The sequence below is a fragment of the Streptomyces sp. NPDC096012 genome, assembly GCF_040426375.1.
Lineage (GTDB): Bacteria > Actinomycetota > Actinomycetes > Streptomycetales > Streptomycetaceae > Streptomyces.
On sequence record NZ_JBEOTD010000017.1, the window covers coordinates 57,484 to 114,232 of the forward strand.

Sequence of the window (56,749 nt, forward strand, 5' to 3'; positions counted from 1 at the left end):
GGTACGCCGATCCCGCCCGGAGCCACGATGCCTATGCCTGTGACCGCCACGCGCCGGGTCATGACCGGACCTGACCCCGGCCGGCCACCCCGGCGGCGACGGCGGCGGGCTCCGTCTCCTCCGTGTCGACGTGACCGAGATTCGGACGCGGGGCCAGCGGGCCCAGGTGGAAGACCATCCGGGCCTCCACGTTCCCCACGTTGCGGAAGCGGTGCCGCATGTTGATGGGGATCATCAGGCCCTGCTCGGGCTGGAGCGCGTGCGGTTCGCCGTCCAGGTCCACCTCCAGCTGTCCGCAGACGACGTAGACGAACTCCTCGGAGTACGGGTGGTAGTGCTCCCCGATGCGGTCGCCGGGCTGCACGATGGCCAGGCCCATGAATCCGCTGGTGGCACCCACCGTGGTCGGGGTGAGCATGGCGCGCAGGTCACCGCCGCGCCGGGTGTTGGGCTCGATCTCGCTGAGGTCCACGATCTTCGGAAGGGGTTTGATCACGACGTTCCTCCGTGGGTGTGCTGCGTCTGGCGGGGTCAGGCGTCCGGCGAGCGCCGGTCGGTCAGGAGCTGCATCCGGACGGGGTCGCCGTCCAGCAGGGCCTTCAGCGGGGCCGCGGGACCCGCCTTCGGCAGGGCGGCGTCGGGGCCCGAGCCGGGAGCCAGGTCGATCAGCCGTACGACGACGTCGTCCCGCTGGAAGATCGTGCTGCGCACGACCGGGTCGGCCTGGTCGTCCACCGCCTGCTCGTCCTGGTGGGCGAGCAGCTCGGCCAGCTGCATCCCGGTGCCCGGCCGGGCCGGGTAGTACAGCGCGTGCCGCTCGCCCTCGGGGGCGTTGTCCGCGGTGGCGTGCTGCACGGCCGGCAGCGCCGCCCGGGTGAAGAAGACCCGCGCGGACTCCTGGTCGTTGAGGTCCCGGTCCTGCTCCAGGTAGGGGTTGATGGCCTCCTCGACGGCCCGCACCTCGGGCTGGCTGGCGACGTGACGCAGTGCCGCGAGCAGGTCGCCCCGCACCTCCACCGCCCGGACCACCCGGTTGCCGTGCATGAACAGCGAGGTGCGGCACAGCCGGGTGGCCTCGTCGACCCGTGCCTCGGGCGAGTCGTAGTTCGCCAGGATCTCGGCGACCTTCTTCTCGCTGCCCGGCTTCACGGTGAAGGTGAGCGCGTGCCGGATGACGCCGTCGCCGATCCGCGGGGCGGTCTGCAGCCGGCGCTGGGCGTCCGCCGCGTCCAGGTGCTGGGTCCCGGTCTCGCGGACGATGTGGAAGCGCAGCGACCTGGTGTCGCGGATGCAGCTGTGCATCGGCTGCACCATCCGCACGTGCTCCTCGCTGTTCACCCAGGCGAGGAACGGCGGGGCACTCTCCCACTCACTGGTGATGAGCCATTGGGAGGGGTTCTCGATCGACTGGCAGAGCTGGTCGCTGACGTGCCCGGGGACGGACGAGACCTGCTTGCCCATTTCCTCGTAGGCCTCCAGAAACTGCTGCTGGGCGCCGTCGTACACGTCCACCAGCAGGATGACCCGGAGGCGGGAGCCGTCGAACACGGACTGGGAGACCCGTTTCGACGCCTCCCGCGTCGACTTCTGCGAAACCTTTTCCGTCGTGGTGGTCATGCTGGGCACATCTCCTTCACAGGGGGCAGAGGCGGACGCCGGCCGCCGTTGACGCGACGTCAGCGCTTTTTGATCCTGTGCCGGTCCCCCGATGCGCGCGACTCGCGTGAACCACGTGGGTGATTGAGCACGCGGAACCTCTCGCAGAGGGCATGGAAACTCCGACAGCCCCAGCACGCCCCACCCCGCCCCAGGAGTCCTCGGATGCCGCAGAAAGCCGATCACCAGGTCCCCGTCCTCGTCGTGGGCGGCTCCCTGGTGGGTCTGTCCCTGTCCCTGTTCCTGGGCCGTCTCGGCGTACGGCACATGCTCGTCGAGCGGCACTCCGGGACCTCGGTCCACCCGCGCGGACGCGGCAACAACGTGCGGACGATGGAGCTGTTCCGGGTGGCCGGCATCGAACCGGACATCAAGGCGGCGGCCTCGCTGCTGGCGGACAACCACGGCATCCTGCAGACCCCGGCCCTGGTCGGGGAGGCCGGGGAGTGGCTGTTCAGGGAGATCGACCCCGGCGGCGGCCTGGCGCGTTTCAGCCCGACCGGGTGGTGCCTGTGCAGCCAGAACGACCTGGAACCGGTGCTGGTGGAGGGGGCCCGCGCGCTCGGTGGCGACCTCAGGTACTTCCATGAGCTGGAGTCCTTCGAACAGGACCCCGAAGGAGTGACCGGATTCGTCCGGGACCGTGACAGCGACCGGCTCTACACGGTCCGCGCGGACTACCTGGTCGCCGCCGACGGCCCGCGCAGCCCGGTCCGCGGCCGGCTCGGCATCGGGCACAGCGGCCCCGGTGACCTGTTCGCCAACGTGAGCGTCACCTTCCGCTCCAAGCTGCTCGCGGACGCCGTCGGGGAGCGCCGGTTCATCTGCTGCTATCTCACCGGCCCGGGGGCCGACGGGGCGCTGCTGCCCGTCGACAACGAGGAGAACTGGGTCTTCCACGCCCCCTGGCACCCGGAGAACGGCGAGAGACTGGAGGAGTTCACCGAGGAACGGCTCCAGCGGCACATCCGCAGCGCCGTCGGCGTGCCCGACCTGGACGTCGAGATCACCGGAAAGGCGTCCTGGCGTGCCGCCGAACGCGTCGCCGAGAGGTATGCGTCCGACCGGGTGTTCCTGGCCGGCGACTCCGCCCACGAGATGTCGCCGACGGGCGCGTTCGGTTCGAACACCGGCATCCAGGACGCCCACAACCTGGCGTGGAAGTTGGCCGCCGTCCTCGGCGGCTGGGCCGGCCCCGGGCTGCTGGAGACCTACGACGCCGAGCGCCGTCCGGTCGCCGTGGCCACCAGCGCCCGCGCCTCGGCCCGCTCCGTGGAACACAGCCACCCCGGTTTCGCGCCGGCCCCCGGTGTCGGCGGCGGCAAGCGCGGCGGCATCCTCGACGTCGTCCTCGGCTACCGCTACCCGCAGGGTGCCGTGGTGGGCGCCGATCCTTCCCGGCCGGTGGCACCCGAGGGGCTGCGGCTGACCGGGGAGCCGGGCAGCCGGGCACCGCACCTGTGGGTGCGCCGTGCGGGCGAGCGGCTCTCCACGATCGATCTCTACGAGCGCTCGATGGTGCTGCTCAGCGACGCGGGGTCGAGCGCGGGAGCGGCCTGGCAGGACGCCGCCCGGCACCTCGCCGGCACGGCGGGCGTGCGGCTGGACGCGTACCGGGTCGGGACCGGGGCGGACGCGGAGCTGGTCTGCGACACGGAGGGCGAGGACTGGGCGGCGCTGCACGGCACGACGGCCGACGGGGCGGTGCTGGTGCGGCCGGACGGGTTCGTGGCCTGGCGCGCGACCGGCGCGGCGGCGGATCCGGCGGCCGAGCTGCGGGAGGTCCTGGCCCAGGTCCTGCGGACGCGCTGAGCGCCATACCCCTCACGCCCTGGGGTACTCGGACCCCAGGTGTTCAGGCCCGCAGGCGATCGGGTGATCGGGAGCCGAGGTGATCAGATGCGTACTTCGACCGTCTTCGCGAGGCGGTCGTGCAGACCGCGGCCGTCCCGGTCCCAGACCAGGGCGGGGATCGCGAGGCACAGCAGGAAGGTGCGCAGCAGCGAGCGCAGCGGGCTGACCGTGCCCGTCTCCAGGGCCACGACCCGGATGCCGAAGAGGCGCTTGCCCGGGGTGAAGCCGATCGTGCCGACGGTCAGGGCGCTCATGACGAAGAAGACGCCGAGCGCCCAGTTGCTCGTGGCGGGGGCGTAGCCGTGCGTGATCAGGCCGTATGCGATCAGGACGCACAGCGCCCAGTCCACGGCCAGCGCGCCGAGCCGCCGTCCGGGCCGGGCGATCGAGTTCGGCCCTTCCTCCGGCAGGCCCAGCTGCTCGCCGCGGTAGCCGAAGTCGGCGCCGGCGTCTTCCATGGCCGCGCGCGGCCCGGAGAGCCACGATCCGATTGCCCGCCTGTTGTCCACCCGACCACGGTACTGTGCCCGGTTCCGGGCAGTACACCGAGGGGTGGGTCGGGGCTACGGTGGAGAGGTGATCGGTTAACTTCTGCGAAACAAACGGGTCACGCCCGAGAAATCACCCGTCCCTAGGGTCGAGGCCAGCGTGTGCCACCGCACTGGCCGCACGAACGATCTACCACCCCGGCGCCGACGGTCGGGAGTAGGAGGAGCTGGATGTTCCAGAACGCCGACGAGGCCAAGAAGTTCATCGCGGACGAGGAGGTCAAGTTCGTCGACGTCCGCTTCTGCGACCTGCCGGGCGTCATGCAGCACTTCACGGTGCCCGTCGAGGCGTTCGACCCGGACGAGGAGCTGGCCTTCGACGGATCGTCGATCCGCGGTTTCCAGGCCATCCACGAGTCCGACATGGCTCTGCGTGCCGACCTGTCCACGGCCCGTGTCGACCCGTTCCGCCGCGACAAGACGCTCAACATCAACTTCTTCATCCACGACCCGATCACGGGCGAGCAGTACTCCCGTGACCCGCGCAACGTGGCGAAGAAGGCGGAGGCGTACCTGGCGTCGACCGGTATCGCGGACACCGCGTACTTCGGTCCCGAGGCCGAGTTCTACGTCTTCGACAGCGTCCGCTTCGCCACCTCGGCGAACGAGTCCTTCTACCACATCGACTCCGAGGCGGGCGCCTGGAACACCGGCGCCGTGGAGAACAACCGCGGGTACAAGGTCCGCTACAAGGGCGGCTACTTCCCGGTGCCGCCGGTCGACCACTTCGCCGACCTGCGCGCCGAGATCTCCCTCGAGCTGGACAAGCAGGGCCTGCAGGTCGAGCGCCAGCACCACGAGGTGGGCACCGCCGGCCAGGCGGAGATCAACTACAAGTTCAACACCCTGCTGGCCGCCGCCGACGACCTGCAGCTCTTCAAGTACATCGTGAAGAACGTCGCCTGGCGCAACGGCAAGACGGCGACCTTCATGCCGAAGCCGATCTTCGGTGACAACGGCTCGGGCATGCACGTGCACCAGTCGCTGTGGACCAACGGCGACCCGCTGTTCTACGACGAGGCCGGCTACGCGGGCCTGTCGGACACCGCCCGCTACTACATCGGCGGCATCCTCAAGCACGCCCCGGCGCTGCTGGCCTTCACCAACCCGACCGTGAACTCGTACCACCGTCTGGTGCCGGGCTTCGAGGCGCCGATCAACCTGGTGTACTCGCAGCGCAACCGCTCCGCGGCCATGCGTATCCCGATCACCGGGTCGAACCCGAAGGCCAAGCGCGTCGAGTTCCGCGCCCCGGACTCCTCCGGCAACCCCTACCTGGCCTTCTCCGCCCTGCTCCTCGCGGGCCTGGACGGCATCAAGAACAAGATCGAGCCGGCCGAGCCGATCGACAAGGACCTCTACGAGCTGGCTCCCGAGGAGCACGCGAACGTGGCGCAGGTCCCGACCTCGCTGAACGCCGTCCTCGACGCGCTCGAGGCCGACCACGAGTTCCTCCTCCAGGGTGACGTCTTCACGTCCGACCTGATCGAGACCTGGGTCGACCTCAAGCGCACCAACGAGATCGCCCCGCTCCAGCTCCGCCCGCACCCGCACGAGTTCGAGCTGTACTTCGACGTGTGATATCGCCCCAGGTCAGAGCGGGTTTCCGCTCCCCTGGGCCGTGTGTGGGCCGTCGGCCGGTTCTCCGCCTTGAGGAGAGCCGGCCGACGGCTTTGTTGTGCGCGGGAAGGGGGGCCAGGTGAGCCACGGGGACGGCATCTCGGTGTGCATCTGGCAGGCCTACGTCGGGCCACGGGGAAGTCGCAGCGGCAGCTGGCGGAGTTGCTGTGCCTGCTGTCCGGCACCCAGTCCGTCACCCGCAACGAGGTGTCCCGCTGGGAGCGCGGCGCCCGCGTTCCCGAGGTATGGCTGCCCCGGATCGCCCAGGCCCTCGGCATCCCGCTGCGGGAGATGGAACAGGCCGCCATCCCATCCGGACGCGGCGATCTTGCCCGCCGGGTCGGCGACCGCCGGCGCGGAGCCGTGCGGTGGCGTCATCGGCCGGCGGGCCTCGGTGTCATCGCCTCGCGGCCCGGCCGCCTCATCGCCTGGTCGTCCGGGTGGTGGTCCTGGTGGCCGCACGGGTGAGGACGGTGTCCAGGTGGCGGGCGCGCCAGGCGCTCAGTACCCATGCGGTGGGCAGTTGGAGCGTGAACATGGCGAGGACGGCCGACACGAACGCGGTGTCGGCCGGGGCCTCGTCTCCGGCCGACCAGGAGGCGAGGCCCGCGCACACCAGGAGAACGACCAGATAGGCGGATCCGTCGAGCAGCGGCACCCGCCACATCGGCAGCGGGTCGGTCAGCCGGCGGGTCAGTGTGAGCGTGATCGTCGCCGCCACCGCGAAGACGCCGTTCCACGGGTTCTTCACCCAGGCCGAGACCCAGGTGCCGAGCCCGCCGGAAGCGGCATGCCAGGCGAGGTCGACCGCGGCCGCGGTCAGCAGGGACAGCACCGTGACGGTGAGTGCGTAGCAGACGGCTGCGCGCCAGGTGACGGTCATGTCACGTTCCCCCCTGTCGGTAGCGGGCCACCGGACGGCGGCCCGCTGTGACGATCATCGTCCTACCGGGCCGCCGGAGGTGGGAAGCCGGGGTCAGTAGCCGCCGCTGTTCCCGATCGTGCCCCGCTCGCAGGACGGCTGGGACAGGCACATCAGGCTCTGCATCCGCGACTGGTGCACGGTCTTGGTGGTGTGGCTGCTGCCACTGGTGTAGCCGTACAGGTACATCTCGTGGTCCGGCGCCTTCCGGTACTTGCCGGAGACGTAGAAGTCACCGTTGCGGGCCAGGCGCGCGTCGTAGAAGACGCCGATGCCGGCGCGGCGGGCCCCACCCGAGGGGCAGAACGGGTCGGTGGCCTCGATCTGTGCATGGACGGCGCGGGTCTTGCCGTCGAAGCGGGTCTTGGTGCGGAAGTCGATGCCCTTGGTGGAGGCCTTGCGCCGGTCCACCTCCACGCCGTCCTTGTTGTACACCCGCGTCACCCCGGTCTCGGGGAACAGGTCGTACGGCGACTTCGTCCAGTAGACGACACCGCGCAGGCTCGCCCGGAACGACGGTCCGGTGACCTTGCTGGAGAAGCCGTGGTTGTCGCCGCGGTACTTGAAGCCCTTGGTGTACTTGCAGCCCGAGATGCCGCGCAGGGCGGTGGGGATGGTGGCCCACTTCTGGCGGATGAACGAGCGCCACACCACGGCGGTCTTCGTGTACCTGCGCGCCCTCGCCTCCACCTGCTGCGCCGTCCTGGCGAGGGTGGCGGTGTCGTCGCCGCGCGGGACGGTGGCGGTCAGGCCCCAGGTGTGGCCCAGCCCGGAGGCCTCGCCGCTGATCCGGTAGTCGACCTCGCTGCCCGCGCTCACGGCGGTGTCGCGCAGGCTGTGCCCGGTGGTGTCGGCGATCTTCACGCCGTTGCGGTACACCGTGTACCGGCCCGAGCCGAGGTTGGGCCAGGACAGGTCGACGAAGTGGGAGGACGCCGCCCAGGCGGCGCGCTCGTCCTTCACCGGGGAGTTGGCGAGCGTGATGTCGGCGATGACCTTCTGCCCGCCGGCGGCCAGCAGTTGGGTGTCGGTGGCCTTGCCGAGGTAGGTGGCGAGCTGCTTGACCGCGGCCCCGTGGCCGGTCAGCGACGTCTTGTCAGAGGCGAATCGTCCGCTGCCGGAGTCGAGGACGAACACGGCCTTGCCCGGCCGTGGCGAGCCGGCTTCCCCGGCTGAGGCGGGGGTGAGCGAGGACGCCAGGAGAACGGCGGGGACGGCCGCCGCCGCGAGCGCGCGCGGCACGGAGCGCTGCCAGTGCATCAGGACTTCCTTAGAGCAGTAGGAACGTGACGGGTTGGCGGGTGTCAGGACAGGCCCCACTCCTGGCGGACCCGGCCGGCGTTGCCGTCCCAGTCCGTCTTCTCCAGGTACGGCTTGGAGCCGGGACGCGTCGACTTCGAGGCGATCGCCTTGTTCTTCGAGACGCTGATGAGGTGCGAGGAGGCGAGCGACCACTGGTGGTTCTTGTTGGACGGCTTGCAGGTGGTCTGGACGAGGTGGTTGGCGGAGCCCACGGCCAGGCACTTGCCCGACTTGTCGTTCTTGATGGTGAAGACCGACCCTCCGTGGTGCGCCCGCTTCAGCGTCCACCGCTGCGTCTTGTCGCTCCTGGAGCACTTGCCCACGACGAGGGCCGCGTTGTTCCTCGTGCTGCCGCCCATCGACAGGCAGGTGTGGGGGGCCCACACGCGCTCCAGCCGGGTGTGGGCGTAGGGGTCCCTGGCCTGCGGGGCGGCGCCCGCGGGGCCCGCTGTGGCGCTCAGGGTGCCGGCTGCCACGGCAGCGAGCACGAACGAGGCGGCTGACTTGCGCATCGCATCTCCTTGGTCGGTCGTCTGCTTCGACGGCCGAACGTAGGGGCGAACGAGGCGTCTCACCAGGTCCGTTGGGGAGGTGTACGAAGGGGCATTGCCCGAAGGGGCGGGGTGCCGGTCCGGTTCGAGTGGGACCGTGGTCCTCCTGCGCCTTCGCCGCCGTCACTTCGGTCAAGGCCCGGTCCCCGCGCCCGGGTTGGCGGCCGTTGCGGACGTGCTCACGAGCCCTCGCCGCGGCCACTTCGGGCAAGGCCCGCTCGCCGCACCGGGGTTGGCGGCCGTCATGGATGTGCTCGCAGCCCTCGCCGCCGCCCTTCGGGCAAGGTCCGGTCCGCGCACCCGGGTTGGCGGCCGTTATGGACGTGCTCATGTCGGCGGCCCCCGATAGGTTGGGAACCGACCGCATGCTGCACCCGGGCCACGGGGGTCTGCTGGGAAAGCCTGGGGTCAGGAAGGACCACCATGACCGCACCGTCCGACACGGCGAATCGGCTCTGTTCGTACCGGCGCACGGGACACAATCCCGTGACGGGAGTATGGAGACTGGAAAGCCTGACGGGACGCGAGAGAGAGGTACTCCTGCTGCTGGGAACGGGCCTGGGCAACCGTGACCTGGCCCGCGAACTGGGCATCGCGGAGCGCACGGTGAAGGCGCACATCGCGAACATCGTGGACAAGACCGGGCAGCAGACCCGTACCCAGGCCGCGATCATCGCCGCTCTGGCGCACGAGGCGCTGTGCTCCGACACACACTGCACACAGCACCTGGCGAACGTGCCGGCGCACAGACGCCGGGCGTCGGTCGCGTAGCAGGACCTGCCGACCCGCGCTGACCTCCGTGCCCGCCTCGACCAGGCGGGCACGGAGAGCGGGTACGGAAGAGCGGATCCGGCGGGCACGGAAGCGGCCGCGACGCCCCGCCGCGAGACACTCGCCCCGCACTACCCCGGGCGCCGGAACCGGCCGCGGTACTCCGTCGGTGTCGTGTCGAGTCTGCGGCGGAAGGCTCTGATGAGGGTGTCGACGGTGTTGAAGCCGCAGGCGGTCGCCACCCGCTCCAGGGTGTCGTCGGTGGACTCCAGCCGGTTGCGGGCCGCCTCCACGGCTCGCCGTCCTCATCGAGAAGCAGATCGCCAGCCCCAGAAGACCGGCGCGGGTGGCGCTCCCGCTGACCGGCGATCAGGGCCGCTCGGCGGGAGTGCGGGTGATCAGCCGGCGCCTTCCTCGGCGGCGATCCGGGCCTGCACTTCGGCGCTGTCAGTGCCGGCGGCGCGCTTGCCGTAGCCGCGGTGGATGACCATGAGTCGGTTCTGCGTGCCGTTCTTGTCCCGGTAGACGACCACGGCTGGTCCGGCGCCGCTGGTGTGGCCGGGGAACTGCTGGTCGTCGGTCCAGGGGCTGCCGCTCTGATAGGTGGTCCACCACAGATTCTGGTCGGCACTGCCATGTCCGCGGTGGATGCAGAAGAGCTTGTTGTCGAAGACCGCCAGACCGGGCCCTTCCAGGCCGGCGGCGCACTCGCCGCCCATGTCGGTGTCCTCGCCGAGATCGGCCGGATCCACCCGAAGGTCGCGCCCGCCCGGGCCGGATGGCCCGATGACCCGATGGCCGGATGGCCGGATGGCCGGATGGCCCGATGGCCCGATGGCCCGATGGCCCGATGGCCCGATGGCCCGATGGCCCGATGGCCGGATGGCCCGATGGCCGGATGGCCCGATGGCCGGTTGCCTGGATCGGCGGCGTCTCCGTCGTGCAACCTTTCCCGCTTCCCAGCCTTCCTATTGTCGGGAGGTCATCCCTCCTGACCCTGCCGGGAAGAGAGAGGTTGAACGGGGATGGCGGAAGAGAACGACTGGCAGCACGATTTCGATCACGCCTGGGCGAACTCGGCCGAGCACAAGGAGCCCTCCGCCCGGGCCCGGATGCTGGCCGCCCGCTGGCGGGAGAACCCGCCGGATCCGGCCCCGTTCCGCGCCGACCCCGGCCCGGCGACGCCGCGCCGGTCGCCGTGGGCGTCGACGGCCGTGGTGATCGGCTGCGTGGTCGCGGTGATGATCCTGATCGGCTACCTGCAGATGCGCTCCACCTGAGCGGGGGCACGCGCTCAGCGGGCGCCACGCGCTGAGCCTGGGCGACGGGCTGAGCCGGGGCCGCGCACTCGGCGGGGGGGCACGCCCTGAGCCGGGGCCACGCTCTGAGCAGGGGCGACGGGCTGAGCCGGGGCCGCGCGCTGAGCAGGGGGAACGCGAGGCTTTGCTGGCCCTAGGACCGTTCGCGACCTCCCCATGGCCGTCGGCAGGTGCACACTGGACACCGGGACGAGTGCCTGACTTGCGGGGTGATGCAGATGCAGAGCCGCTTCCGGAGCGATCGGCGGCTGACCGTACGCATGGGTCTGACGCTGTTCCTGCTCGGACTGCTGTACGTCGGGTTCGTCGCGGCGCTGATCGTGCTGCTGAAGTCCTGGCTGCTGGTCGTCGTCCTGATCGGGGCGATGTTCGTGGCGCAGTTCTGGTTCTCCGACCGGATCGCCATGTTCGCGATGCGCGGGCGGGTGGTGGAGCGGGAGGAGTTCCCGGAGCTGCACGCGGTGGTCGACCGGCTGTGCGCGATCGCGGACATGCCCAAGCCGGTGGTCGCCGTATCCGACATGGACATGCCGAACGCGTTCGCCACGGGGCGCAATCCCGACCACGCCGTGGTCTGTGTGACCACGGGGCTGCTGCGGCGGCTGGAGCCCGCCGAGCTGGAGGGCGTGCTCGCGCACGAGCTGTCGCACGTGGCGCACAAGGACGTCGCCGTGATCACGATCGCGTCGTTCCTCGGGGTGATCGCCGGACTGATCGTGCGGTTCGCCTTCTACTCGCAGCTCTTCGGCGGGGGCCGCAGGGACCAGAACACCGCCGCCGTCTTCGCGGTCGTCATCGGCGTCTCGGCGGCCGTGTACGCGATCAGCTTCCTGCTGATCCGGGCGCTGTCCCGGTACCGGGAGCTGGCGGCCGACCGGGCCGCCGCGCACCTGACCGGGCGGCCCTCGGCACTGGCGTCGGCGCTCACCAAGGTCTCCGGGGACATCGCCCGGATCCCGACCAAGGATCTGCGCACGGCCCAGGCGTTCAACGCGTTCTACTTCACCCCGGCGACCGGCAAGGAGCCCGGCATCGAGCGGTTCTTCTCCACCCACCCGCCCCTGCGGCAGCGGCTGGACGAGCTGGGCCGGATCTCGGCGGAGCTGGGCGAAGCGGCCGTTCCGGGGACGGCCCGCCGGGAGACGGCGGACTGAGACGGTTGATCCGAGGGCGCTGCGGAAGGCGGGCTGAGCATTGGGGCTGCTGGACATTCTGCTGGGGCGCACGAAACCGGTAGCGCCCGATCTGGACCAGCTCTTCGCGCTGCCCTCGGCAGCCGTCACCCTGCAGGCGGTGATCGGTTTCACGCCGACCGGGCACGGTGCGGTGTGCTTCGCCACGGTGGAGGGCGCGGCCTTCGAGCAGACCCACCGGGAGGTCCAGGCGCTGCTCGACGCGGACACCGACCGCACCGGCCCGCCGGTCGAGCTGCGCCAGGACGGCTACGGCTACTCGTGGCTGGTCTCCCGGCGGGCCCCGGACCAGCTGCCGCAACTGGTCAACGACCTGCACGCGGTGAACAGCTCGCTCGAGGCCAACGGCTTCGGCCCGCAGCTGCTGTGCTCGCTCGTCGGGTTCACGAACGACGCGGGCCGGCGGCTTGCGCTCGTCTACCTCTACAAGCGCGGCACCTTCTATCCGTTCGCCCCGCTGCCCGACGGTTCCGAGCGGCGGGACAACGCGCTGGAGCTGCGGGTGAAGGCGGCGCTCGGAAACGATCTGCGGATCGAGGAGGACGTGAGCCGCTGGTTCCCGCTGTGGGGCGCCCCCGGCCTGTGACCTGGGGACGCGTGCCCTGAGCCGTGACCGACAGGCGCGTCCCCCACCTGTGACCGAAGGACGCGCGCCCTGAGCTGTCGCCGAAAGGCGCGTCCCTGGGCCTGTGACCGACAGGCGCTTCCCGGACCTGTGACCGAAGGACGCGCGCCCTGAGCTGTGGCCGACAGGCGCGTCCCTGGGCCTGTCACCGACAGGCGCGTCCCCGACCTGTGATCGGAGGACGCGCGCCGGCCCGTAGCCCGAGGACGCCCCGGCTCAGCCGTTCTTCCCCTGACGCCGGGTCTCGAAGGGGCGCTCGCGCCGGTAGCGGCGTTCCCACTTCGCCTGCCGGTCGCGGCGCTCGCGGTAGGCACGGTAGCTGTCGGGGACGGCGCCCGTGCCGGCGGGCGAAGCCGGTGCGCGGGGTGGCGAGGGTGTGCCGGGCGAACCGCGCCCCTGCGTCGCGTACAGATAGAGCAGCGCGACGGCGGCGAGCCACCACAGGTGGTTTCCGATTCCGAGAATCACCAGGACCACGGTCCCGGTAGCGACGATGCCACGCATTTCGGACCTCCACAGGGCGATCGGGGCAGGAGTCGGCGAGGTGCCGTGTGATCTGCCGGGGGCTGGGGTGTGTCGGCTTCGCGCCGTTCGTCCGGCGCGCGAGGCCGTCCTGCTCGGGGCGGGGGAGCCGTCCTGCTCGGGCGGGGAGGCCGTCCTGCTCGGCGCCGGGAGGGCCTTCCCGTTTCCAGCGTAGGGAGGCCGTCACCACGCCCGCATCCCGTTTTCCGGGCCCCGATCACCCGTGAGTGAATGGCTCCCATGGCCGAGCTCTCCTGTTTCACCCACGACCACGACGGCGAGCGCCTGAGCGCGGTCGCCGCCGGTCCACCGGGCCGCGCCACCGTGCTCCTCCTGCACGGCGCCGGCAACGGCAGCAAGGAACGGCTCCTGCCGCTGCTGGAGGAATTCGCCGCACAGGGCTGCCGCGCTCTGGCGTTCGACTTCTCGGGGCACGGCGAAAGCAGCGGCCGACTGGCCGAGTTGAGCCTGAGACGGCGGTACGAGCAGGCGGTGGCGCTGCTCGACGCCCACGGCCCGGCGGACGATCCGCTGGTGCTGGTCGGCTTCAGCATGAGCGGCCAGACGGTCGCCGACCTCCTGCGACTCCACGGGCGCCGGGTGGCGGCCGTCGGCCTGTGCGCGCCCGCCGTCTACTCCCCCGCCGCCTGGGACCTGCCCTTCGAGGACGGCCGGGGCCGGTTCAGCGCGATCATCCGCACGCCGGACAGCTGGCGCGACTCCCCCGCCCTGCGGGTCTATGCCGCGTACGAGGGCCGGGCGGTGCTGGCGGTGCCGGGCACCGACGCGGTCATCCCGCCGGCCGTGACGCAAGCGGTGCAGGACGCGCTGAAGGCGCGCGCCGCGTACACCCGCCTGGAACTGCCCGACGCAACGCACCAGTTGGGCCTGTGGTTTCGCGACCACCCCGAGGACCGACGGCAGTTCGTGGCCGCCCTGCTGACGGCAGCGGACCCGGACGCGCGGCAGCCACCGCCGCCGCGCACCCGTCCGGCCCCGGGGTGAACCGGAGGGGCTGCGGCCGGGCCGGCAGAACCCCGTGAACCGGGAGACTGCGGCCGGGCGCGGCCGGGCCGGCAGAACCCGGTCGACCGGGAGCCCGCGGCCGGGTGCCGGCCGAACCCGGTCGACCGCGAGGCCGCGGCCGGGTGCCGGCCGAACCCGATGGCCGGAGGAACCGCGGCCGGGCGGCGCCGTGTTCGCGGAGCCCCCTGGGCCGGGGATGCCGGGTGCCCTCGCCTGAGCAGGGCGCCCGGCGGCGGCTCACCGGCTGTAGCGCATGAGCGCCCGCACCATGTGGCACGTGGTGTCGGAGGGTGGACGCATGCCGATTTCCTCCGCCGCGTCGCGGATGGTCTCGTTCCGAGCCTGGCCCGGCAGGTAGACCCCGGAGTCGAGGAGGGCTATGGCGAGGCGCATGGCCTTCAGGCGCCGGTTGTGCGTGACGTACCACTCGCGCGGGCGGCCGGCCGGCAGCGGCAGCTTCACCACGGGCTCGTACGGCGAGTCGAACAGCACGGGATGCTTGACGGTGGACTGGGTCGGCAACGGCTTCGTCTTCAGGGCGGCAGCGGGCACGGGCATCCTCCTGTCGCGGTCAGGACTCCACCGGGCGAATCCGGTGACATCCTCGAACACTGCTTCAAGTCTACTGCCCCCCACTGACATCCAGGCAGTCCGCGAACCGCGACGAACAGCCAGGTGGGGATGGAAGTTGGCGCCCTGTCACCCCAGGTTCGCAAGATGCGCGGGAGACGCCGATTAATCGAACAGCCGCTGGGTGCGCACCGCGCCCCGCCCCCTCGTCGCGCCGGCCCGCGGCCCACGTCGGCGGGGGCGCACGCGTACCGTGTCCGCATGGAAATCTGGATCAATCCGGCCTGCTCCAAGTGCCGTGGCGCGATCGGCGTGCTCGATGCCGAGGGGGCCGAGTACACCGTGCGCCGGTACCTCGAGGACGTGCCGAGCGAGGACGAGATCAGGGCCGTGCTCGGGCGGCTGGGCCTCGAGCCGTGGGACATCACCCGCACGCAGGAGGCCGCGGCCAAGGAGCTGGGGCTGAAGGAGTGGCCGCGGGACGACAGCGAGCGGGACCGGTGGATCACCGCGCTCGCCGAGCACCCGAAGCTCATCCAGCGCCCGATCATCACCGGCGACGACGGGACGGCCCTGGTGGCCCGCACGGAGGAGGCCGTACAGGAGGCCCTCTCGCGCAACAAGAGCTGAGCGGCGCTCAACTCCTCTGTGACGCAGGTTACTTCGGAGAGTCCCGGGACCGCTGAGCAACCGTGTTCGGTATCTCGTACCTAGCGACGTACGGCCCCCTACCTCTTCAGGAGGCGCGCATGTCGCGCAGGAGCACTCTCGGTACGAAGAAGAAGATCGCGCTGCTCGTCAGCGCCGCGGCGATGGCGGGGGGCGGTGCCTTCGCGCTGGCCACCACCTCCGACGCCGCGCAGAGCCCACAGCAGGCGAAGACGCTGTCCGCCGGTGACTCGACCACCTGCCAGGGGCTGGCCACGGCCCTCGGCAACAACGAGAAGTTCATCGCGGGCCAGAAGGCGGCTCCGGACGCGCAGTCGGCCGCCCGCATCGCCAACCGCGAGGCGGTCATCGCGCAGATCAAGGTCCAGCAGAAGGCGGCGGGCTGCACCGTTGGGGAGTCGGCTCAGGACTCCCAGGGGGCGCAGGGCGCGGGCCAGCAGGGCAACGCGGGTCAGGCCGGCGCGGGCCAGCAGGGCGGACAGCAGGCCGGAGGTGCACAGCAGGGCGGACAGCAGGCCGGAGGTGCACAGCAGGGCGGACAGCAGGCCGGGGGTGCACAGCAGGGCGGACAGCAGGCCGGCGCCGGGAACGGCGGTGACGCGGCCGCGGCCTCCGGTCAGCAGGTGTGCAAGGGCTCGACCGTGACGCTCTCCGGCGAGGGCGGCGCCCCGGCCGCCTCCAGCGGCCAGTTCCCGGCGGGGACGACCCTGAAGGTCACCAATCTGGACAACAACAAGTCCACGACGGTGAAGGTGACGTCGGTCTCCGGCAGCTGCGTCCTGCTCAACAACGCGGCCTTCGAACAGGTCCGGGAACCCGGCAAGTTCCTCATCCGCCGTGCCGTGATCGAGAAGGTGGGGTGAGGTTCGGCCACCGGACGGGAGGTCGGTGAGACGCCGGGCGTGGCCGTCCGGCGCCGCTTGCGGCAGCGCGTGGTGCGAGACGTCCGGCAGGACGGCCGTCTCCACGTGTGGCGGCAGCGCGGCGGCCCGGGCCGCCACCCGCGCGGGGTCTCGGGTCCTGCTGTTCGCGGCCACGAGCGGCAGGACCGGCACCGTCAGGGCGCGCGGCGCGGCCGGATGCGGCCGGGGGGCCGGTCACCGGTCAGCCGGCCGGGAAGCCCGCGGCGGCCTCCTGAAGGTCGGCCGGTCGGGGTCCACGGGCGCGCCCCCGTTCTCCCCGGCGAGGAACGCGCGGACCCGGCGGGGCGTGGGGCGCAGCAGCATCGGCAGGGCGTGCAGCGGGTACGCCGCCTTGGACCCGGCGAAGCATCCGGTCGGGTCCAGGAGGAACAGGCGGCGCACCCGGGCCGGCCAAAGCAGCGCACCCGGGCCGGTGAACGCAGGGCGTGGTGCGGCGCGATCCAGCCGCCGCAGGAATGTCCGGCCGGATCGACGGCGGTGACGCCGTGACCGCCCGGGACGGCGTCCGCCGCCGCCCGGGAGCGGAAGGAACAGCGGGGACGCGCCGCCGCCCGGGAACGGGAGGAACAGCGGGGGCACGCCGCCGCCCGGGAACGGAAGGAACAGCGGGGACGCGCCGCCACCCGGGAGCGGAAGGAGCGGCGGGGGCGCGCCGCCGGGGCCGCAGACGGTGACGCGCGTCCGGCCGAAGGGCGTGGGCACCGTGCGGGCCTGCCGGTCGCCAGGCCGCTTCGCCATGACCTTGTCGTACGCAACCCGGAACGCGTCGCGGTCGTGTCCGGTCATGGACGGGCCGCGATCCGGGACTTCCCGCGGGGGTGCGGGAGGCGGCGGCCGGCGGGGAGCGAACGGCCGTGTCCCGCCTCATTTCCCCCACCAGGTGAGCCGTGCCACACCAGGGTCAGGAAACACGGGGTTCACATATGGGCAATGGACGGGAAACGGCCTGTTGACAGGCTGCCCGGCAGATCGAGCGGCGCCCCGGTGCCGCAGCGCCGCGGCATCCGCGAGTGCGCCCGACCCACCCCGAAGGATGTGGCCCCGTGGCCTTCAAGGCTGAGTACATCTGGATCGACGGCACCGCGCCGACGGCCAAGCTCCGTTCCAAGACGAAGATCATCACGGGTGCCCCGGCCGGTCTCGACACGCTGCCGGTCTGGGGCTTCGACGGCTCCTCCACCAACCAGGCCGAGGGGCACTCCTCGGACTGCGTGCTCAAGCCGGTCTTCAGCTGCCCGGACCCGATCCGCGGCGGCGACGACATCCTGGTGCTGTGCGAGGTCCTGGACACGGACCTGACCCCGCACCCGTCCAACACGCGTGCCGCGCTGGCCGAGGTCGCCGAGCGGTTCGCCGCGCAGGAGCCGATCTTCGGCATCGAGCAGGAGTACACCTTCTTCGACGGCACCCGCCCGCTCGGCTTCCCCGAGAACGGCTTCCCGGCGCCGCAGGGCGGCTACTACTGCGGTGTCGGCGCCGACGAGATCTTCGGTCGCGAGGTCGTCGAGGCCCACCTGGACAACTGCCTGAAGGCGGGTCTCGGCATCTCCGGCATCAACGCCGAGGTCATGCCGGGCCAGTGGGAGTTCCAGGTCGGCCCGCTCGCCCCGCTGGAGGTCTCCGACCAGCTGTGGGTGGCCCGTTGGCTGCTGTACCGCACGGCCGAGGACTTCGGCGTCTCGGCGACCCTCGACCCCAAGCCGGTCAAGGGCGACTGGAACGGCGCGGGCGCGCACACCAACTTCTCCACCAAGGCCATGCGTGAGGGATCCGAGGGCTATGCCGCGATCGTCACCGCGTGCGAGTCGCTCGGCGAGGGCTCCAAGCCGCTCGACCACGTCAAGAACTACGGCGCCGGCATCGACGAGCGCCTGACGGGCCTGCACGAGACGGCCCCGTGGGACGAGTACACCTACGGTGTCTCCGACCGCGGCGCCTCCGTCCGCATCCCGTGGCAGGTCGAGAAGGACGGCAAGGGGTACCTCGAGGACCGCCGTCCGAACGCCAACGTCGACCCGTACGTCGTCACCCGCCTGCTGGTGGACACCTGCTGTGCCGCGCTGGAGAAGGCCGGCCAGGTCTGACCGCACGCTCCGCGTGAGGGGCGCCCGCCACACAGGCGGGCGCCCCTCACACATGTCCGCGCCCACGCCCCGGCAGGCCCACGGAGCACGGCCGGTGACCGCCGCCTGCCCCGGACGCGGAGACCGCCGGCCGAGGACCCGGAAACGCCGGCCGAGGACGCGGGGACGCTGGCCGAGGACGCGGGGACGCCGGCCCGGGTAGGGGCGACGGCCCCGGTAGAGGCGACGGCCCCGGCAGGGGCGCCGGCCCGGGTAGAGGCGACGGCCCGGGCCGGGGCGACGGTGTCCGATGCGGGGGCGCCGACCGCGGTCACGGGGATCCACCGAGCCCGGTCACGGGGATCCACCGAGCCCGGTCACGGGGATCCGCCGAGCCCCTTGTCCGTACTCCGAGACGGCGGCGCGGACCGCCGCTGACGCGGAAGCCGCTGCCCAGGGCCGTACGACCGCCTCACCGGCCCGCGCAACACCGCCTTCACGTCAAGGAAGCGTCCAGGAAGTGAGAGGAGGGTCCTGTCCGGCACCCTTCTCTGCTTCAATGGGCGCATGGCCAGCTTCCAGAAGCACATCGCGACGGGTCGCCACGACCTCGAGCCCTTCTGGCCTTCCCGCCAGCACCACGACTTCGACCGGGTGTGTTGCCGCGCGATGAACGCGCGGGCCCTCTAAAGCCGTACCCCCGGCCTTCGGCCAGCGCGAAACGAAGTACGTCCCCCGGCGCCTCCGCGACCACGAATCGCGGCCGCCGCACCCCGACGAACTCCTCGCGCGAAAGAGCTGATCTCTCATGGCGACCACTCGTTCCCTCTCCACCGCCACCCTGACCGCCCCCGCCGCCAGCGGCACCCGGAACCGGCTGCGCGCCGTCGACCGGGACGAGGTGGTCGACGGCGCGGACTTCCTGCCCCCGGGCGCCACCTGGCTGCCCGCGCCGCAGCACACCCTGCCCAGCCTGCCCGGCCACCCGCCGATGGTCGGCTACCTGGTGCTGGTCCCCGCCGACCAGCGGCCGCCGTTCCCGCCGGTCGCGGTGCCGGACCCGGAGGTCGCGCCGACCGCGCAGGCCAGGCCGGCGGACGCCGAACCGCTGGTGCGGATCGACCCCGTGCGGCGCACCGCCCGTGTCGAGGGCCAGGAACTCGACCTCACCTACCTGGAGTTCGAGCTGCTCGCGCACCTGGTGGCCCACCCGCACCGGGTGCACACCCGCGACCAGCTGGTCACCACGGTGTGGGGCTACGGCCACGTCGGCGACGGCCGCACGGTCGACGTGCACATCGCCCGGCTGCGCCGCAAGCTGGGCCCCGGACACCGCCAGGCGATCCAGACGGTGCGCCGGGTCGGCTACAAGTACACCCCGCCGACCGGCCGCTGAGCCGCCCGCGCGCGCCCGGGACTCGCTGGGGGGAGACCGTCGCCGGCACCCGGCGGTGGCCGACGCGGATCGGCGGTACGGCACCGCGGCGGCCGGACCGGGCGGTGCGGGGCGTGCCCCCCGAGGGGGGAGGCGAAGGTGCCGGGCACGGCCAGGGAGGTGTACCTGGCACCACCCTCCAGCAGGGGGCGGAGGGCCAGTGACCCGCGTACCGGGGTCGGCCAGACTGACGGCATGAACACCGAGAAGAGCGACGCCTTGCGCACCCGCGCCCGCGAAGTGGTGCTGGCCGCCGTGCGGGGGCTGACACTGGCCGTGGCCGTGCTGCCCTGCAGTGTGGCGTTCCTCGTCCTGACCCTCCTGTCCGTCGTCCTCATCCCGGTCGGTGTCGGGCTCTTCACGACCCCGGCGGTCCTGACCGGTGTGCGGGCCCTGGCGGACACCCGCAGGAGGCTGGCCGAGGAGTGGTGCGGGGTGCGGATCCCGGCGGCGTACCGGCCCGTACCGGCCGGCGCCAAGCCGTGGACCCGCACCTTCCGCATGCTCGGCGACCCGCAGACCAGGCGGGACGTGCTGTGGCTGCCGGTGGACATGACCGCGGGCTTCTTCACCGCGCTGCTTCCGGCCGTGCTGCTCCTCTACCCCTTCGAGGGGTTCGCGGTGGCCGCCGGGATGTGGCGGGTGCTCTCGGCCGGCGGCACCTACTGGTACGGCTTCGTGCCGGTCACCGGCGGGCCGACCCAGCTCGGCGCGGCCGCCACCGCCGCCGTGCTCCTCTTCGCCACCTACCGCTTCACACCCCGCCTGCTCACCGTGCACTTCCGGCTCACCCGGGCGGTGCTCGACACCGGCGGCGGCGAACTCGCCGAGCGGGTGCGCGTGCTGACCGAGACCCGGCAGGACGCCGTGGACACCTCCGCCGCCGAGCTGCGCCGTATCGAGCGGGACCTGCACGACGGCGCCCAGGCCCGGCTCGTCGCCATGGGCATGGACCTCGGCACCATCGAGATGCTGGTCGAGCGGGACCCGGCCCAGGCGAAGCGGCTGCTCGCGCAGGCCCGCCGGAACTCCGCCGACGCCCTGGAGGAGCTGCGCGACCTGGTGCGCGGCATCCACCCGCCGGTCCTCGCCGAACGCGGACTGGGTGATGCCGTACGGGCGTTGGCGCTGCGGCTGCCGCTGCCCACGGAGGTGACCGTGGACCTGCCCGGGCGGCTGGACGCACCGGTGGAGTCGGCGGCCTACTTCGCGGTCAGCGAGGTGCTCACCAACGCCGTCAAGCACTCCGGCGCGGACCGGATCTGGATCGACGTGCACCACACCGAGGGCCGGCTGCGGGTCACGGTCACCGACAACGGCAGGGGCGGCGCGGCGATCGGGGCCGGCTCGGGCCTCGCCGGGGTCGAGCGGCGGCTCGGTACATTCGACGGTGTCCTCGCCGTCAGCAGCCCGCCCGGCGGCCCCACCCTGGTGAGCCTGGAGATCCCGTGCGCGTCGTCCTAGCCGAAGACCTCTTCCTGCTACGCGACGGGCTGGTCCGGATGCTGGAGGCCTACGGCTTCGAGATCGCGGCCGCCGTCGAGTCCGGACCCGAACTGACCCGGGCCCTGGCCGAGTCGCGGCCCGACGTCGCCGTGGTCGACGTCCGCCTGCCGCCCACCCACACCGACGAGGGCCTGCAGTGCGCGCTCGCGGCCCGCCGGGAGCGGCCCGGGCTGCCGGTGCTGGTGCTGTCCCAGCACGTGGAGCAGCTGTACGCGCGCGAGCTGCTCGCCGACGGCGACGGCGGGATCGGCTACCTGCTCAAGGACCGGGTCTTCGACGCCGACCAGTTCGTGGACGCCGTACGGCGGGTGGCCCAGGGCGGCACGGCGATGGACCCGCAGGTGATCCAGCAGCTGCTGTCCCGGCGGGCCGGCGCCGACCGGCCGCTCGGCCACCTCACCCCGCGGGAGCGGGAGGTGCTGGAGCTGATGGCGCAGGGCCGGTCGAACGCCGGCATCGCGGCGCAGCTCGTGGTGACGGAACGGGCCATCGCCAAGCACACCTCCAACATCTTCACCAAACTGGGCCTTGAGGTGTCGGACGATGACAACCGGCGCGTTCTGGCCGTGCTCGCCTATCTGGACGGCGATCGCTGATCCGCGCGAACTCCCGCTGGTCGGACACCCGTTGGGGGCCGTGTGACGCGAGGAGTCCGTGAGGAATTCGTGGGACGGGTGAACACCTCGGGGGCGGCGTCCGTATGGAAGGGCGCCGCTTCACTCCTGTCGGGCGCCTCGATGCTGCCCCGCAAGGAAGTCAGAGGAGTTCCATGGGACGCAACACACGAAAACGCCGTACGCCGCTGGCCACCAAGGCCATAGCCGCATCGGCGGCCCTAGCGCTCGGTGGGGGCGGGCTGATCTGGGCGAACTTCTACGCCTCGGCGCACGAGTCGAACCACCAGACGTGGGGAGGCAACCAGACCAAGGCCGCCTCGGCCCAGGTCGCGACGCTCTCCTGCCCGGACGTCGGCCAGAAGCTGACGAACGTGCCGGAACGTGCCCGGGGGGAGGTCGCCGGGGAGCTGGCCAACCTCGACCGCCAGATCACCGACGCCTACCAGCGTCTGGCGACCACGCGGGACGCGCAGACCAGGGACGCGAGTTTCGTGCAGAACTCCATCCTGCAGCCGCTGGTGGAACGGCGGAAGGTGATCCTCGACCGGATCAAGCTGGAGATCACCCGGCAGGGCGGTACCGCGCCCGGCGACCTTGCGGTCCTGGCCACCTGCACCGCCCAGAACGCCGATCAGACCACCGCCGGTGGGCAGAACGGCCAGAACGGTCAGCAGCAGAACGGCCAGAACGGTCAGCAGCAGAACGGCCAGCAGCAGAACGGCCAGCAGCAGAACGGCGGCCAACAGCAGGGCGGTCAGCAGAACGGCGGCCAGCAGCAGAACGGCGGCCAGCAGCAGGGCGGTCAGCAGAACGGCGGCCAGCAGGGCAACGGGCAGCAGCAGAACATCGGCGGGCAGGCCGGCAACGGCCCGGTCGCGGCCGACTTCGTGGACATCACCAAGGTCCAGCCGAACGTGCAGGCCAAGCCCCGCCAGAGCCGCGGCGCCTCGACCGGCACCTTCACCACGCGCTGCGGGGTGAACGCCAACAAGAACCACAACACCGACAACGTGATCGTGGCGCCCGGCGTGACCAACGGCGCGCACCACACGCACGACTACGTCGGCAACCAGAAGATCAACGCGTTCTCCAGCAACCAGACGTTCCTGCAGGGCGGCACCAGCTGCCAGAACCGCAGCGACCTGTCGTCGTACTACTGGCCGGTGGTCCGCCTCCAGGACGGCTCGCAGGACTTCGACCAGAACCAGGACGGCGGTGGCAAGGAGGGCAACGTCGGCAAGATCCTGGTCCCGTCGCAGGCGCAGATCAAGTACGTGGGCAGTCCGCGCGGCAAGGTCGTGGCGATGCCGCAGTTCCTGCGGATCATCACCGGTGACGCCAAGACCACCACCAACGGCCTGGCCAACGCCAACGCGCACTGGAGCTGCACCGGCTTCGAGAACAAGGTGCAGCTGACCACGCAGTACCCGATCTGCCCGCAGGGCAGCAAGGTGGTGCGTACGTTCGCCTTCCAGAGCTGCTGGGACGGGCAGAACGCGGACAGCGCCAACCACCGCACCCACGTGGCGTTCGCCGACGCGAACGGAAACTGCCAGAACGGCTTCAAGGCCATTCCGCAGCTGACGATGCGCCTGGTCTACGACATCACCCCGCCGACCCTCCAGAACGGCCAGGTGAAGAACGCCTACGCGGTGGACGGGTTCCCCGAACAGCTGCACAAGGCGGCCACGGACCACGACGACTTCATCAGCATCACGAAGAACGGTCTGGCCAACAAGATCGCCAACTGCATCAACCAGGGTCAGAACTGCTCCTGACCCTCGCAGCGGGCCCATGACAGAAGGCCGGTGACGGATCCCCCTCCCGTCACCGGCCTTCGCCGTGCCCGCCGGACGCGTCAGCCGCCGTGCGCGTGCGCGTGGTGGTCGACGCCGTTCTCGAGCTCGCCGCCCAGCGTGCCGCGCAGCGCCGAGACCACCCCGCCGTCGCCGACGGCCACCCACTTGCGGCCGACGAGGTAGTGGCCGCCGTAGTCCTTCGCGTCGTTGATCCACTCGCGCTGGCCGCGGTCGGTGGCGAAGGTGGCGAGGATGAACCTGCCGTCGCCGTTCCTGCAGAGGGCCTGGCGGATCTCGTCCGCGTCGGTCTGCATGTTCGGCTTGCACTTCACCTGGGCCGCCAGGCTCTCCAGACTGCCGGTGGCGGTGGCCGGCACCGCCTTGGTGTCCGTGCCCGAGCTGCAGCCCGCCAGCACCGCTACGGCTGCGGCGCCGAGCAGCAGTCCTGTCAACCTCATCTGTTCCTCCGGTCGTGGTGGGCCAAGCATGGCGCGCGGAGCCCCGGCGCGGGACCCCGTCCAACGGATACGGCTTGCGCGCCCGCGGTGCTCAAAAAAATCGGCCCACGGAACGCGCACGGGTGTGCGAGGGTGCTCCGATGAACCAGAACTGGGAAGATCGCGTGGCCGCCGTCTGGGCCTCCTTCGACGACTATCCGGAGGAGCGCGCGCACGAGTTCCGCGCCCTGGTCGACGCACTCGTCGCCGAACTGCCGGAGAGCAGCCCGCTGGGCCCCTTCGAGCAGGCCTGCGCCTGGGACTCGACCGGGCACTCGGACAAGGCGGTGCCGTTGTACCGGGAGGCGCTCGCGCGGGGGCTCGACGGCTACAAGGGACGGCGGGCCAAGATCCAGCTGTCGAGTTCGCTGCGGAACACCGGGCAGGCCGAGGAGGGCGTGAAGCTGCTCACCCCGGAACTGGACGCGCCGTCGGACGAGTTGGACGACGCGGTGCGGGCGACCCTCGCGCTGTGCCTGTCCAGTCTCGGCCGCGACCGCGAGGGCCTGTCCCTCGTGCTCGGTGCCCTCTCTCCCCATCTGCCGCGCTACCAGCGGTCGATGGCCAACTACGCGCGCGCTCTGGTCGAACCGGAGGCGTGAACCACTCGTCCGGCGGTGACCTCCCACCGGTTCACTCGTTTTCCCGGACGTGCAGTCACAGGATGTAGCTCAGCGTCACGCACCCGCCTCCACCGCACCGGTCGGCTTCGAGCAGGCCGAGGCCGCGCTCGTCGAGCACTACCCACGTCTGGTCCGGATCGCCTATCTGGTGCTGCCGCCCGGTCTCGGGCGCTCCCGCCGGGTGCTGACCGCGCACTCCCTCGCCCAGCGCGCCCTGCCCCGCGGCCGCAAGCAGCCGTCCGTGCTGCCCGCACAGGCCTCGGGGCGCGAGGGCGACCCCGGGTACGTCTACCTGCGGGAGCGGGTGCTGCGCGCGGCCCTGGAGGCGGCCCGTCCCCGCAAGGGCCTGCCCCGGCTCGCCCAGCTGCCGGTGCCACTGCCCCAGGTGTGGGGGCTGCGGCTGTTCCCGCGCTCCGGCGGTGCCGACGAACTCGCCCTCGACCAGCGGCTGTCGACCCTGTCCGGACCGGCCCGGGCCGCGCACGTGCTGCGCGGTCTGGAGGGTCTGGACGACGCCGGCGTCCGCGCGGTCCTCGAGGTCGCGGGCGTCGACGACCCGGGCGGTGCGCTCGCGGCGGCGAACGGCGTGCCCGCGCAGCCCGCGCTGCTCTCCTCCCCCGAGTTCGACCCCTGCTCGCTGCAGGCCCGGCCCACCGATCTGGTGCGGCGCCGCCAGCACACCAAGGCCGCCCTCGCCGCGGCCGCCGCGCTCGCCGTGTGCGGGGCCCTGGTCGCCCTGCCCGGCGGCGGCTGGGGCCCGGACGGCGCCGCCGCGCCGGTCTACGCCGAGAACCCGGCCGCCGAGGCCGCCCTGGATCCCGGCAGACTCACCCGGGTCTCCCCCACCGCCTGGCGGTCGGCGGCGCGCACCGACTTCTCGGTGTGGCCCGCGCGCGGCCCGCTCACCGGCGACCGGGACCTGCTGCGCCGCGCCCTGGCCGTCTGGGCGCGCCCCGGTGAGACGGTCCGTGTCTCGGCGACCCCGGGCACCCAGACCGGTGGCCCGGCCGGACCGCCCCAGCTGCTCTACGCCGGAGTGGTCGACAACGCCCGGCTGGTGATCCTCTACGACGGGCTGCGCATCGCCCGCTACGCCGAGCCGAAGGACGGCACCCAGGGCGCGGCCCTGGACTTCGCGCGGGTCGACGGCGCGTCCGGCGCCGAGGCGAGCGCACTGGTGCTGGGCCGCTCCGACGGCAACGTCCGCTATCTGACCGCGCCCTGGGTGCGGAAGGTGGCCGCGCGCGACCTGACGAAGCCGGACGCGCCCGCCACGCCCCTGGCCCGCACCGGCGACGGCGTCACCGCGTCACTGGCCAGCCCCGCCCTGCGGCCGGGCACCTGCACCTCGTGGACCGTGCTCCAGCTGACCGACGCCTCCGGCACCCGGCTCGCCACCGACCTCGGTGAGCTGGTCCCCGCCCACCTGACGGCCGGCCGCCCCGGCGCGACCGGCGAGGCGTCCGGCGGGCAGGGGCTGCGCTCGTGGGCGCCGTTCGCCTGCTCGCTGTCGGACGAGCGCTCGTCGGGCATCCGCAGCGTCAACGCCTGGGCCTACGCCGAGCAGCCGCTGCCCGACGGCAGCGGAGCGGCCGGCTGGGTGTGCACCAGGGCCGAGACCTGGCGCGGCGCCGGTACGGCCGCGATGGCGCAGTTCCACACGCCGGGCGCGGCGGCGGGGACGGCCGTCGCGAAGGGCACGGACGTCCCGGCGTGCGGCGCACGCGATCCCCACGTACTGGCCGGGGTGCTGTGGAAGTCCGCCGCCGGGCACTGGTATCTGCTGGCGGCCGGCGGCAAGGAGACGGCGTCGATCCGGGCGACGGGCGGCGTCACCGCTTCCGGCAAGGGGCCGTTGCTGACGGCGCGGGCCGAGCAGGGGGCCCGGGCCGATCTCGAGGGGACGCTGGCGGACGGTGGCTCGGTCCACGGGCTGCGGTGAGCCCCGGCGCCACCGGCCCCGGTGCCACCGGGCTTCACCGTCGTGGCCGGGCGACGGCGTGCCGAGAGGGTGGGCCGCCACACTCCACCCTGCCGGGCGCCGCGCGGCGCGAACTGCCGGACACCGCCCACTCCTGCGAGCAGGGGTTCTGCGGGTCCTGCCAACAGCGGGTGCCGGAGGGTGAGGTAGGCCACCGGGGCGAGCTGCCGACGGACGCGGAACGCGCCGGCTCCGTGCTCATCGGCGCGTCCCGGGCCCGGAGCGACCGCCTGGTGCTCGACGTCTGAAACGCCGGCGGCCGGATCTGATCGGTAGGGTGTTCGTATGAGTACCGGGGTTCGCCGCAGGATGGGCGTCGAGGAGCGGCGGCAGCAGCTGATCGGCGTCGCCCTAGAACTGTTCAGCAGGCGCTCGCCCGACGAGGTCTCCATCGACGAGATAGCGTCGGCGGCGGGCATCTCACGCCCGTTGGTCTACCACTACTTCCCCGGCAAACACAGCCTGTACGAGGCCGCGTTGAAGCGTGCCGCGGAGGACCTCGCGGGCCGCTTCAACGAGCCGCACGAGGGCCCGCTCGGCGCCCGGCTGCTGCGCGTGATGCGCCGTTTCTTCGATTTCGTGGACGAACACGGTCCCGGCTTCTCGGCCTTGATGCGCGGCGGTCCGGCGGTCTCCGCCGACGGGATCGGCGCGAAGGATCATGTCTCGGCCACGAACGCGCTCATCGACTCGGTGCGGCAGGCCGCGTACGAGCAGATGCTGTCGCACCTGGGCGTGACCGACCCGTCCCCGCGTCTGGAACTGGTCGTCCGGTCGTGGATCTCGCTCGCCGAGTCCACCGCGCTCATCTGGCTGGACGGCCGGCGGGTGCCGCGCGGCGAGCTGGAGGTCCAGCTGGTGCACGACTTCGCCGCGCTGGCCGCCGTCGGCGCCCTCCACGACGAGGAGACGGCCGCCCTGCTGCACACGATGGCCGGGAACGAACCGGCCGACGGCCCCTTCGCGGAGCTCGTCGGCCGGCTCATGTCCCTGGCGTCCTGACCGGGTCCTACCGGTCGAACTTCCGGTAGGACGGGTCGAGGTCGCGGATCTCCACGGAGGCGTGCAGGGTGAACTCCGCCTCCGCCACATGCCCGCGGAGCAGTTCCAGCGCGGCCTCGGACAGCCGCTCCCTGGTCTCGTCGGCGCGGCCGGCGAGGAGCCCGATCGTCACGTGCACGACCGCGTGCCCGCGCGCCCCGGGATCCTCGTACCCGAACACCGTGTGCGCGCTCGGCCGGAACTGGGTCTTGCAGGCCTCCGGCTTCGCCGCCGCGATCTCCACGGCCGCCTCGTGCAGGGCACGGGCGAATCCCTCGCGGTCGAAGGCGTTCTCCATGGTGTCGGAGTAGTCGACGGTGATCTGCGGCATGCGCACTCCTGTTTCTACGGCAACGGCCTCACCCTAGTTCCCCGCCCGGGTGAACACCGCGACGGTCCGGGCCGGCACCGTGAACGTGCCCGAGCCGGGCGCGTAGGAGGACGTCTTCACCACCGGGTCCGCGCCGGCCGCCTGCACCGGGTGCAGCGCGAACCGCGTTCCGGCGAGGGAGCCGATCCGCTGCTCCTGCTGCCGCGGAGTGGCGTTGAGGACGACGACCAGGTCACCCAGGGCCATGGTGATCACCCCCGGGGTCTCGTCCGTGCCGGACAGCGGGAAGGAGAGGTGCTCCTGCACCCGCGCGGCCGTGCCGAGGGAGAAGGCCTTCTCCGTCGTACGGATCCGCAGCAGGTCCCGGTAGGCGGCCGACGCGCCGGTGATCTGCGGGCAGCCGACCTTGACGGTGCCGAGCAGCGGTGCCGCGTACTCCCACTTGGACCGGTTGTCGGCGGCCGGGGGCAGTCCGCGGCCGAAGCCGTTGCCGTCGGCGCAGTTCCAGTGGATGGCGTTGAACCAGTCCCCGCTGTCGAAGGAGTTGCGGTCCAGCGACTTCGAGCGCAGCAGGTCGGTGCCCGCCTGGGAGAGGGACGGCCCCTGCGAGAGCGCGGCCGTGGCCATCGCGAGCACCTGCATGCGGGCGCGGTCGGAGGCCGCTGTGTCCTTGGGGAGCTTGTAGGTCAGGGCGTCGAACAGCGACTCGTTGTCGTGCGCGTCCACATAGGCGAGGGCGTCGCCGGGAGCGTCCGCGTATCCGGCGGGCTGGCCGTTGTAGTCGACCTCCGCTCCGGTGACGTTCCTGCCGTCGGTGTCCGTGAAACGGTACCGGGCGAGATTGCCGGTCAGCCCGACCTTGATCAGGTCCTGGTAGTGCAGCAGCCGGGCCTTCTGCTCGGCCGGGGTGCCGTTCGCGGTGGAGGTGTTGGGGTCGGTGTACAGACCGGACGCGAAGCCCTGGACTCCGGGGTCGCTGTCGAAGGGGCCGCCGCCGCGCACGGCGTCCCGGGCGCGGTCGGAGAAGGTGGCGATCCCGGTGCCGGCCATGTTCTTCTGCGTGGCCTGCACGAAGCGGGCGTCGTCCGCGACCTCGCCGAAGTTCCAGCCCTCGCCGTACAGGATGATCTTCTTGCCGTCGACGCCGTCCTTGGCGGGGGTCAGCGCGTCGAGGGCCTTGCGGACGGCCAGGATGTTGGCCTTCGGGTGATGGCCCATGAGGTCGAAGCGGAAGCCGTCGACCTTGTACTGCCTGGCCCAGGTGACGATCGAGTCCACGACGAGCTTGCCCATCATCGCGTTCTCCGGCGCGGTGTTGGCGCAGCAGGTGCTGTTGGCCACCGAGCCGTCGGCGAGGAGCCGCTGGTAGTAGCCGGGCACGATGCGGTCGAGCACCGAGGTGCCGGCCTGGCCGGCGGCCGCCGTGTGGTTGTAGACGACGTCCATGACGACCCTGAGCCCGTCCTGGTTGAGCGCCTGGACCATGCTGCGGAACTGGACGGTACGGGCCGTGCCGTCGGGGTCGGTGGCGTACGAGCCCTCGGGGACCGTGTAGTGGTACGGGTCGTAGCCCCAGTTGTAGGCGTCCTTCGCGGCGATCTTCGCCACGCACTCCTGCTGCTTGTCCGAGTCGGCCGGGTAGGAGCCCAGATCGCAGTCGGTGGTCGCCTGGTCCGCCCTCTTCTCGGGAATGGTGGCGATGTCGAACGCGGGGAGCAGGTGCACGTACGACGTGCCGGAGGCGGCCAGTCTGCGCAGGTGCTTCGAGCCGTCGCTGTCCTTGTCGGTGAAGGCGAGGTAGGTGCCCGGGTGCTTCGAGGTGCGGTCGGCGACGGAGAAGTCCCGGATGTGCAGCTCCTGGATCTGCGCGTCCCTGAGCGGTACGGCCTTGGGCTTGCGCAGGCGGGACCAGCCGCTCGGCGCGAGGGATCTGTCGTCCAGGTCGGCGACCAGGCTGCGCTCGGAGTCGGCGGTCAGGGCGACCGAGTAGGGGTCGGTGACCTTGTTGGTGACCGTCTTGCGGACGGTGGGAGCCCAGACCCTGACGACGTACCGGTAGGGCTTGCCCTTCCAGGACGCCGGACCGGTGACGGACCAGACGCCGGTGGCGTCGTCGCGGTGCATGGCCTGGAGGGAACCGTTCAGCTCCAGTGAGACGTTCCGCGCGGTGGGCGCCCAGACGGCGAGGGTCGGCTTCCCGTGGTGGAAGACCGGCCCGAGGGCGGCCTTCGTCGCGGCGGGGTACAGGTCGTCGAGCACACCGGCGATCTGCACTCCGGTCGCGGCGAGCACGGCGCCGTTCGCCGCGCGCTGCGAGGCCACGAGCTGGCCCCTGACGGCCGCGCGCACCCGGTCCCGGTCGCGCGGGTCGACGGACCAGGCGGTGAGGTCCTTCAGGTGCGGGAACTTCGCCTTCTGGGCCTCGGTCAGGGTGGTCCTCGACAGCCGCAGCCAGCGCTCGTCGTCGCTGGTCAGTGTGCCGTCCTTGACGGTGATCGAGCCGTCGGCGGAGTACAGCAGCTGGGTGGAGGCGGCGCCGTCCACGCCGTTCCAGGCGAGGGTGTTCCGGTCGATCCAGACCGCCTTGGAGGTGGTCAGGTCGAGTGCGGCGGCGCTGCCGGCCGGCTGGGGCAGCAGGTATGTCTCCCGGCCGTTCAACAGCCACACCTCGTTGCCGTTCGCCTTGAGGTCCAGGGCCTGGTCGGTGGGCAGGTCCTTGTCGTCGCCCCTGTGGACGATGTAGCTGAGGCTGGTGGCACCCTCGGTGAGCGGAACCTCGAAGACCGCGCCATAGGCATCAGTCTTCACCGGCTTCAGCGGGTCCGACCAGTCGGTGGGCCGCGCCGCGCCCGTCCAGACGTGCAGGCCCCAGCCGTCGTAGTTCCCGTCGGCGCGGTGGTAGTGGAGGACGGCCTTGGTCTTGTCCTGCGCCGGGTACTCGGGCTTCTCGGTCAGTACACCGGGCTTGCCCTGCTCGATCCAGACCTCACCGGTCCGGGTGACGTCGATGCTGCGGTCGGCCGAGACGTCCTTGTCGCCGTTCTTGTCGACGACCAGGAAGCCGACGTTCGAGGCGCCGGGCCTGAGCTTGACATAGGCGAAGGCGCCGTAGGCGTCCCGGCCGGTGAAGGGGTGGCCGGCCGGCCAGGTGGTGGCCTCGCCGTCGGCGAGGTCGCCCCAGGCGTACAGGCCCCAGTCGGCGTAGTCGCCGTCGGTGCGCTTGTAGTGGACGACCGCGTAGTCCCGGGAGGAGGCCGTGGGCACCTCGGGCGCGGGCTGGGTGCCGGTGGTGCTCGCCGCCGTGGCGCTCGCGGTGTGCCCGGCCGAGTCGACGACGACGGCCTTGTAGCGCAGGGCGGTGCCGGCCGGTACGTCCTTGCCGATGGTCTGGGTGACCTTGTAGGGGGCGTGGTCGGCGGAACCGAGCGTCTTCCACCGGCCGTTTCCGACCTGGGCGGCGAAGACCACGCGGTCGAGCTGTCCGCCGTCGACGCCGGCGGTCAGCTCGACGGTGCCCGTGGCGCCGGTGTCCGGGGCCTTGAGGGTGACCGTGGGCCTGGTGGCGGGCTCGGCCAGGGTGCCGGCCGCCTTGTAGACGACAGCGGCGCCGGCCGGGACGGTGACGGTGAGCTTGCGGTCGGTGCCGGTCCTGAGGGTGCCCTTGGCGCCGTGGATGCCGTGGTACGACATCTTCGCCGAGCCGGTCGCGAAGGTGGCCGTCCTCGCCTCGCCCGCGTTGTTGAAGGCGACGACGTACTCCTGGCCGGTCCTGGCGTCCGTGCGGGTGAAGGCGTAGATCCCGGCGCCGTCGGCCGCGTACCGCTCGGTCTGCACTCCGTCCGTCAGGGCCGGATTGGCCTTGCGGAGCCTGGAGAGGGCGGCGATCTCCCGGTAGAGCGGGGCGCCGGTGTCGTAGGCGTCGCTCGCGTGGGTGCGGTCGGTGCCGATCTCGTCGTCGTCGAGGTAGTCGGCGACCTTGGAGGCGAACATGGTCTGGCGGGCGTCCTTGTCGCCGCCGGAGCCGGTGAAGCCCTGCTCGTCGCCGTAGTAGACCACCGGGTTGCCACGGCTGAGGAACATCAGCTGGTTGGCGAGCCGGTCCTTGGCGAGCAGTTCGGCGTCGGACGCCTTGGGGTTGTCCTGGTCGAGGAAGTACCCGATCCGCCCCATGTCGTGGTTGCCGAGGAAGGTGACCTGCTCGTAGGCGTTGGCCTTGTCGGTCGTGTACTTGTAGTCGTCACCGAAGACGCCCGCGAGCTTCTGGGCGCTGCCGCCCTGGGAGGCGTAGGCGCGGGCCGCGTCCTGGAAGGGGAAGTCGAGGGTGGCGTCCAGCCGACCCTGGGTGACGTAGGGGGAGGTGACGGAGGTGTCGGCCGAGTAGACCTCGCCGAACATGAAGAAGTTCTTCCGCCCGTGCGCGGCGGCGTACCTGTCGAGCGCCGTGGCCCACTGGGTCCAGAACTCCATGTTCACGTGCTTGACGGTGTCGATCCGGAAGCCGTCGACGCCGAAGTCCCGCACCCAGCGCTGGTAGATCCGCTCCATGCCCCTGACGACCTCGGGCCGCTCGGTCCACAGGTCGTCGAGCCCGGAGAAGTCGCCGTAGGTGGCGGACTCACCGGCGTAGGTCGAGTCGCCCCGGTTGTGGTACATGGCCGGGTCGTTGAGCCAGGCCGGCACCTTGCTCCGGCTGGTGACCCTCGGCGTGCGCGGGAAGGAGCCGGCGTCGACGGCCGGGAACCTCCCGCCATCGGCCGCGTGGGCGGCGTCGTCGAAGGGGCGCCCGTCCTTCGTCAGGTAGGGGAAGGCACCCTTGGAGAGGTAGTCGTAGGACTTCTCCTTGTAGTCGACGACGTCGGCGGTGTGGTTGGTGATGACGTCGAAGAAGACCTTCATGCCCTTGGCGTGGGCCTTGGAGATGAGGGCCGAGAGGTCCTCGTTGGTGCCGAAGTGCGGGTCGACCTGGGTGAAGTCGGTGATCCAGTAGCCGTGGTAGCCGGCGGAGGCGTTCGCGCCGGTGCCCTGCACGGGCCGGTTCTTGAAGATCGGCGCCATCCAGATGGCGGTGGTCCCGAGCCCCTTGATGTAGTCGAGCCGCTTGGCCAGGCCCTTGAGGTCGCCGCCCTGGTAGAAGCCCTTGTCGGTGGGGTCGTAGCCGGTACTGAGCCGGGAGCCGGTCAGGCCGCCCCGGTCGTTGGCCGTGTCCCCGTTGGCGAAACGGTCCGGCATGACGAAGTAGAACTGCTCGCGGGTGTCGTCGTGCCGGGCGGGTACGGCGGCCAGCTTCGCGTCCGAGGGGGGCGCGGGCGGAGTGGCGGCGTGGGCGGCCAGTGGCTGGACGAGTGCGGCGGCGAGGGCGACGGCGGTGACGGCCGCGGCCCTCCTGCGGTGTGGGGTACGGCGCGCCCGGGGCGCCGGCCATCTCGGTATCACAGGTGACAACTCCTAGCGGATGCGGCTCTGTTGGATCCCTGGGATCCCCTGGGTGGTCCGACCCCACGCCGCGGCAGGCCTCGCTGCCCGGCGCCCGCGTGACCGTATCCCCGGCGAAAGGATTACAGCAAGAGGCTTGAAACCAGCGGTAAGAAGTTTCACTCGGCCCGCCCGGCTCCAGGTCACCTGCTCGACCGTTCGACACCCGTGTCGTTGACGGTTCAACGGCCAGGTCCTCGACCGTTCGGCACCCGTGTCCGCGACGGTTCGCCACGCGCGTCCTCGACGGTTCGCCATACGCGCCCTTGATCGTTCGACCCCCTGCGCTTGACCGTTCAACCACCGTGGAGGTCCCCTCGGTTGGGAGGCTTCGGCCATGGCCGCGGATGGTCCGGGTTGCGGCACACCGGCCGCGGGGTGAGCGTGGTAAGGGGGGTGGCCGCGACGGCGTCGGCACTGAGAGCGGTGCCGGATCCGACCCGGGCACCGCGTCGGCGTACGGCGGAACCGCCCCACCGTCCCCGACGCCCCCTGTCCGCGGCGGACAGAACAGGGCGGCACCGAGCCCGTCTTGGATCCGTGATGGCCAGAACCCTCCGGCGACACCTCCTCGCCATGACCAGCGCGTCCGCCCTGGCCGCGGCGCTCGCCTTGCCCGCGGTCACGGCGACCGCCATGCCGGTGCCTCAGGTCGGCGACGAGGCCGCAGCGGACGTGCCGGCAGGGTCGACGTCCCCCTCACCCGCACCTCCACCGCCGACACCCGCGCCTCACACACCACCGGCCCCTCCGCCGACCCCCGGGCAGACTTCGGCGACGCCCTCCCGGACGCCGACCCCGCCACCCTCGCCGACGCCTTCATCGGCGAAGCCGAGTCCGAACCCCACGGACACGCCGATGCCCAGCGCTCCGCCGCCCGAGCAGAAGCAGGAACTCGACAAGGTGACGTCGGACTTGAGCCGCAAGAGGGAGGAGGTTCCCGAGCAGCTGGTCTCCGGGGTGGACCAACTGACGTCCACCCTGAGGGCGGTGCAGAACCCGCAGACCCCTCCGCAGGTGCGGGACGGCACCGTCAGGACCGCGCAGACGGTGAGCTCCGCACTGAATGTGATCGGCGACCCCGGGACTCCCGAGGCGGTACGGGATCGGCTGACCGGACTGGTGAAGCAGGTGACCGCCGCTCTGCACGCGGCCAACCGGCCGGAGACCCCACCCGAGGAGCGGCGCGCGGTCACCTTGGTCACGGAGAGGTCGGCTTCCGTCCTGCCCGTGATCGGCGACCCGAAGACGTCGCCCAAGCTGGGCAGACAGCTGGCCAGGAGCATGGACAACGTGTTCTTCGCCCTGAACCACGGCGGCGAGACCCAGGGCACGGCGGCCGGTGACGTCGGCGCGGTGGCCGGCGCGCTGGCCACCATCGGCGACCCGCACACGCCCGACAAGGAGAAGAAGGAACTCGCGCAGGCCACGTACGACGCGAGTTCGTCCCTACGGGATCGGAGCGAGTCAGACGAGCGGATCGCCCGGATGAAGAAGAAGCAGGAGGAAGCCGCCTCTGCTCAGGGCCTGCCGGACGTACCGCTCCCCGAGGCGGCCGCGGTGTGCACGAACGCCGTCTTCGACGCCGTCCCGGAGGACGTCCTCACCGGGGACCTGAAGACGGTGATACCCGCGGAGTGGAAAAGCGAAGGCGTCAACGACTACTACAAGTCGGAAAAGACACGGAACGCCAGCCTCAACGTCTTGGTCCAGTTGCAGAACGACGAGATGTCCGAGGCCCCACTGGCGATCAAGCGTCTCGTCCCCCGGCTCGCCGATGCCGTGCCGGCGAACGAACTCTTCGCGACCCTCGGCAGGCCGGGGCTGCACTGCCTGCGCGCGGCTCTGCAGCTCGACAAGGAGGCGGGGGTGAGGTCGGGCTCCTGGGTCAGGATGGCCGAGGAGAAGGAATAGACTTCAGCAACTCCGCGACGGAGACCTCCGAAGAGGCGTTCACCGTGGAGACGTCGAATCTTTCGACGTCCTTCTTGACTTCGGCAGGATCAGCACGCTCGCCCGGGATCCTGCGAGAGGAGATGGAGTACGTCGGACCGTCTTCCAGAGACCAGGACGCCGTCACGTAGTGCGGTCTGCGCGTCACATTGATCAGGTTGTTGTTGTGGCGCAGCAGGCCCTGGAAGATGAGTTTCTCTCCACACTCCGCGGGGTGGCAGTAGAACGGGGACCCCTTCTCCCACGATGCGTGCGGGTCTCCGAAGTCATCCACGTCGATCCACCCCCGGTCTTTTCTCATGTACGAGATCTGAAGGTCGACATGCAGCAGGTCGTACTTGGCATTCCGGGGAATCTGGAAGACGTGCTCCAGACCGTCCTCCTGACCACTGCCGAGCACTCTGCCGGGCGGATAGAAACGCCCGCTGCTGATAAGTACGGCGCCGAGGTGATCGACGTACTTCTCGGCCTCCCCCTCCTTGTCCGCGTCGAAGCTCTTCTTCCATTCCCGCAGTTGCGTCCCCCGGTCCCCCTGCTCGGAGTACTCGGCCGTCCTGCCGTACACGGTGAAGTCGTTGATGATGACGTACACCGGGACCTCGCCCGTGTTCTTGACGGAGAGTTTCAGCGGAACCTGGATGAAGGGAAGCGCGCGGTCCGCCCTGGCCGTTCCGAAGTTCGCCTTCAGGGCGAAGCGCATGGGGGCCACGGCGGGTTGGTACATGGTGGAGTAGGCCAGGCTGACCGCGGTCAGGAGCGCCGACACGAACACTCCGGCCGCGAACCTTCGCGGCCTCGGGACCGCCGTCCAGGATTTCTCCCGAACGAGCACGTAGAGCGCCCACAGGGACCAGCACAGCAGCGGCATGAATACCAGCATGTAGGGCGTGTACTGGCGCTCGTCCCACCACATCGCCACGAGAAGGGTGTCCGTGGCCAGCGCCATGAGGGCACCGAGCAGGACGGCCGCCCCGGAAACCCTGAACTGCCGTCTGCCCCAGTAGTCGAGTGCCAGGATCGCCGACCCGAGCTGCACCGCACCGGACAGCACGAACAGGGCCCCGGTGATCCGCTGCGCGAAGGTGAGGGCGCCCGAGGCGTCCGGCCACCCGATCACCACGCTGAGAGCCGCCGACGCGAGCAGTCCCGCCGTCATGAGGACGACGGTCACGCGTCTTCTCCAGGCCCGGTCCGGCCAGGTGCCGCTGTCCCCGCCGCGCCAGTACACGGTTGCCGGGTCGTGAACGTCCACGTCCGGGTAGCCGAGGCGGTGCAGCATCTTCCGCAGCTCGCGCAGCGACCAGGCACTGCCCACGGCCCTGCCGCCCACGGTGACCGCGCGAAGACCACGGCCGTCCGGTGCCTCGACGGTGACCCACGGGCGCATGCTCATGAGGTCAGCCTCGAACGCGAGCCCGAACCGCGCACGCGGAGTTGCTCCGGTCGGCGCCACGGCCACCGGCCGCGGCGTGCCGCCGGCGTCCCCCTGCCCCGGACGGCCCCGCTCACCCGAACGGCTCCGCGGGGAGCACCGCGACCGGCCCCCGCCGATCACGCGGTACCCGGCCGGCCCGCGGTGGCCGGGGAGACCGGCGACCGCCTCCGGCTCAGGTGACCGCGTGCGCGGGGGAATCGGTGCCCGGCCGTGTGGCCGGCCGGGCGGGGGAACCGGTGCCCGGCCGTGTGGCCGGCCGGGCGGGGGAATCGCTGCCCGGCCGCATGCCCGGCCGGGCCGTGGACGCGATCAGCAGCTCGGCTTGCCCGCGTAGACGGCCAGGGCCGTGTTCGCGCCCAGGGTGGCGGTCAGCTGGCCGCTGGAGTTCACCGTCACTGTCGTGTTGTTCTGGACGTTGCAGTACGTGCCCGCGGGCAGCGAGGTCTGGTAGGTCCGGGTCAGCGACGAGGACTCGTGGTTGATGGCCACGTAGCCCTTGCTCCCCCGGCCGAACGCGATCGCGTTGTTGCCGTTGTCCCACCAGCCGGTGACCGCCTGTCCGCGGGTCGCGTTGCGGAAGGCCACCATGGACTTGATCTCGGGCCAGGCATGCTGGCACTTCCAGCCGTCCTGCCAGCAGGCGTTCACGGCACCGCCGTTGGGCGGGCCGGCGTCCGCGTCGGACCACTCGTAGCCGGAGTTGACGTCGGGTGCGCCGTAGGGCCAGGCGAGCATGAAGACGTTGGCCAGGGTGTAGTTCGCGCCGCTCTTGTAGTTCAGGGTGCTGCCGTTGCGCTCGGTGTCGTGGTTGTCCACGAAGACCCCGGCCACCGAACTGCTCAGGTACCCCCAGCCCTCGCCGTAGTTGTTCAGGTAGGCGAGCTTCTCGCTGGTGAAGACGCGCTTGAGGTCGTAGGCGTAGCGGAACTCCTGGACGTCCCCGTTGCCGGTGTACTCGGAGGGCTGGACCGCCTCGTTCGCGCCGTAGATGACCTCCTGCTTCCAGTAGACGCCGGGGTTCGTCAGACGGCTCTTGATGTTGGCCAGGTCGTCGGCCGGGATGTGCTTGGCCGCGTCGATGCGGAAGCCGTCCACGCCCAGCGACAGCAGGTCGTTCATGTACCCGGCGATGGTCTTGCGGACGTACTCCTCGCCGGTGTCCAGGTCGGCCAGGCCGACGAGTTCGCAGTGCTGGACGTTCCAGCGGTCGGCGTAGTTCGTCACCTGGGAGGTGCAGTCGTCGAAGTCGTAGGAGGAGTACAGGCCCGGGTAGTCGTACTTCGTGTACGACGAGCCGCCCGTGCCGGTGCCGGAGCCCGCCGACATGTGGTTGACGACCGTGTCGGCCACGACCTTCACACCGGCCGCGTGGCAGGCGTTCACCATGTTCCGGAAGGCCGTGCGGTCGCCGAGGCGGCCCGCGATCCGGTAGGACACCGGCTGGTACGACGTCCACCACTGCGAGCCCTGTATGTGCTCGGCGGGCGGGGAGACCTGCACGTAGCCGTAGCCGGCCGGACCGAGGGTGGCGGCGCACTCCTTGGCCACCGAGGCGTAGTTCCACTCGAAGAGGACTGCGGTGACGTCCTTGGTACCGGGCGGGGAGGCCTCGGCGGAGGTCAGGTTCATGCCAATCAGGGCGGCGGTCGTGAGGGCGACCGCCAAGGGGAGGATTCTGCGTGCCATGTGGGGGTCCTTCGACGTTGAAGGCGCTTGCTGAAATGTTTCAGCAAACTTGCGGTGACGCAGATGTTAAAGGCCCGCTGCCGGAAAGGCAGCGGGCCGGTGTGAAGTTGATGCAAGAACTTCCGAAGGGCCGTCGGCCCACCGCGACTCAGTCCTGCGTGGACCACCAGACGGTGGTGTCCGCCGGCAGCTTCGCGTCGCCGTCGGCCTCGGTCACCTCGCCGCTGGCGAGCAGGACGCGACCGTACGCCGGGATGGTCACCGACTCCCCCGTGGTGTTCGCGACGCACACGAACGCGCCCCGCCGGAAGGCCACGACGCCCTCCGGCGCGCGCAGCCACTCCACCGCGTCGCCCTCGCCGAGGTCCGGCTGCGACCGGCGGACGGCGAGCGCGGCCCGGTACAGCTCCAGCGTCGAGCCGGGCACTCCGGTCTGCGCCTCCACGCTCAGCTCGGCCCAGCCCGCCGGCTGCGGCAGCCAGCTGCCGCCGCTGCCGAAGCCGTACGAGGTGCCCGTGCGGGTCCACGGGATCGGCACCCGGCAGCCGTCGCGGAACCCGTCCTGGCCGGCGCCCCGGAAGTACGCCGGGTCCTGGCGCACCTCGTCGGGCAGGTCCACCACGTCGGGCAGGCCGAGTTCCTCGCCCTGGTAGATGTACGCCGAGCCGGGCAGCGCCAGCATCAGCAGGGTGGCCGCCCGGGCGCGGCGCAGGCCCAGCTCCCGGTCGCCCGCGGTGCGGATCTGGGTGCCGAGGCCCGGCGGGTTGGCGAAGCGGGTGGCGTGCCGGGTGACGTCGTGGTTCGACAGGACCCAGGTGGCGGGGGCGCCGACCGGGCGCATGGCCTCCAGCGTGCGGTCGATGACCGTGCGCAGTTCCCCGGCGTCCCACTCGGTCGAGAGGTACTGGAAGTTGAAGGCCTGGTGGAGTTCGTCCGGGCGGACGTAGTTGGCGGTGCGCTCGACGGTCGGCGTCCAGGCCTCCGCGACGAAGATCCGGCCGCCCGTCCCCCCTTCGTCCGCGTACTCGTCGAGGATCGTGCGCCACTGGCGGTAGATCGCGTGCACGCCGTCCTGGTCGAAGAACGGCATGACGTCGTTGCCCAGCAGCTTCAGCTGGTCGTGGGCGCCCAGGTCGGGCAGGCCGTCGGCCTTCACCAGGCCGTGGGCCACGTCGATGCGGAAGCCGTCCACGCCCATGTCCAGCCAGAAGCGCAGGATGGAGCGGAACTCGTCGCCGACCGCCGGGTGCTCCCAGTTGAAGTCGGGCTGCTCGGGGGCGAAGAGGTGCAGATACCACTCGCCGGGGGTGCCGTCGGGCTCGGTGACCCGGGTCCAGGCCGGGCCGCCGAAGATGGACTCCCAGTCGTTGGGCGGCAGTTCGCCGTTCTTCCCCTTGCCGGGACGGAAGTGGTAGCGCTCGCGCAGCGGGGAGCCGGGGCCCTCGGCGAGGGCGCGCCTGAACCACTCGTGCTGGTCGGAGGAGTGGTTGGGGACCAGGTCGACGATGATGCGCAGGCCCAGCTCGTGTGCGTCGCGGATCAGCGCGTCGGCGTCGAGCAGGTTGCCGAACATGGGGTCGACGGCACGGTAGTCGGCGACGTCGTAGCCGGCGTCGGCCTGCGGGGAGGCGTAGAAGGGGCTGAGCCACACGGCGTCGGCACCGAGGTCGCGCAGGTAGGGCAGGCGGGAGCGTACGCCCTCCAGGTCACCCATGCCGTCGCCGTTGCTGTCGGCGAAGCTGCGCGGATAGACCTGGTAGATGACCGCGTCCCGCCACCAGTCGCGGCGGCGGTCGGCGACGGTGGCGACGGTGGAGTGGTCGGCCGGGGCTGCAGGTTGCTGCTGGCTCATGGCGTCCTTGAGATGTGACGGGGTTCTGGTCAGGGGCGCTGGGTACGGCGGCGGGGGCGGGCCGGGGTGTGCGAGGCGGCCGCGGTGCCGGCGGGGTCGGATGGGCACCGCGGCCGCCCACCCGCGCGCTCGCGCGCGCGGGAACCTCTTGCGGCGAGGGCGTCAGCCCTTCGTTCCGCCCGCGGTGAGACCGGTCACCAGGTTCTTCTGCACGAGGTAGAAGAACGCGGACACGGGTATCGCGACCAGCACGGCGGTGGCCGCCATGTAGTTCCACTGGGCGTCGTGCTCACTGACGAAGCTCTGCAGGCCGACGGCGAAGGTGTACTTCGAGTCGTCCAGCAGGAAGGTGGTCGCGAAGGCGACCTCGCCGACGGCGGTGATGAAGTTGTAGAAGGCGGCGACGGCCAGACCCGGGCGCGCCAGCGGCAGGACCAGGCGGAAGAAGGTGCCGAAGGGGCTCAGGCCGTCCACGCGTCCCGCTTCGTCGATCTCGAACGGGATCGTGTCGAAGTATCCCTTGAGCAGCCAGGCGCTGTAGGGCACGGCGGTGGAGCAGTTGACGATGATCAGCGACCAGTAGGTGTCGATGAGACCGAGATCGCTGAAGATCTCGTACATCGGCACGATCAGGATCGCGATCGGGAACGCCTGGGTGAGCAGCAGGACCCACATCAGCTGCTTGTAGCCCGGGAAGCGCATCCGGGAGACCGCATAGCCGGTGGTGGCGGCCACGAAGACACCGATCACGGTGGTGCCGAGGGCCACGATCATCGTCGACTTGAACCAGTCGAGGAACGCGGTGTGCCGCAGCACGAAGTCGTAGTTGGAGAACGTGAGCTTGCCGGCGATCCCCCAGGGGTGCAGGTAGTCCTCCTTGTCCGGCCCGAGCGACAGGTAGAACAGCCAGGCCACCGGGGCCAGTGCGATGAGGCTCGCCACGACGAGGCCTGCGTGCAGGAGTGCGGCGCCCAGGGGGCCGCGTTCGCCGCGTCGGTGGGCCCGGCGCGCGGGTCCGGAAGCGGGAGCCGGCGCGGTCTCGGTCGTGTCCAGGGTCGTGGTGCTCATGGCGGCGGCTCCTGCGGCGTCAGACGGCGAGCTGGTCATTGCGCTTCAGCCAGCGGAAGTAGAAGGAGGTGAAGACGGTCAGGATCGACAGCAGCAGTACGCCGTACGCGGCGGACTGGGCGAAGTCGCGCGGCTGCTGGCCGAAGCCCAGCTGGTAGGCCCAGGTGACGAGGATCTGGGCGTCCGGTGCGGAGGTCTTGCCGAACAGCAGGAAGATGATGACGAACTGGTTGAAGGTCCAGATGATGCCGAGCAGGACGACCGTGGAACCGACCGAGCGCAGACCGGGCAGCGTGACGTGCCTGAACCGCTGCCAGGCGCTCGCACCGTCCATCTCCGCGGCCTCGTACAGCGAGGAGTCGATGGACTGCAGGCCGCCGAGCAGGGACAGCATCATGAACGGCACACCGCACCAGGTGTTGACCATGATCGCGGCGAAGCGCTGCCAGAAGGTGTCCTCGAGCCACTGCGGCTGGGGCAGGTGGAGTGCGCCGAGAACCTGGTTGAGCACGCCCGCGTCGGCGAGCATGATCCGCCAGGAGAAGACGGTGACGAACGTCGGTACGGCCCAGGGCAGGACCAGCAGCAGCCGGTAGACGGTGCGGCCGCGCAGCCTCTGGTTGAGCATGAGCGCGAGACCGAGGCCGATGACGTAGTGCAGGACCACGCACGCGGCCGTCCAGACGACGGTCCACAGGAAGTGCGACCAGAAGCGGTCGTACGCCGTCGGGCCGAACAGGATGTCCTTGTAGTTGTCCAGCCCGACGAACTTGTACGTGGCGGCGATGTGGTTGACGCCGATCGTGCGGGCCGAGTTGAGGCTGTTGGCGTCGGTGAGGGTGAGGTAGAAGCCCCGCACCAGCGGGTAGCCCACGAGAACGCCGAGCACGAGGACCACCGGAGCGATCATGGCGTAGGCGTACCAGTATCTGTGGAAGCCGTTCCTGATGCGCCGCCCCAGCCCGGGACGAGGCGCGCGGTCACCGCGGCGCTTGCCGGTCGCGCGGTCGATGGCGACTGTCATGGTTCGACACCTTCACAAGAGTTCAGGGGTTGGGCCGGGGTACAGGCCGGTGGCCGCCGGATCCTTCCCCCGTTCGGGAAGGGCGTCCGGCGGCCACGTGGGCTCACTTGCTGAAGTCGGGCACCAGCTTGGCGATGGCCAGTTCGGCGTTGCCGAGGCCCTTGTCGAGCGACTCCTTGCCACCGGCGATCTTGGGCAGCTCGGCGTCCAGCGGCACCCACAGGGAGCTGTACTCGGGCAGCGCCGGGCGGGGCTGGGCGGCGGCCAGGACACCCTGGTAGCCGGCGATGCCCGGGTCGGCCTTCACCTGCGCGGTGTAGGCGTCGTCACGGGTGGGCAGGGTGGAGTTCTTCAGGGCGATGGTCTCCTGGGACTTCGCCGAGGTCATGAACTTCACGAACTTCAGGGCCGCGGCCTGGTGGGCCTGGTCCGAGCCGGCGTAGACCGAGAGGTTGTGGCCGCCGGTCGGGGCGCCCGCCTTGCCGCTGGAGCCGGCCGGGACGGTGGCGATGCCGAGGTTGGACTTGTCCTTGAAGGCGCTGCCCTTGTAGAAGTTCGTGATCTCCCAGGGTCCCTGGATGATCGCGGCGACCTTGCCGTTGACGAACGCGTCCTGGATGTGGGCGTACGCGTCGGCGGTGGAGTCGGCCTTGTGCAGGCCCTTGCCGGAGAACGTGCTCAGCCAGGTGCCGTAGCCCTTCTTCGCGGCGGCCGAGTTCACGGTGATCTTCTTGGCGGAGGCGTCGACGGTGTCGGCGCCCTCACCGTAGAGGAAGGGCTGGGCGTAGTAGGCCTGGGTGGAGCCCCAGTAGCCGTCGACCTTCGTCTTGGCCTGGACCTTGGCGGCGTCGGACTTCAGCTCGTCCCAGGTCCTGGGGGCCTCGGTGATGCCGGCCTTCTTGAACAGGGCCTTGTTGTAGACCAGGGCGAGGGTGTCGGTGACCAGCGGCACGCCGTACGTCTTGCCCTCGTACTGCGCCTGCTTGATCAGGCTCGGCTGGAACTTCGCCCGGTCGGCGAGGGCCTCGGTGCCGTCCAGCGGCAGGAAGAAGCCCTTCTTGGCGAAGGCGGGGGTCCAGCCCACCTCGGAGCGCAGCACGTCCGGGGCGCCCTTGGCGCCGGCGGCCGTGTCGAACTTGTTCTGCGCCTGGTCGAAGGGGACGTTGACGTACTTGACCTTGACGTTCTTGTCGGCCGCCTCGAACTGCTTGATCAGGGCCTGGTACGTCGGTGCCTCATTGGTGGCGTTGGAGGTGTCCCACCAGGTGATGGTGACCGGGCCGTCCGACTTGCCGCTGTCGTCGTTCCCGCCGCACGCCGTCGCCGTGAGGGCGAGGGACGCCACCAGCGCGGAGGCCGCTATGCCACGCCGCATGAGTTCTCCTTGAGGGTTGAGCCCGTGTGCCGCGGGACCGGCCCCGTCCGCCGTCCCCGCCGTCTTGCCGACTGCGCCGTTGCGGCGGCCGGGCGACCAGGAACGTAACAGCCATGTAAGCCCCGCGAAAGACCTTGCAGAAAAAAAGTGCAAGGCAACACGATGGTTACCCGGCCGTGACCGGGTGTCGACCGTGCCGCAACCGTGCGGTGGAGCCGCTGAGCGGCGCGGAGGGCACTTGTGCAAGACTCTGCAAGCTCTTGCCACCATGAACCCGAGGGAGCGCGATGAGGCAGCAACCCGCAGCAGGCCGTTCGCCCGCCCGCGCCCGGCGCCCGGCCGGTGTGCAAGGGGGCAGGCGACCGGTACAGTCCGGTGGCGTGACCACACGGCTTTCCGACATCGCTGCGCAGGCGGGGGTGAGCGAGGCGACTGTCAGCCGGGTCCTCAACGGGAAGCCGGGCGTCGCCGCCACCACCCGCCAGTCCGTGCTCGCCGCGCTCGACGTGCTCGGCTACGAGCGTCCGGTGCGGCTGCGGCAACGCAGCGAGGGCCTGGTGGGCCTGATCACGCCGGAGCTGGAGAACCCGATATTCCCGGCCCTGGCCCAGGTCATCGGCCAGGCGCTGACCCGCCAGGGCTACACGCCGGTGCTCGCCACGCAGACCCCGGGCGGGTCGACCGAGGACGAGCTGACCGAGATGCTGGTGGACCGCGGGGTCGCGGGGATCATCTATGTCTCCGGGCTGCACGCGGACACCACCGCGGACATGCAGCGCTACGAGCGGCTGCGCGCGCAGGGCGTGCCGTACGTGCTGGTGGACGGGTTCTCGCCGAAGGTGCAGGCACCGTTCATCTCCCCCGACGACCGGGCGGCGATGTCCCTCGCGGTCACCCATCTGGCGTCGCTGGGGCACACCCGGATCGGGCTCGCGCTCGGACCGAAGCGGTTCGTGCCGGTGCAGCGCAAGATCGAGGGCTTCGTACGCGCGATGCAGGAACAGCTGGGGCTGGCCGCGGAGACCGTCGAGACCGAGCTGGTCCAGCACTCGCTGTACACGCTGGAGGGCGGTCAGGCGGCCGCGGCGGCGCTGATCGAGCGGGGCTGCACGGCGGTGGTCTGCGCCAGCGACATGATGGCCCTCGGCGCGATACGGGCGGCCCGGCAGCGGGGTCTCGAGGTGCCCCGGGACGTGTCGGTCGTCGGCTTCGACGACTCCCCGCTGATCGCCTTCACCGACCCGCCGCTGACCACCGTGCGCAAGCCGGTCCCGGCGATGGGCCAGGCCGCGGTGCGCACGTTGCTGGAGGAGATCGGCGGGACGCCGGCGCCGCACAGCGAGTTCGTGTTCATGCCGGAACTGGTGGTGCGCGGTTCGACCGCCTCGGCGCCGCCCGTCGTCCGTACGTCGTAGAAGGTGCACGGCGAACCCGACCTTGGGATGATCGGTCGAGGAAGCCATGTCTGGCAGACTTGATGCCTATGAGTGACTCGACCGTGACAGAGCCGGAAGGTCGCGAGGAGGTGGCCGATCCTCGAGCCGTCACGGGCGAGGCCGGAAGGGGCGTGCTGGGCCGGCTGCGCCGCCCGCGGCGGCCCCGGCTGTGGTTCGAGATCCTTCTGATCGCGGTGAGTTACTGGACGTACTCACTGATCCGCAACGCCGTCCCGGAGCAGCGGGCCGCGGCGCTGCGCAACGCGGACTGGATCTGGCGCGCCGAGCAGTACCTGGGTGTCGCCGTCGAACGATCGGTCAACCACACCATGAACTCGGTGCCTTGGCTGATCGTGGGCATGAACTACTACTACGCCACACTGCACTTCGTCATCACGCTGGGTGTGCTGGTGTGGCTGTACCGGTGGCATCCCGGCCGGTACGCGGCGGCCCGTACGGTGTTGTTCGCGACCACGGGTGTGGCCCTGCTCGGTTACTATCTGTTTCCGCTCGCGCCGCCGCGGTTGATGCGCGGCGGGCACTTCGTGGACACCGTGATGGTGCACCACACCTGGGGCTCGATGGCCTCCGGCGACCTGAAGCACATGTCCAACCAGTACGCGGCGATGCCCTCGATGCACATCGGCTGGTCGCTGTGGTGCGGGCTGACGGTCTTCGCGCTGGCGTCGGTGCCGTGGGCGCGGGCGCTGGGCCTGCTGTATCCGGCGGCCACCCTGCTGGTGATCGTCGCCACGGCCAACCACTTCTGGCTGGACGCGGTGGGCGGCCTGCTCTGCCTCGTCTTCGGCGTCGCGGTGGCCCGGTTCTGGTACGGCGCCCTGCCCCACGCGCTGCCGAGGCCCGCACCGGCTCCGGTGCGCCGGCCGGCTCAGGCCACCGGATCGCCGTAGAACAGCTCCTCCACCACCGTCCGCGCCCGGCGGGCGGTACGGCGGTAGGCGTCCAGCATGTCCCCGGCGTGCCCGGCGCCGTACCCCAGGTAGCGGCCCACCGCCGCCAGCTCGCGCGGTTCGGTGGGGAAGGTGTCCCCGGCCCGGCCGCGCACCAGCATGACCGCGTTGCGCACCCGGGTGGCCAGCACCCACGCCTCGTCCAGGGTCTCGGCGTCCTCGGCGGACAGCAGCCCGGCCGCGTGGGCGGCGGACAGGGCCGCGCGGGTGCGGGTGGTGCGCAGCGCGGGCTCGTGCCAGCCGTGGCGCATCTGGAGCAGCTGTACGGTCCACTCGACGTCCGACAGGCCGCCGGGGCCGAGCTTGGTGTGCAGTTTGGGATCGGCGCCGCGCGGCAGCCGCTCGGCCTCCATCCGGGCCTTCAGCCTGCGGATCTCACGCACTGCCTCGTCCCCGAGTCCGTGCGCCGGGTAGCGCAGGGGGTCGATCAGCTCGGTGAAACGGCGCCCGAGGTCCTCGTCGCCGGCGACCGGCTCGGCCCGCAGCAGCGCCTGCGACTCCCAGACCAGGGACCAGCGGCGGTAGTAGGCCTCGTACGACTTCAGGGTGCGCACCAGCGGACCCGACTTGCCCTCCGGGCGCAGACCGGCGTCGATGAGCAGCGGCGGGTCGGCGCTGGGCAGTTGCAGCAAGCGGCGCATCTCGGCGACGACCTTGTTCGCGGCGGCGGCCGCCTCGTGCTCGTCCACGCCCTCCTGCGGCTCGTGCACGAACAGCACGTCCGCGTCGGAGCCGTAGCCCAGTTCGTGGCCGCCGAAGCGGCCCATGCCGATGATCGCGAACCGGGTGGGCAGGGTGTCGCCCCAGCCGCCGCGCACCACCGCGCGCAGGGTGCCGGCGAGGGTGGCCGCGGTGATGTCGGAGACGGCCGCGCCGACCCGGTCCACCAGGGCGCCCTGGTCGGCCTCCACGGGGCTGGCCTCGGTGCCGTAGGAGCCGACGATGTCGGCGGCGGCGGTGCGGAACAGCTCGCGGCGGCGCACACCACGGGAGGCGGTGACGCCCTGCTCGGCGTTCTCCGCGCGGCGCACGGCCGCCAGCATCTCCTGCTCCAGGTGGGCGCGGCCGCGGGTCGCCAGTCCGCCGCCGTCGCCGTCGCCGAGCAGGGCCACCGCCTCCGGGGCGCGCATCAGCAGGTCGGGGGCGAGGCGCCCGGCCGACAGGACCCGGGCGAGGTTCTCGGCGGCCGCGCCCTCGTCCCTGAGGAGTCTGAGGTACCAGGGGGTCTTCCCCAGGGCGTCGGAGACCTTGCGGAAGTTCAGCAGGCCCGCGTCCGGGTCCGCCGAGTCGGCGAACCAGCCCAGCAGGACCGGCAGCAGGGTGCGCTGGATCGCCGCCTTGCGGGTCACGCCCGAGGCGAGCGCCTCCAGGTGGCGCAGGGCCGCCGCCGGGTCGGCGTAGCCGAGGGCGACCAGGCGTTCACGGGCCGCCTCGGCGCTCAGCCGGGTCTCTCCGGGCGCCAGTTGGGCCACCGCGTCGAGCAGCGGGCGGTAGAAGAGCTTCTCGTGCAGCCGTCGTACGACGCCGGTGTGCCGCTTCCATTCGCGGGTCAGTTCGGCGACCGGGTCGGCGCGCAGGCCGAGGGAGCGGCCGAGGCGGCGCAGGTCCGTCTCGGCCTCGGGGACGAGGTGGGTGCGGCGCAGGCGGTAGAGCTGGATCCGGTGCTCCATGGAGCGCAGGAAGCGGTACGCCGCGTCGAGGCGGGCGGCGTCCTCGCGGCCGACGTAGCCGCCGGCGGCCAGCGCCTGGAGGGCGTCGAGGGTGGTGCCGCTGCGCAGTCCCGGGTCGGTGCGGCCGTGCACCAACTGCAGGAGCTGCACGGCGAATTCGACGTCGCGCAGGCCGCCCGGGCCGAGTTTCAGTTCTCTCTCGATCTCGGCCGGGGGGATGTTCTCCACCACGCGGCGGCGCATCTTCTGCACGTCCGCCACGAAGTTCTCGCGCTCCGCCGCCTTCCAGACGAGGGGCTCGAGCGCGCCGACGTACGCCCGCCCGAGGTCCGGGTCGCCGGCCACCGGCCGGGCCTTGAGCAGGGCCTGGAACTCCCATGTCTTGGCCCAGCGTTGGTAGTAGGCGACGTGGCTGCTGAGGGTGCGGACGAGGGGGCCGTTGCGGCCCTCGGGGCGCAGGTTGGCGTCGACCGGCCAGATGGAGCCCTCGACGGTCGTCTCGGAGCAGATCCGCATGAGGTGCGAGGCCAGTCTCGTCGCGGCCTGCAGGGCCTTGGCCTCGGCGACCCCCTCGGCCGCCTCGGCCACGAAGATCACGTCCACGTCGGAGACGTAGTTCAGCTCGTGGCCGCCGCACTTGCCCATCGCGATCACCGCGAGGCGGCAGGCCGCCGCGTCCTCGGGGGCGTCGGCCTCGGCCAGGGCCAGGGCCGCGCGCAGGGTGGCGGTGGCCAGGTCCGCGAGTTCGGCCGCCGTCTGGGCGACGTCCGTGGTGCCGCAGACGTCCCGGGCGGCGATGGACAGCAGGCAGCGGCGGTAGGCGACGCGCAGGGAGACGGGGTCGGTGGCCTCGGCGAGGCCGCGCTCGAACTCCTCCACGCCGGGGTGCAGGTCGCGGGGCTCGTAGGTGACCAGGGCGTGCCAGTCGCTGGGGTGGCGGGCGAGGTGGTCGGTGAGGGCGGCGGAGGCGCCGAGCACGCCGAGGAGGCGGTCGCGCAGGGGCTTGGCCGCGATCAGGGTGTCCAGGAGCTCTCGGTGCGCGGTGCCGTTGCCCGAGCCGGTCTGGGCCTCCAGCAGACGGACCAGGCCCCGCAGGGCGAGATCGGGGTCGGCGGTGGCGCCCAGCGCCTCCAGGAGGACCGGGTCGTCGCGGACGGGCATCAGCTCGGGGCCGTCCAGGAGACGCTCGGCGGCAGAGGGGTCGGTGAAGCCGTGCCGGAGCAGGCGAGTGAACGTACTGCTTCTGCGCCCCGGCGTCATGCTCGGCCTCCCCGGTCTTCCCTTTTGCAGGTGGTCCTGGCCAGAGCCTAGCCGCAGTGGGGGGTGGGGGCGCTTGCCCGCGGCGGCCCGTGCGGGGACGTGGTGTCGTGCCGGCGGCGCCTGTGCGGGTGTGCGGGGGGTGCGGGCGCGCGGGGCGCGGGGTGCGGGTCGGTGCCGCGCCGGGTGGTGTCCGTCCTCGGTCCGGCGGTCCGTTCGTTGCATGGTGAACGAGTTTTTCGCCGGCCGCCGCGGGCGGGCGCCATCCGCCGCGTCCCCTGGCCGCCGGGCGCGGCTACGGGGCCGGACGGGCGATCCCCGAGTCCTCGTGCCGCTGGTGCGGCAGCTTCGGCGGCAGGAGGCTCCGCATGGTCTGTGCCGCCCCCACCGCCGCGTCCGCGCAGCAGTTGTTGAAGAGGATGTGGACTTCGTCGGCGTGCTCGGCGACGGTGTGGACGCGGGGGAGCCACTCGGTCAGTTCCGCTTCTGTGTAGGTGTGGCGGAAGCGGTCCTCCTTGCTGCCTGTTCCCCAGTGCGGGCTGCGCCCGTGGAAGCGGACGACCGCGAGGCGGGGGGTGGTGACGGGGGCCACCGGTGGCATCGAGGTGGGCAGGCCCGGGACCGTGTCGACGGCCACCGCCGTGGCGTCCAGGTCCGTGAGCAGAGCCGTCGTGGCACGCGCCTGGTCGCCGCGCCACCAGGCGGGGTTGCGGAACTCGACGGCGAACGGCCAGTCACGGGCCCGTTCCCGGGCGGCGGTGACGAAGGCCTCCGCGTCGGGGCCGGGGATCAGGGACGGCGGGTACTGGAAAAGGAGGGTGCCCAGGCGGTCGGCGCGGCGCAGGGGGTCGACGCCCTCGGCGTAGCGGGCCCACACCTCGTCCAGCAGGGCCTCGTCGCGGGCGTGGCCGCGCAGGTCCGCGGGCAGGGCGGAGGGCCGGGTGGGGTGGCCGGTGAGGAGGCTGTGCGCCTTGACGTCGAAGCGGAAGCCGGCGGGCGTGCGGTCCGCCCAGAGGCCGGTGGTGCGGGGGCTCGGGAGGGCGTAGTACGGGGAGTCGGCCTCGACCACCGGGAAGCGGGTCGCGTAGTGGCGCAGGCGTCCCTCGGGGTCGCGCCGGCCGGACGGGTACCAGCCGCTCCGGAGCAGGGCGGGGTCGGTCCAGCCGCAGGTGCCCACGAGGATTCGTGTCATGCGGACGCTGGTACCCGCAGTTCATCGGGTCTTCACCCGCGAGGTTGGCCTACGTGGCACACGGGCATATTGGCGTGAGCATGCTCTGTCCGCACCGCCAGCCCTGCGTCTCCCCACCGGAGGTTGATGTGTCCGGCAGTTCCGTGTTCCGCCGTGCCCGTACGGTCGTGGCGTCCGCAACAGCCCTCGCCGCGACCGCGGTCGGGCTGTGGGTCGGGTTCGGCGGCGAGTCCGCGCACGCCGCGGGCGCCGTGCCAAGCCCCGACCACGTGGTCGTCGTGGTCTTCGAGAACCACGCGTACAGCCAGGTCATCGGCTCCTCCAGCGCGCCGTACATCAACTCGCTGAAGTCCGGCGGCGCCAACCTGACCCAGTCCTACGCCGAGACCCACCCGAGCCAGCCCAACTACTTCGCCCTGTTCTCCGGATCGACGCAGGGCATCACCGACGACAGCTGCTACACCCCGGGCTTCTCCTCCGCGCCGAACCTGGCATCGGAGCAGCTGGCCGCCGGACGCAGCTGGGCCAGCTACAACGAGACGCTGCCCAGCCAGGGTTCGACGACGTGCAGCAGCGGCACGTACGCCAGGAAGCACAACCCGTGGTTCGGGTTCAGCAACGTACCGACGTCGAGCGCGAAGACGTTCGCCCAGTTCCCGACGGACTACTCGACGCTGCCCCAGCTGTCGTTCGTGGTCCCCGACCTGTGCAGTGACATGCACGACTGCTCGGTGTCCTCCGGTGACACCTGGCTGAAGAACAACCTGGGCGCGTACGCGACCTGGGCCAAGACCCACAACAGCCTGCTCGTCGTCACCTTCGACGAGGACAACCGGCTCAGCGGCAACCGGATCCCGACCGTGCTGTACGGGCAGCCGGTGACGGCCGGGGCGAGTTCGTCGACCACGTACAACCACTACGACCTGCTGCGCACCCTGGAGGACAGCCAGGGCCTGACCGCGCACGCGGGCAACGCGGCCGCCGCCAAGGACATCACCGGCATCTGGGCGTCCTGACGTGTACGTAGCGGACAGCCGCGCGAGTACGCCGGCGCGGGCGTCCGCGGACGGTGCCGTCCGGCCTCCCGCCGGGCGGCGCCGTGCCGCGCTCGCGCCGACCGTCCTGGCCCTCGGCACGGTCAGCCTGGTCACCGACGTCTCCTCGGAGATGGTCACGGCGGTCCTGCCGCTGTACCTGGTGACCGGCCTCGGCCTGTCGCCGCTGGGCTTCGGGCTGCTCGACGGCGTCTACAACGGCTTCTCGGCGCTCGTCCGCCTGGTGGGCGGGCATCTCGCCGACCGGGACGGCGGCCGGCACAAGTGGGTCGCGGGCGCGGGATACGGCATCTCGGCCCTGTGCAAACCGCTGCTGCTGGTCGCGCACTCGCTCACGCCGATCGGCCTGGTGCTGGCCGCCGACCGCACCGGCAAGGGCCTGCGCACGGCGCCCCGGGACGCGCTGATCTCCCTGTCCAGCACGCCGGAGAGCCGGGGGCGGGCGTTCGGCGTGCACCGTGCCATGGACACGGCGGGTGCGCTGCTCGGCCCGCTCGTGGCGTTCTTGATCCTGCGGGCCACGGTGGACGGTTACGACGCGGTGTTCACCGTCAGCTTCTGCGTGGCCGTCCTGGGGGTCCTGGTGCTGGCGCTGTTCGTGCCGGGCGACCGGGGCACGCAGGTGCCGGGCGGCCGAGGCACGCAGGTACCCGACGGCCGAGGCACGCAGGTACCCGACGGCCGGGGCACGCGGGTACCGGGCAGCCGGGACGCGCAGGTACCGGGCAGCCGGGACGCGCAAGTACCGGACGGCCGGGACACACAGGTACCCGACGGCCGGGCTGCACAGGTACCGGGCAGCCGGGACGCACAGGTGGCGGAGCGGCCGACCCTGCGCGCCGCCGTGGGGCTGCTGCGCCGCCGCGACCTGCGCCGGATCACCGTCTGCGCGCTGCTGCTGGGCCTCGCCACGGTCAGCGACTCCTTCGTCTACCTGCTGCTCCAGCGCCGCCTCGGCGTCCCGGACCGCTGGTTCGCGCTGCTGCCGCTCGGCACGGCGGCCGCCTTCCTGCTGCTGGCGGTGCCGCTGGGACGGCTCGCGGACCGGGTGGGGCGGTGGACGGTCTTCCTGGCCGGGCACGGCGGGCTGCTGCTGGCGTACGCACTGCTGCTGACCGCCTGGCACGGTCCCGCCCTGCCGTACGCCGTCCTCGCCCTGCACGGCGGCTTCTACGCGGCCACCGACGGGGTGCTGATGGCGGTCGCCTCGCAGAGCGTGCCGGAGGCGCTGCGCTCGTCGGGGCTGGCCGTCGTGCAGACCGGGCAGGCGCTGACCCGGTTCGCCTGCTCGCTGCTGTTCGGCGCGGCCTGGACGGTGTGGGGCGACCGGGCCGCGCTGGCGGGCGCGGCGGTGGCGCTGGCCGGGTGTGCCGCGTTCTCCCTCACCCTGCGCCCCACGGAGACGGTGACCCCGAAGGAGACGGTGCCCGCATGACCGTACGCAGCCGCATCGTGATCCTGGTCGCGGCCGTCGCCGTGCTGGCGGCGGTCGGGCTGGCGTCCGTGCTGCACGCCTCGGCCCGGTCCGACCGCCGTGACCGTGCGCAGGCGGGCGGCCCGGAGGTCACGCCGGGGGCGGTGACCCTGACCGGACACGGGCGCGTGGTGTTCCGCAACATGGCCTGGGGACCGCACCGGGACGAGCTGGTCAGCGTCCCGGCGGACGACCCGTCCGGACCGCGCACCGCCTCCGGCGTCAAGTGCCTGCGCTTCTACGCCGCTTCCGGCACCGGCGTATGCCTGCAGGCGGTGCACGGGCCGGTGTCCGACACCTACCGTGCCGTCGTCCTGGACGCCCGTCTGCACACCCTGGACCACTACGACGTCCCCGGCATCCCGTCCCGCGCCCGGGTCTCCCCCACCGGGCACTTCGCCGCCTGGACGGCCTTCGTGGGCGGTGACTCGTACGCCGGCACGGACTTCTCCACGCGCGCGGCGATCGTGGACACGCGCAGTGGTGAGCTGATCCCCTCCCTGGAGGCGTTCGGGATCGTCAAGGACGGACGTCCCTACCGGGCGGCGGACGTGAACTTCTGGGGGGTGACGTTCGCGGCCGACGACCGCACGTTCTACGCGACGATGGCGACCAAGGGGCGGACCTACCTGGTCCGGGGCGACCTGCGCACCCGTACGCTCACCACGCTGCACGCGAACGTGGAGTGCCCGTCCCTGTCTCCGGACGGCACGCGCGTGGCCTACAAGAAACGTGTCGGGGGGCTGCCCGCGGACGCCCCCTGGCATCTGTACGTGCTCGATCTGCGGACGATGCGCGAGACACCGCTCGCCGAGCCGCGCAGCGTGGACGACCAGGTGGTGTGGCGGGACGCCCGGACGCTCGTGTACGCCCTGCCGGGCGACTACGGCGCCGACCTCTACCGGCTCCCGGCGGACGGCTCGGGACGGCCACAGCGCATCGCCTCGGCGGCGGTCTCCCCGGCGTACCTCGGGTGACACGGCTGCGGTGTCTCCCCCGCCCGCTCCGACGCACCTGCGAGTGACGCCGCGTCGCCTCGACGGTCGACGGTGACCCCGGCGTGCCGCAGGTGACACGGCCGTGGTGTCCGGCGTACCTCGGACGACATCAGGCCGGCGGGCGTACGTCCCGCCGTCGGCCCACAGTGTCATCGGCGCCCGTGGCCGCCTCGGCTGGTACGGGTGTCACCGCCCGCCCATGACCGCCTCGGCTGGTACGGGTGTCACCGCCCGCCCATGACCGCCCGGGGTGGTACGGGTGTCACCGCCCGCCCATGACCGCCCGGGGTGGTACGGGTGTCATCGCCCGCCCCTATCCCCCCGCGTCCGCCCGGGGTGGTACGGATGTCACCGCCCGCCCATGACCGCCCGGGGTGGTACGGATGTCACCGCCCGCCCATGACCGCCCGGGGTGGTACGGATGTCACCGCCCGCCCCTATCCCCCCGCGTCCGCCCGGGGTGGCACGGATGTCACCGCCCGCCCATGACCGCCCGGGGTGGTGCGGGTGTCACCGCCCGCCCCTATCCCCCGCGTCCGCCCGGGGTGGCACGCACAGCCAGGCCAGGGCCGCGGCGACCAGGTAGGCGAGGGCTCCGACGGCCATGCTGAGGCGGAGTCCGGTGCCGTAGTCGGCACCGGTGGCCAGCAGGCTGCCGCCGAGTGCCACGCCGGTGGCGCTGCCGATCTGGCGGGTGGTGTTGAACAGGGCGGAGGCGGCTCCCGCGTAGGCCGGGGGCGCGCCGCCCATCACGGTGGCGGTCGAACCGGTGAGGGCGAAGGACGTGCCGAAGCCGGTGGCCATCATCGGGGCCACCAGCAGCGGGTAGGCCGGGTCGGAGCCCGCGGCCACCCAGCCGCCCAGCCCGGCGGCGCCCAGGAGCATGCCGGAGACCACCAGCGGACGGTGGCCGGTACGGCGGCTCAGCCGGCCGGACAGGACGGAGGCGAACATGGTCATGGCCACCGCCGGGAACAGGGCGAGGCCGGTCCTGAGGGCGCTGAAGCCGCGCTGGTGCTGGAAGTACAGGCTGGCGGTGAACACCATGCCGTAGAAGGCGAAGTTGAACAGCAGGCCGATGACGGCCGTGCCGCTCATCTCGCGGTGGCGCAGCAGGCGCAGCGGGAGGGCGGGGGCCCGGGCGAACCGCTCGCGCAGCACGAACGCCGCCACGGCCACCGCGGCCAGGCCCAGCCCGGCGAGCACGGCGGGGTCGGACCAGCCGCGCCGCCCGGCCTCGTTCAGGGCGGCGGTGAGCAGGGCCACCGCCACCACCACGGCGCACTGCGCGGGCCAGTCCAGGGGCCGCCCTGCCTGGCGCGGGGAGGGCGCGACGAACCGCAGCGTGAGCACCAGGCAGGCCACGCCGACCGGCAGGTTGATGAGGAAGACCCACCGCCAGCCGGCGGTGGAGACCAGCAGCCCGCCCAGCAGCGGGCCGGCGGAGGCCGCGATGCCGGCCATCGATCCCCAGAGCCCGAAGGCGCGGGAGCGTGCCGCCGGATCCGGGTAGGCCTCCTGCAGCAGGGCGAGGGAGCCGGGGACGATCAGTGCCGCGCCGAGCCCCTCCACCAGCCGGGCCCCGACGAGGAAGGCGGCGTCCGGGGCGAAGGCGCACGCGGCCGAGGCCGTGGTGAACACGACGACGCCCGAGCAGAACACGCGCCGGTTGCCCAGCCGGTCGCCCAGCGCGCCGCCGGTCATCAGGAACCCGGCGAAGACCATGGTGTAGCCGTCGGTGATCCACTGGATGCCGGTGAGGGAGGCGGACAGGTCGCGGCCCACCGCGGGTACGGCGACGTTGATGATCGTGACGTCCAGGATGACCATGAAGTACCCGGCGCACACGGACAGCAGGGGCGCCGTGGAACGCCGCCCGGCCCCAGCGGCCGGATGGGAGGCGGCCGAATCCGAGAGGGGCACGTCGCCGACTCCGTCCTGTCCACGCAACGCCCGGGCAGTGAGCATGCTAGGACGCCGGGCCGGCGGATCCCCCGGGCACCGCTCTGACACGCGGAAAGGCCGGCGATCCACCACCGCCGGCCCCCTCACCCCGCTGCGACGGGGTCGCTTCCCGCCCCGGCGCCTTGCCGTGTCACACCGGCACAACGCACATTGGCCGTTCGGCGCGGCCGGGACGTGCGGAGAAGCCGGCTAGCTGGGCCGATCTGGTGCGACTGGGGTGCGCGCCCCGCTGTACTTCGCTGTCGCACGAAGAACATCAGCGCACAGGGATCGCTGTACGACGGAGGTGTCCCGGACGCCTGGACGTGTTCAAGGTGGTTCGTGGCTCAGCCCGCGCAGGCGTTCGGTCCGCTCTTGGCGAAGGCTTCCTTGGTGCAGTAGGTGACAGTCGGGTAATAGGCGCCCATCACCTTCGCCGGATCGTCCCCCTTCTTGACGTCCTGGACCGCGTTGTGGAAGGTCTGCGCCGGGAGCATGTTCCGCAGCAACAGGACGCTCTTCACGTTGGTGGGACCCCAGTCGATCCAGGTGACCCCCTTCGATGTCGTCGCGTTGCCGGGACGGTCCTGTGAGGTGGACACCACATAGGTGTACCGCCCGTCCTTACCCACGGCCGTCTGGAAGTCCCCGGCGCAGGAACTCACCGGGTAGGGGAGCTGGATCTGGTTCTGGCAGAGCGACCAGTACCGGAGTTGTGTCTTGGTGAGCACCGACTGGCCGTTGGTGGTGTCGGGGAACGTAGGCGCCTTGCCGCGTATGACGGCGATGCGTCCCGACTTGTATTCCAGTGGCGTGCACAAGTACTTGTTGTACGGGTTGGGGAAAAGTCCGCCGGTCTTGTTCGGCACTGCGAAGCCCGGAGCACTCGCCGTGGACTTCCCGCAGCCTTCGAACCCTCCAGG

At 71.6% G+C, this 56,749-nt stretch carries 49 protein-coding genes and 1 pseudogene (2 of these 50 running past the window's edge); 26 read left to right on the forward strand and 24 right to left on the reverse strand.

The window, feature by feature from the left end:
• The 3 genes in view from ABVB68_RS18455 to ABVB68_RS18465 are tightly spaced (at most 35 nt apart) and all read right to left on the reverse strand, a layout consistent with a single transcriptional unit that may run on beyond the window.
• Window positions 1-62, reverse strand: partial view of a beta-ketoacyl-[acyl-carrier-protein] synthase family protein gene (locus ABVB68_RS18455; protein WP_353602144.1) — the start only. 1,198 nt of this gene lie to the left of the window's left edge; 62 of the gene's 1,260 nt are visible here — the first part of the coding sequence; it begins with the start codon at window positions 60-62; its stop codon lies beyond the left edge, outside the window.
• Window positions 59-496 carry a cupin domain-containing protein gene (locus tag ABVB68_RS18460; RefSeq protein ID WP_353602145.1) on the reverse strand — a complete coding sequence of 146 codons (438 nt, stop codon included), beginning with the start codon at window positions 494-496 and terminating at the stop codon, window positions 59-61. The genes ABVB68_RS18455 and ABVB68_RS18460 overlap by 4 nt, the downstream gene beginning before the upstream one ends.
• 35 nt (window positions 497-531) lie before the next feature.
• Window positions 532-1,617 (reverse strand): SchA/CurD-like domain-containing protein, encoded by a 1,086-nt coding sequence (locus tag ABVB68_RS18465; RefSeq protein ID WP_353602146.1) that lies wholly within the window; start codon window positions 1,615-1,617, stop codon window positions 532-534.
• A gap of 204 nt (window positions 1,618-1,821) precedes the next feature.
• Between ABVB68_RS18465 and ABVB68_RS18470 the strand changes: the two genes are divergently transcribed.
• Window positions 1,822-3,468: an FAD-dependent oxidoreductase gene (locus tag ABVB68_RS18470; protein ID WP_353602147.1), complete on the forward strand. Its 1,647-nt coding sequence runs from the start codon at window positions 1,822-1,824 to the stop codon at window positions 3,466-3,468.
• 83 nt (window positions 3,469-3,551) lie between these two features.
• Here the strand turns inward: ABVB68_RS18470 and ABVB68_RS18475 are convergent, their stop codons facing one another.
• Entirely contained in the window at window positions 3,552-4,019 is a 468-nt protein-coding gene (locus ABVB68_RS18475) for an RDD family protein (RefSeq protein WP_353602148.1), read from the reverse strand.
• Window positions 4,020-4,229: 210 nt separating this feature from the next.
• On the opposite strand from ABVB68_RS18475, the gene glnA reads away from it, so the two are divergent.
• Window positions 4,230-5,639 (forward strand): type I glutamate--ammonia ligase, encoded by a 1,410-nt coding sequence (glnA, locus tag ABVB68_RS18480; RefSeq protein WP_353602149.1) that lies wholly within the window; start codon window positions 4,230-4,232, stop codon window positions 5,637-5,639.
• 144 nt (window positions 5,640-5,783) lie between these two features.
• On the forward strand, window positions 5,784-6,146 hold the full coding sequence (locus ABVB68_RS18485) for a helix-turn-helix domain-containing protein (protein WP_353602150.1): 363 nt from the start codon (window positions 5,784-5,786) through the stop codon (window positions 6,144-6,146).
• Here the strand turns inward: ABVB68_RS18485 and ABVB68_RS18490 are convergent.
• The 3 genes from ABVB68_RS18490 to ABVB68_RS18500 all read right to left on the reverse strand — a co-directional run bounded on the left by ABVB68_RS18490 (window position 6,100) and on the right by ABVB68_RS18500 (window position 8,414).
• Window positions 6,100-6,561 carry a hypothetical protein gene (locus ABVB68_RS18490; protein ID WP_353602151.1) on the reverse strand — a complete coding sequence of 154 codons (462 nt, stop codon included), beginning with the start codon at window positions 6,559-6,561 and terminating at the stop codon, window positions 6,100-6,102. The genes ABVB68_RS18485 and ABVB68_RS18490 overlap by 47 nt on opposite strands.
• Window positions 6,562-6,654: 93 nt before the next feature.
• Entirely contained in the window at window positions 6,655-7,860 is a 1,206-nt protein-coding gene (locus tag ABVB68_RS18495) for a hypothetical protein (protein WP_353602152.1), read from the reverse strand.
• A 44-nt stretch (window positions 7,861-7,904) separates the two neighbouring features.
• Complete coding sequence (locus ABVB68_RS18500; RefSeq protein WP_353602153.1) at window positions 7,905-8,414, reverse strand: RICIN domain-containing protein; 510 nt, start codon at window positions 8,412-8,414, stop codon at window positions 7,905-7,907.
• Window positions 8,415-8,876: 462 nt separating this feature from the next.
• On the opposite strand from ABVB68_RS18500, the gene ABVB68_RS18505 reads away from it, so the two are divergent.
• Window positions 8,877-9,224 (forward strand): LuxR C-terminal-related transcriptional regulator, encoded by a 348-nt coding sequence (locus ABVB68_RS18505; RefSeq protein ID WP_353602154.1) that lies wholly within the window; start codon window positions 8,877-8,879, stop codon window positions 9,222-9,224.
• Window positions 9,225-9,355: 131 nt separating this feature from the next.
• On the opposite strand, the pseudogene ABVB68_RS18510 reads toward ABVB68_RS18505, so the two are convergent.
• Window positions 9,356-9,517, reverse strand: a pseudogene (locus ABVB68_RS18510) (helix-turn-helix domain-containing protein); the annotation flags it as partial.
• A gap of 105 nt (window positions 9,518-9,622) precedes the next feature.
• The gene (locus tag ABVB68_RS18515; protein WP_353602155.1) at window positions 9,623-9,976 is read right to left on the reverse strand and encodes a hypothetical protein; all 354 of its coding nucleotides are present in this window, start codon (window positions 9,974-9,976) and stop codon (window positions 9,623-9,625) included.
• A gap of 273 nt (window positions 9,977-10,249) precedes the next feature.
• Between ABVB68_RS18515 and ABVB68_RS18520 the strand changes: the two genes are divergently transcribed.
• The 3 genes from ABVB68_RS18520 to pspAB all read left to right on the forward strand — a co-directional run bounded on the left by ABVB68_RS18520 (window position 10,250) and on the right by pspAB (window position 12,322).
• Window positions 10,250-10,504 (forward strand): SCO2583/SCO2584 N-terminal domain-containing protein, encoded by a 255-nt coding sequence (locus ABVB68_RS18520; protein WP_353602156.1) that lies wholly within the window; start codon window positions 10,250-10,252, stop codon window positions 10,502-10,504.
• Window positions 10,505-10,755: 251 nt separating this feature from the next.
• Entirely contained in the window at window positions 10,756-11,697 is a 942-nt protein-coding gene (gene htpX, locus ABVB68_RS18525; protein WP_353602157.1) for a zinc metalloprotease HtpX, read from the forward strand.
• A 40-nt stretch (window positions 11,698-11,737) separates the two neighbouring features.
• Window positions 11,738-12,322: a PspA-associated protein PspAB gene (gene pspAB / locus ABVB68_RS18530; RefSeq protein WP_353602158.1), complete on the forward strand. Its 585-nt coding sequence runs from the start codon at window positions 11,738-11,740 to the stop codon at window positions 12,320-12,322.
• Window positions 12,323-12,577: 255 nt separating this feature from the next.
• On the opposite strand, the gene ABVB68_RS18535 is transcribed toward pspAB, so the two are convergent.
• Entirely contained in the window at window positions 12,578-12,865 is a 288-nt protein-coding gene (locus tag ABVB68_RS18535; RefSeq protein ID WP_353602159.1) for a hypothetical protein, read from the reverse strand.
• A 258-nt stretch (window positions 12,866-13,123) separates the two neighbouring features.
• Here ABVB68_RS18535 and ABVB68_RS18540 point away from each other — a divergent pair, with 258 nt between their 5' ends.
• Window positions 13,124-13,888 carry an alpha/beta hydrolase gene (locus ABVB68_RS18540; protein WP_353602160.1) on the forward strand — a complete coding sequence of 255 codons (765 nt, stop codon included), beginning with the start codon at window positions 13,124-13,126 and terminating at the stop codon, window positions 13,886-13,888.
• A gap of 258 nt (window positions 13,889-14,146) precedes the next feature.
• Here the strand turns inward: ABVB68_RS18540 and ABVB68_RS18545 are convergent, their stop codons facing one another.
• The gene (locus ABVB68_RS18545) at window positions 14,147-14,461 is read right to left on the reverse strand and encodes a hypothetical protein (protein WP_353602161.1); all 315 of its coding nucleotides are present in this window, start codon (window positions 14,459-14,461) and stop codon (window positions 14,147-14,149) included.
• 279 nt (window positions 14,462-14,740) lie between these two features.
• Here ABVB68_RS18545 and ABVB68_RS18550 point away from each other — a divergent pair, with 279 nt between their 5' ends.
• The 8 genes from ABVB68_RS18550 to ABVB68_RS18585 all read left to right on the forward strand — a co-directional run bounded on the left by ABVB68_RS18550 (window position 14,741) and on the right by ABVB68_RS18585 (window position 23,470).
• Window positions 14,741-15,109: an arsenate reductase family protein gene (locus tag ABVB68_RS18550; RefSeq protein WP_353602162.1), complete on the forward strand. Its 369-nt coding sequence runs from the start codon at window positions 14,741-14,743 to the stop codon at window positions 15,107-15,109.
• 119 nt (window positions 15,110-15,228) lie between these two features.
• A complete protein-coding gene (locus ABVB68_RS18555; RefSeq protein WP_353602163.1) occupies window positions 15,229-16,011 on the forward strand; it encodes an RlpA-like double-psi beta-barrel domain-containing protein in 783 nt (260 codons plus the stop codon).
• Window positions 16,012-17,114: 1,103 nt separating this feature from the next.
• The gene (gene glnII, locus ABVB68_RS18560) at window positions 17,115-18,155 is read left to right on the forward strand and encodes a glutamine synthetase (protein ID WP_353602164.1); all 1,041 of its coding nucleotides are present in this window, start codon (window positions 17,115-17,117) and stop codon (window positions 18,153-18,155) included.
• A gap of 546 nt (window positions 18,156-18,701) precedes the next feature.
• Window positions 18,702-18,824, forward strand: coding sequence for a hypothetical protein (locus ABVB68_RS18565; RefSeq protein WP_353602165.1), 123 nt, complete (start codon window positions 18,702-18,704; stop codon window positions 18,822-18,824).
• A 118-nt stretch (window positions 18,825-18,942) separates the two neighbouring features.
• Window positions 18,943-19,530, forward strand: coding sequence for a winged helix-turn-helix domain-containing protein (locus ABVB68_RS18570; protein ID WP_353602166.1), 588 nt, complete (start codon window positions 18,943-18,945; stop codon window positions 19,528-19,530).
• A gap of 234 nt (window positions 19,531-19,764) precedes the next feature.
• Window positions 19,765-21,033, forward strand: coding sequence for a sensor histidine kinase (locus ABVB68_RS18575; RefSeq protein WP_353602167.1), 1,269 nt, complete (start codon window positions 19,765-19,767; stop codon window positions 21,031-21,033).
• Window positions 21,018-21,671 carry a LuxR C-terminal-related transcriptional regulator gene (locus tag ABVB68_RS18580; RefSeq protein WP_353602168.1) on the forward strand — a complete coding sequence of 218 codons (654 nt, stop codon included), beginning with the start codon at window positions 21,018-21,020 and terminating at the stop codon, window positions 21,669-21,671. Before ABVB68_RS18575 ends, ABVB68_RS18580 begins: the two co-directional genes overlap by 16 nt.
• 173 nt (window positions 21,672-21,844) lie before the next feature.
• Complete coding sequence (locus tag ABVB68_RS18585) at window positions 21,845-23,470, forward strand: DUF1996 domain-containing protein (protein WP_353602169.1); 1,626 nt, start codon at window positions 21,845-21,847, stop codon at window positions 23,468-23,470.
• 80 nt (window positions 23,471-23,550) lie between these two features.
• Here the strand turns inward: ABVB68_RS18585 and ABVB68_RS18590 are convergent, their stop codons facing one another.
• Window positions 23,551-23,949 (reverse strand): hypothetical protein, encoded by a 399-nt coding sequence (locus tag ABVB68_RS18590; RefSeq protein ID WP_353602170.1) that lies wholly within the window; start codon window positions 23,947-23,949, stop codon window positions 23,551-23,553.
• Between the two features lie 140 nt (window positions 23,950-24,089).
• Here ABVB68_RS18590 and ABVB68_RS18595 point away from each other — a divergent pair, with 140 nt between their 5' ends.
• From ABVB68_RS18595 to ABVB68_RS18610, 4 genes are read left to right on the forward strand one after another with little or no spacing between them, the layout of a single operon-like run.
• Window positions 24,090-24,590 carry a tetratricopeptide repeat protein gene (locus tag ABVB68_RS18595; RefSeq protein ID WP_353602171.1) on the forward strand — a complete coding sequence of 167 codons (501 nt, stop codon included), beginning with the start codon at window positions 24,090-24,092 and terminating at the stop codon, window positions 24,588-24,590.
• A 49-nt stretch (window positions 24,591-24,639) separates the two neighbouring features.
• Window positions 24,640-26,553, forward strand: coding sequence for a hypothetical protein (locus ABVB68_RS18600; protein WP_353602172.1), 1,914 nt, complete (start codon window positions 24,640-24,642; stop codon window positions 26,551-26,553).
• On the forward strand, window positions 26,550-26,840 hold the full coding sequence (locus ABVB68_RS18605) for a 2Fe-2S iron-sulfur cluster-binding protein (RefSeq protein ID WP_503006174.1): 291 nt from the start codon (window positions 26,550-26,552) through the stop codon (window positions 26,838-26,840). Before ABVB68_RS18600 ends, ABVB68_RS18605 begins: the two co-directional genes overlap by 4 nt.
• A 37-nt stretch (window positions 26,841-26,877) precedes the next feature.
• Window positions 26,878-27,594, forward strand: coding sequence for a TetR/AcrR family transcriptional regulator (locus ABVB68_RS18610; RefSeq protein WP_353602173.1), 717 nt, complete (start codon window positions 26,878-26,880; stop codon window positions 27,592-27,594).
• Window positions 27,595-27,601: 7 nt separating this feature from the next.
• Here ABVB68_RS18610 and ABVB68_RS18615 read toward each other — a convergent pair whose 3' ends face one another.
• Complete coding sequence (locus tag ABVB68_RS18615) at window positions 27,602-27,964, reverse strand: 5-carboxymethyl-2-hydroxymuconate Delta-isomerase (RefSeq protein ID WP_353602174.1); 363 nt, start codon at window positions 27,962-27,964, stop codon at window positions 27,602-27,604.
• Between the two features lie 33 nt (window positions 27,965-27,997).
• Window positions 27,998-33,397, reverse strand: a complete 5,400-nt coding sequence (pulA, locus tag ABVB68_RS18620) for a pullulanase-type alpha-1,6-glucosidase (RefSeq protein WP_353602175.1) — start codon at window positions 33,395-33,397, stop codon at window positions 27,998-28,000.
• An 897-nt stretch (window positions 33,398-34,294) separates the two neighbouring features.
• On the opposite strand from pulA, the gene ABVB68_RS18625 reads away from it, so the two are divergent.
• Window positions 34,295-35,350, forward strand: a complete 1,056-nt coding sequence (locus ABVB68_RS18625) for a hypothetical protein (RefSeq protein ID WP_353602176.1) — start codon at window positions 34,295-34,297, stop codon at window positions 35,348-35,350.
• Here ABVB68_RS18625 and ABVB68_RS18630 read toward each other — a convergent pair.
• The 6 genes from ABVB68_RS18630 to ABVB68_RS18655 form a co-directional block, all read right to left on the reverse strand.
• Window positions 35,325-36,782, reverse strand: a complete 1,458-nt coding sequence (locus tag ABVB68_RS18630; RefSeq protein ID WP_353602177.1) for a hypothetical protein — start codon at window positions 36,780-36,782, stop codon at window positions 35,325-35,327. The genes ABVB68_RS18625 and ABVB68_RS18630 overlap by 26 nt on opposite strands.
• Window positions 36,783-37,133: 351 nt before the next feature.
• Window positions 37,134-38,510 (reverse strand): alpha-amylase, encoded by a 1,377-nt coding sequence (locus ABVB68_RS18635; protein ID WP_353602178.1) that lies wholly within the window; start codon window positions 38,508-38,510, stop codon window positions 37,134-37,136.
• A gap of 148 nt (window positions 38,511-38,658) precedes the next feature.
• A complete protein-coding gene (locus tag ABVB68_RS18640; protein WP_353602179.1) occupies window positions 38,659-40,362 on the reverse strand; it encodes a glycoside hydrolase family 13 protein in 1,704 nt (567 codons plus the stop codon).
• Window positions 40,363-40,524: 162 nt separating this feature from the next.
• A complete protein-coding gene (locus ABVB68_RS18645; RefSeq protein ID WP_353602180.1) occupies window positions 40,525-41,430 on the reverse strand; it encodes a sugar ABC transporter permease in 906 nt (301 codons plus the stop codon).
• A 19-nt stretch (window positions 41,431-41,449) separates the two neighbouring features.
• Window positions 41,450-42,454, reverse strand: a complete 1,005-nt coding sequence (locus ABVB68_RS18650; protein WP_353602181.1) for a carbohydrate ABC transporter permease — start codon at window positions 42,452-42,454, stop codon at window positions 41,450-41,452.
• Window positions 42,455-42,557: 103 nt separating this feature from the next.
• Entirely contained in the window at window positions 42,558-43,829 is a 1,272-nt protein-coding gene (locus ABVB68_RS18655; protein WP_353602182.1) for an extracellular solute-binding protein, read from the reverse strand.
• A gap of 380 nt (window positions 43,830-44,209) precedes the next feature.
• Between ABVB68_RS18655 and ABVB68_RS18660 the strand changes: the two genes are divergently transcribed.
• Window positions 44,210-45,244 (forward strand): LacI family DNA-binding transcriptional regulator, encoded by a 1,035-nt coding sequence (locus ABVB68_RS18660; RefSeq protein ID WP_353602183.1) that lies wholly within the window; start codon window positions 44,210-44,212, stop codon window positions 45,242-45,244.
• Between the two features lie 68 nt (window positions 45,245-45,312).
• Entirely contained in the window at window positions 45,313-46,176 is an 864-nt protein-coding gene (locus ABVB68_RS18665) for a phosphatase PAP2 family protein (protein WP_353602184.1), read from the forward strand.
• Here the strand turns inward: ABVB68_RS18665 and ABVB68_RS18670 are convergent.
• Both ABVB68_RS18670 and ABVB68_RS18675 read right to left on the reverse strand, forming a co-directional pair.
• A complete protein-coding gene (locus ABVB68_RS18670; protein ID WP_353602185.1) occupies window positions 46,155-49,166 on the reverse strand; it encodes a bifunctional [glutamine synthetase] adenylyltransferase/[glutamine synthetase]-adenylyl-L-tyrosine phosphorylase in 3,012 nt (1,003 codons plus the stop codon). The genes ABVB68_RS18665 and ABVB68_RS18670 overlap by 22 nt on opposite strands.
• A gap of 292 nt (window positions 49,167-49,458) precedes the next feature.
• Window positions 49,459-50,355 carry a DUF72 domain-containing protein gene (locus tag ABVB68_RS18675; protein ID WP_353602186.1) on the reverse strand — a complete coding sequence of 299 codons (897 nt, stop codon included), beginning with the start codon at window positions 50,353-50,355 and terminating at the stop codon, window positions 49,459-49,461.
• 128 nt (window positions 50,356-50,483) lie between these two features.
• Here ABVB68_RS18675 and ABVB68_RS18680 point away from each other — a divergent pair, with 128 nt between their 5' ends.
• Genes ABVB68_RS18680 through ABVB68_RS18690 form a run of 3 tightly spaced genes read left to right on the forward strand, consistent with a single transcriptional unit; the run spans window position 50,484 to window position 53,861 of the window.
• Complete coding sequence (locus ABVB68_RS18680) at window positions 50,484-51,371, forward strand: alkaline phosphatase family protein (protein WP_353602187.1); 888 nt, start codon at window positions 50,484-50,486, stop codon at window positions 51,369-51,371.
• 1 nt (window position 51,372) lies between these two features.
• Complete coding sequence (locus ABVB68_RS18685; RefSeq protein ID WP_353602188.1) at window positions 51,373-52,845, forward strand: MFS transporter; 1,473 nt, start codon at window positions 51,373-51,375, stop codon at window positions 52,843-52,845.
• Window positions 52,842-53,861, forward strand: a complete 1,020-nt coding sequence (locus tag ABVB68_RS18690) for a TolB family protein (RefSeq protein ID WP_353602189.1) — start codon at window positions 52,842-52,844, stop codon at window positions 53,859-53,861. The genes ABVB68_RS18685 and ABVB68_RS18690 overlap by 4 nt, the downstream gene beginning before the upstream one ends.
• 531 nt (window positions 53,862-54,392) lie before the next feature.
• On the opposite strand, the gene ABVB68_RS18695 is transcribed toward ABVB68_RS18690, so the two are convergent.
• Both ABVB68_RS18695 and ABVB68_RS18700 read right to left on the reverse strand, forming a co-directional pair.
• Complete coding sequence (locus ABVB68_RS18695) at window positions 54,393-55,805, reverse strand: MFS transporter (protein ID WP_353602190.1); 1,413 nt, start codon at window positions 55,803-55,805, stop codon at window positions 54,393-54,395.
• 368 nt (window positions 55,806-56,173) lie between these two features.
• A protein-coding gene (locus tag ABVB68_RS18700) for a hypothetical protein (RefSeq protein ID WP_353602191.1) crosses the window boundary here: on the reverse strand, window positions 56,174-56,749 show its 3' portion. The gene runs 450 nt beyond the window's last position; the window shows 576 of its 1,026 coding nt (coding positions 451-1,026); its start codon lies beyond the right edge, outside the window — the gene reads right to left on this strand; the stop codon is at window positions 56,174-56,176.

Coding starts and splice junctions, on each gene's coding strand:
- ABVB68_RS18465 (WP_353602146.1), bottom strand. CDS start 1,617: ATGACCACCACGACGGAAAAGGTTTCGCAGAAGTCGACGCGGGAGGCG.
- ABVB68_RS18470 (WP_353602147.1), top strand. CDS start 1,822: ATGCCGCAGAAAGCCGATCACCAGGTCCCCGTCCTCGTCGTGGGCGGC.
- glnA (WP_353602149.1), top strand. CDS start 4,230: ATGTTCCAGAACGCCGACGAGGCCAAGAAGTTCATCGCGGACGAGGAG.
- ABVB68_RS18490 (WP_353602151.1), bottom strand. CDS start 6,561: ATGACCGTCACCTGGCGCGCAGCCGTCTGCTACGCACTCACCGTCACG.
- ABVB68_RS18495 (WP_353602152.1), bottom strand. CDS start 7,860: ATGCACTGGCAGCGCTCCGTGCCGCGCGCGCTCGCGGCGGCGGCCGTC.
- ABVB68_RS18500 (WP_353602153.1), bottom strand. CDS start 8,414: ATGCGCAAGTCAGCCGCCTCGTTCGTGCTCGCTGCCGTGGCAGCCGGC.
- ABVB68_RS18505 (WP_353602154.1), top strand. CDS start 8,877: ATGACCGCACCGTCCGACACGGCGAATCGGCTCTGTTCGTACCGGCGC.
- ABVB68_RS18520 (WP_353602156.1), top strand. CDS start 10,250: ATGGCGGAAGAGAACGACTGGCAGCACGATTTCGATCACGCCTGGGCG.
- htpX (WP_353602157.1), top strand. CDS start 10,756: ATGCAGATGCAGAGCCGCTTCCGGAGCGATCGGCGGCTGACCGTACGC.
- ABVB68_RS18535 (WP_353602159.1), bottom strand. CDS start 12,865: ATGCGTGGCATCGTCGCTACCGGGACCGTGGTCCTGGTGATTCTCGGA.
- ABVB68_RS18540 (WP_353602160.1), top strand. CDS start 13,124: ATGGCCGAGCTCTCCTGTTTCACCCACGACCACGACGGCGAGCGCCTG.
- ABVB68_RS18550 (WP_353602162.1), top strand. CDS start 14,741: ATGGAAATCTGGATCAATCCGGCCTGCTCCAAGTGCCGTGGCGCGATC.
- ABVB68_RS18555 (WP_353602163.1), top strand. CDS start 15,229: ATGTCGCGCAGGAGCACTCTCGGTACGAAGAAGAAGATCGCGCTGCTC.
- ABVB68_RS18565 (WP_353602165.1), top strand. CDS start 18,702: ATGGCCAGCTTCCAGAAGCACATCGCGACGGGTCGCCACGACCTCGAG.
- ABVB68_RS18570 (WP_353602166.1), top strand. CDS start 18,943: ATGGCGACCACTCGTTCCCTCTCCACCGCCACCCTGACCGCCCCCGCC.
- ABVB68_RS18575 (WP_353602167.1), top strand. CDS start 19,765: ATGAACACCGAGAAGAGCGACGCCTTGCGCACCCGCGCCCGCGAAGTG.
- ABVB68_RS18585 (WP_353602169.1), top strand. CDS start 21,845: ATGGGACGCAACACACGAAAACGCCGTACGCCGCTGGCCACCAAGGCC.
- ABVB68_RS18590 (WP_353602170.1), bottom strand. CDS start 23,949: ATGAGGTTGACAGGACTGCTGCTCGGCGCCGCAGCCGTAGCGGTGCTG.
- ABVB68_RS18595 (WP_353602171.1), top strand. CDS start 24,090: ATGAACCAGAACTGGGAAGATCGCGTGGCCGCCGTCTGGGCCTCCTTC.
- ABVB68_RS18610 (WP_353602173.1), top strand. CDS start 26,878: ATGAGTACCGGGGTTCGCCGCAGGATGGGCGTCGAGGAGCGGCGGCAG.
- ABVB68_RS18615 (WP_353602174.1), bottom strand. CDS start 27,964: ATGCCGCAGATCACCGTCGACTACTCCGACACCATGGAGAACGCCTTC.
- ABVB68_RS18625 (WP_353602176.1), top strand. CDS start 34,295: ATGCCCAGCGCTCCGCCGCCCGAGCAGAAGCAGGAACTCGACAAGGTG.
- ABVB68_RS18630 (WP_353602177.1), bottom strand. CDS start 36,782: ATGAGCATGCGCCCGTGGGTCACCGTCGAGGCACCGGACGGCCGTGGT.
- ABVB68_RS18635 (WP_353602178.1), bottom strand. CDS start 38,510: ATGGCACGCAGAATCCTCCCCTTGGCGGTCGCCCTCACGACCGCCGCC.
- ABVB68_RS18640 (WP_353602179.1), bottom strand. CDS start 40,362: ATGAGCCAGCAGCAACCTGCAGCCCCGGCCGACCACTCCACCGTCGCC.
- ABVB68_RS18645 (WP_353602180.1), bottom strand. CDS start 41,430: ATGAGCACCACGACCCTGGACACGACCGAGACCGCGCCGGCTCCCGCT.
- ABVB68_RS18650 (WP_353602181.1), bottom strand. CDS start 42,454: ATGACAGTCGCCATCGACCGCGCGACCGGCAAGCGCCGCGGTGACCGC.
- ABVB68_RS18655 (WP_353602182.1), bottom strand. CDS start 43,829: ATGCGGCGTGGCATAGCGGCCTCCGCGCTGGTGGCGTCCCTCGCCCTC.
- ABVB68_RS18665 (WP_353602184.1), top strand. CDS start 45,313: ATGAGTGACTCGACCGTGACAGAGCCGGAAGGTCGCGAGGAGGTGGCC.
- ABVB68_RS18670 (WP_353602185.1), bottom strand. CDS start 49,166: ATGACGCCGGGGCGCAGAAGCAGTACGTTCACTCGCCTGCTCCGGCAC.
- ABVB68_RS18675 (WP_353602186.1), bottom strand. CDS start 50,355: ATGACACGAATCCTCGTGGGCACCTGCGGCTGGACCGACCCCGCCCTG.
- ABVB68_RS18690 (WP_353602189.1), top strand. CDS start 52,842: ATGACCGTACGCAGCCGCATCGTGATCCTGGTCGCGGCCGTCGCCGTG.